Below are 56761 nucleotides of genomic sequence, written 5' to 3'. Positions count from 1 at the left end.
GCGGCAGAGTTTTCGATCACCCTGGCGCGTGGCCGCGCTGAGCTATACCCAGAAATGCATGTCACGGTTAGCGGTTTTAAGGATGAAATAGACAATCAGGACTGGATAATTGCGCGTGCTGAGCACGTTATAGACGACAGCGGTTTTACCACCCGGCTGGAGCTGGAAGCGAAAATACCTGACTGGATAGCGGAAACTGAATAAAATGAAATGGAGTTCAACTCCCACAGGGGAGCTATCATTATGTTCAGATGTCCATTTTGCGGCGCTATGGCCCGCACCCGTACCAGCCGTAAAATAACCGATATGACAATCCGGCAATATCACCAGTGTCAAAATCTGGAATGTAGCCGGTCATTCACCACACTTAACAGTGTGGAAAGGGAGGTAACAAAGCGTGCAGGCACTGCACCGTTACCACCTGATTTCATTCCACGCGATGCCTTCCCGGCATCAAATTATGGCAGAAACCAGCTTAATCTGGCTCTCTGATTATCCTCAAAGCGCCCCCGTTAATTTCCAAAATGCGGGGGTAGCTTCAAGTAAACGTTTTTTCCAAAGAAAATATCTTTGATAAAATCAGTCAGCATATTAATCGCGATGATGGGATAGGGATATGAAAAAGGTGTTGTTAATACTGGCTTTGGTTTCTCTCGTTGGATGTAAGCCCAGCGCTGAAAAAGCTGTTGAACTAGGTAAGTCAGAAGTCGCAGCAGATGTTAGGGATCCAGATAGCGTAAAATTTAGATATCTTCGATTTGTTCAGGGTGAGGATTCACCTGATGGGGCTACCGTTGGCTATGTTTGCGGCCAGATTAATGCAAAAAATGGTTTTGGGGCTTACGAAGGATTCTCCCCATTCCTTATGAAAATCAGCATGAAATCAAAGGGCACGTTTTCTAAGGGAGTTACCTACTCTGTAACAGAGAAGAAAATCTACACCCGATTTAGCGAGCCATTGCCAGATAGTTACAGGGAGAAGTGCGGGGGTGATGAATAGCTGACCAATCTCTTTGTGATTGATTAGGTATGTGGTCATTTTGTGGATCTAATTTATGTAATTTGATTAAAAATCAATAATTTGAGTTTAATATAGTGGGGCGCAAGCGCCCCGTTTTAATACATCACGTTCTGGTCAGAACTTGTAGGTCACACCCACGGAGAAGATGCCGGACCAGGACTTGTCGACCATCGGGCTGTCCTTCACTTCGTCGCTCAGACGGGTATAACGGCCAGTACCGTACACGTTCCAGTCGCCGAGGAAGTTATAGGAGGCGGTGAGTTCCAGGTACGGATCCCAGCCATCATCAGCGCTGTAGCTCTTCAGACCACTGCGGCGAGACTCAGCCTTAGACACGCCATAGTAGTAGTCATTGTAATTCTCGCTGCTGTACTGCACACCGATACCCGGCGTCAGGGTCACCGCGCCGTTGGTATAGCGATAAAGCCACGCCAGATCCCAGATGAAGCCATTGCTGTTGTCCAGGGTATCGCCCGCCAGCGCCGTGCGCAGGAAGCCATACTGGGTATTATGGACGTAAGAAAGCCCGGCCATCAGTGAGCTTCTGCGCTTGTCCAGCTGACGAAGCGCATTGCTGTCGCTGTCGCCTGGTTTAAAGTACGTTGGGTCGTAATAGGCCATGATGGAGAGCTTATCGGCCGTATCGTTCCACAGATAGTAGCCGCCGCCCAATCCACGGAACCAGAAGTTATCGCCTTCATAGGTGACAACGGGGACAGGATAAACGTCGCGGTCATACTGCTTGTACGGGCTGTTGATCACGCCAGCACCCGCGCCAACAGTCCACTGGCTCTCAGCCTGTACGGTGCTCGCTGCGGTAGCGGCAAGGATGCCCAATGCCAGAAGTTTGAGTTTGGTCACAATCCATTCTTTCCTGTAGTCAAATAATCAGCGGGTGAAGTGTAACCGCCATTCCCGTACATCCCAAAATTTTTTGCGCGCGAATCCATTTGATTAACCCGTTATTTTTCATTTTTCAGATGACATCCCGCTTTCATTTATGTGACCGATAAATGAAAAACCCCCTTTTCGCTTATAACCGCAGTGGAAATTTTTGGATGAGTTATTGATATGTCATTGAAAGTAGATTTTATCCGTATGCAAGTTTTGCAATTGCCATCTACGCTTTAATTTAAGAAGAGGTTTTGCTGAACACCCTGCGGTTCATAGCCTTCGACCTGGCACACAGGTTGCTGCTCTGGCAGTGAGGTGCGAAAGATTCTCTTCCGGGAGCCTCCACTACTCATACGAACGGCTCTTATCCTGTGCTAAAAAACGAAAGGACGGCATGCCATGAATATATTCGATCACTATCGCCAGCGCTACGAAGCTGCCAAGGACGAAGAGTTCACACTGCAGGAGTTTCTTACCATTTGTCGGCAAGATCGCAGTGCCTATGCCAATGCGGCAGAACGGCTATTGATGGCTATCGGTGAGCCAAACATGGTTGATACTGCCCTGGAGCCACGGCTTTCCCGTCTTTTTTCGAATCGGGTAGTCGCCCGATACCCGGCGTTTGAAGAGTTCTATGGTATGGAAGATGCCATTGAGCAGATCGTCTCCTACCTGAAGCATGCCGCTCAGGGGCTGGAAGAGAAGAAACAGATCCTTTACCTGCTGGGTCCCGTGGGCGGGGGTAAATCCTCCCTGGCTGAACGGCTGAAAGCGCTGATGCAGCGCGTGCCGATCTATGTGCTGAGCGCCAACGGCGAGCGCAGCCCGGTTAATGACCATCCGCTGTGCCTGTTTAATCCGCAAGAGGATGCGCAAATTCTGGAAAAAGAGTTTGGCATTCCGCATCGCTATCTCGGTACGATCATGTCGCCGTGGGCGGCAAAACGCCTGCACGAGTTTGGTGGGGACATCACCAAATTCCGCGTCGTGAAAGTGTGGCCGTCTATCCTCGAGCAGATCGCCATTGCTAAAACTGAACCCGGTGACGAGAACAACCAGGACATCTCGGCGCTGGTGGGTAAAGTCGATATCCGTAAGCTGGAACATCACGCGCAAAACGACCCGGATGCCTACGGCTATTCCGGTGCGCTGTGCCGCGCCAACCAGGGGATTATGGAATTCGTCGAGATGTTTAAAGCACCGATCAAAGTGCTGCATCCGCTGCTGACCGCCACCCAGGAGGGGAACTACAACGGGACGGAAGGTATTTCCGCCCTGCCGTTTAACGGGATTATCCTCGCCCACTCGAACGAATCTGAATGGGTGACCTTCCGTAACAACAAAAACAATGAGGCGTTCCTTGACCGTGTGTACATCGTCAAAGTGCCTTATTGCCTGCGGATCTCCGAGGAGATCAAGATTTACGAAAAACTGCTCAACCACAGTGAGCTGGTCCATGCCCCTTGCGCACCGGGAACGCTGGAAACGCTGTCGCGCTTCTCGATTCTGTCGCGCCTGAAAGAGCCGGAAAACTCCAGCATTTACTCCAAAATGCGCGTGTATGACGGCGAAAGCCTGAAGGATACCGACCCGAAAGCCAAATCGTACCAGGAATACCGCGATTACGCCGGGGTCGACGAAGGGATGAACGGTTTGTCGACGCGTTTCGCGTTTAAGATCCTCTCCCGCGTCTTTAACTTCGACCACGCGGAGGTGGCCGCCAACCCGGTTCATCTGTTCTACGTGCTGGAACAGCAAATTGAACGTGAACAGTTCCCACAGGAGCAGGCTGAACGCTACCTGGAGTTCCTGAAAGGCTACCTGATCCCGAAATACGCCGAGTTTATCGGCAAAGAGATCCAGACCGCCTACCTGGAATCCTATTCCGAATACGGCCAGAACATTTTCGATCGGTACGTCACCTACGCTGACTTCTGGATCCAGGATCAGGAGTACCGCGACCCGGATACCGGCCAGCTGTTTGACCGTGAATCCCTGAACGCAGAGCTGGAAAAAATTGAGAAACCGGCCGGGATCAGCAACCCGAAAGACTTCCGAAACGAGATTGTGAACTTCGTGCTGCGCGCCAGAGCGCATAACAACGGCCGCAATCCAAACTGGACCAGCTACGAAAAACTGCGCACGGTTATAGAGAAGAAAATGTTCTCTAACACGGAAGAGCTGTTGCCGGTTATCTCGTTCAACGCCAAAACCTCAACCGACGAGCAGAAAAAGCACGACGATTTTGTCGACCGTATGATGGAAAAAGGCTATACGCGCAAACAGGTCCGCCTGCTTTGTGAATGGTATCTGCGCGTGCGTAAATCGTCTTAAAACAAGTGCCCGGTAACGCGCTTACCGGGCCAACAAAATGTCCGGCACTTACGGACGCTGCAAGTTGGCAAATGCAGTACGGGGGATATATGACCTGGTTTATTGACCGGCGTCTTAACGGCAAAAACAAGAGCACGGTGAATCGCCAGCGCTTCTTGCGCCGTTATAAAGCGCAAATTAAACAGTCGATCTCCGAGGCCATCAACAAACGCTCGGTGACCGACGTCGACAGCGGCGAATCCGTCTCCATTCCCAACGATGACATCAGCGAACCGATGTTTCATCAGGGGCGTGGCGGTCTTCGCCATCGCGTGCACCCAGGTAATGACCACTTCGTCCAGAATGACAGAATCGAGCGGCCACAAGGCGGAGGCGGCGGTTCTGGCAGCGGTCAGGGACAAGCCAGCCAGGACGGTGAAGGCCAGGATGAGTTCGTCTTTCAGATTTCAAAAGACGAATATCTCGACCTGCTGTTTGAGGATCTGGCCCTGCCGAATCTGAGAAAGAATCAGCACCGTCAGCTCAACGAATACAAAACCCATCGCGCGGGTTATACCGCAAACGGGGTGCCCGCCAACATCAGCGTGGTGCGTTCACTGCAAAACTCGCTGGCGCGACGCACGGCGATGACGGCAGGCAAACGGCGCGAACTGCGCGAGCTGGAAACCAGCCTGAAAGTGGTGGAAAACACCGAACCGGCGCAACTACTGGAAGAGGAGCGCCTGCGAAAAGAGATTGCCGAACTGCGGGCGAAAATCGACCGGGTACCGTTTATCGACACGTTCGACCTGCGCTACAAGAACTACGAAAAACGTCCGGAGCCTTCCAGCCAGGCGGTGATGTTCTGCCTGATGGACGTTTCAGGTTCAATGGATCAGGCCACCAAGGATATGGCTAAGCGTTTTTATATTCTGCTCTATCTGTTCCTGAGCAGAACGTATAAGAACGTGGAGGTGGTCTACATCCGCCATCACACTCAGGCGAAAGAGGTGGATGAGCATGAGTTTTTCTACTCGCAGGAGACCGGTGGCACCATCGTGTCGAGTGCCCTGAAGCTGATGGATGAGGTGGTAAAGGAGCGTTACGACCCGGCGCAGTGGAACATCTACGCCGCCCAGGCATCGGATGGCGATAACTGGGCGGATGACTCGCCCCTGTGTCATGAAATCCTGGCGAAGAAGATCCTGCCGGTGGTGCGCTACTACAGTTACATTGAAATTACCCGTCGCGCCCACCAGACGCTGTGGCGTGAGTATGAGCATCTGCAAGCGATGTTCGATAACTTTGCGATGCAGCACATTCGTGACCAGGATGACATCTATCCGGTCTTCCGGGAACTGTTCCAGAAACAGTCTTCCACCAGCAACGCATGAATCAACAGCCAGCGCTCCCGCTGGCTGTTTTCTTTCAGCCCTCTCCCTCCCGTGCTAATGTAGCAAGCTACGTATTGGCTAATCACAGGTGAAATCGTTATGTCTGATGACGTGACCGGGACGACAACCCATCAGCAGCTAATCAGCTTATTAACCGAGCAGGAGGCGCACTTTCGTGTGGTGGCGCATGAGGCCGTAGGGAAATGCGAAGCGGTCAGTGAAATTCGCGGGACCGATCTCCGCCAGGGTGCAAAAGCGCTGGTCTGTAAGGTAAAAGGCAACGGCGTTAAGAAACATATTCTGGCAATCCTCGCCGCCGATCGGCAGGCCGATCTGAGCCTGCTGGCCAGCCATTTCGGAGGGCTTAAGGCATCTCTCGCCAGTCCGGCCGAAGTGGATGCGCTTACCGGCTGCGTTTTCGGCGCCATTCCCCCCTTCAGCTTTCACCCGGATCTGACGCTGGTCGCCGATCCGCTGCTGTTTGAGCGCTTTGACGAGATCGCCTTTAACGCCGGTCTGCTGGAAAAATCGGTGATTATGGATACCCAGGACTATCTGCGTATCGCCCGTCCTGAACTGGTGTCGTTCCGTAAACAATAAATACAGAGGCTGGCTAACGGTCAGCCGTTTTCCAGCAGCAGCACGGAAGCAATCAAAATAATCGCGATGATAAAAAACGATGAGGAGATAATCAGCGTTTCGATAAACATAGGATCGTTCATGATGCCCTCTGTCTTGCCCATTTCCCTTTTTTTTACTCCCGCAAAATGACAGTTAAATGACAATGACGCGTCCGCGAAATGACAATTTTTCGCTGAAACGATTCGCTGTTAACTCCCCTCCCCCGTATAAAGTCACTGTTTAAATACTTTATTTGTTACCGGTATCACGAAAAGAAATTTACGTAACCCCGATGCCAGATCTCGCAATTGTTAACCTTTTCATGATGGTTAACCTTGTTTACGGAGCACCTCATAAATAAACCTTACACTGGCAAGGTGAATACAATGACCGAGATAATTACCCGTAAAGAAAAAATCAGTTATGGGTTAGGCGATATGGCGAGCCATATTGGGCTGGATAACGTCATTATTTTTCTGACGTTTTACTATACGGACGTGGTGGGGTTACCTGCCGCATTCGTGGGCACTATGTTTCTTCTGGCGAGAACCGCCGATGCCATAATTGATCCGGCGATGGGCTATATCGCAGACAGGACGCGTACCCGCTGGGGAAAATTCCGCCCCTGGATGCTGTGGCTGGCGCTGCCCTTTGGCGCAAGCTGTCTGCTGACCTACGCCGTGCCGGCGTCGCTCGACCTGCACGGTAAAATGATTTTCGCCACCGTCAGCTATACCCTGATGATGCTGATGTATACCGCAATCAATATTCCCTATTGCTCCATGGGCGCGGTAATTACGCCCGACAACGATGCGCGAATTTCCCTTCAGTCTTATCGCTTTTTCCTTGCCACGCTGGGTGGCGCGTTGTCGACATTCTTTATGATGCCGTTGGCAGAGTTTTTAGGCGGCGACGATAAATTACTGGGCTACCGCTGGGCGATGGCCATTATGGCGACCGTCGCGGTGATCATGTTCTGGATCTGCTTCGCCAATACGCGTGAACGTATTAAGGCTCCCGCCACCCACAATAATTATCTTGCGGAACTGCGGGATTTATTACGAAACGACCAATGGCGCGTTGTCGCCGTCCTGGTATTAACCAATATTGGTTTTGGCGTTATTCGCCTTGGCGCAATGATGTATTTCGTCACTTATTATCTCGGTAGCGCAAGCTATTTTATGTGGATGCTCGGCGCGCATATTCTCGGGAAAGCCGCAGGCAGCGCGCTGGCCAAACGTCTGACGCAGAACGTCAGCAAAGTGCAGATGTTTGGATATTGTTCCGTACTGGCGGGGGTACTCAGCATCGCCCTGTTCTTTGCGCCTAAGTCGGTGCTTATTCTGGTGCCCATGACGTTTATCGTCTCCACCCTTTACCAGGCCACCACCACGCTAATGTGGGTGATGATGGCGGATGTCGCCGATTACGGCGAATGGAAACAGGGCAAACGCATGGACGGCGTGATCTTCTCCACCTTCCTCGCCGTACTCAAGCTGGGGATGGCGATCAGCGGCGCGATTGTTGGCTGGACGCTGGGCTTAAGCGGCTATGTTGCCAATGCCCCGGAACAAACTACCACGGCCATGTACTCCATCATCGCCCTCTTCACCGTCGTACCTGGCATCTTGTCGCTCTGCGCGTTTGCCACGCTGCGCTGGTACAAGCTCGACGACAGCACAATGCAATCCATCCATCTCGCCAAACACCCTGTTTAGAAGGACGCATTATCCATGAGTGAGCTGATTCAACATTCCAACTGTATCGAATGGCGTTTTGAACGCCAGATCCTGCGCATCGAACCCTGGGGAGAAAACAGTCTTCGCGTCAGGGCCACCTGCTCCCCGGCATTTGATGACGCCTTACAGGCACTGTTGCCCGCCGCCCCTTGCCAGGCCGAGATTGTCGCCGAAGCGGAAAGCCTGACGCTGCGCAACGGCAATATTACCGCGACCCTGAACCTTAAAGGTCAGTTGGCCTTCTACAATCAGCGCGGCGAACTGCTGCTGGAGGAGATGTGGCGCCAGCGTTCAACGGTGGGTATCGGTGCCAGCGAAAAGAGTCAGGATAAATATGTCAGCGCCCTGAAGCTGGATGGCCGCGAATTTAAACCATTGATGGGCGGCAAATATCAGCTCACCGTCCGGTTTGAATCGCGTCCGGATGAACGCATCTATGGGATGGGTCAGTATCAACAGCCGTGGCTGGATCTGAAAGGCTGCACGCTGGAGCTGGCTCAGCGCAACTCCCAGGCCAGCGTGCCCTTTATGCAGTCCAGCCTTGGCTATGGCCTGCTGTGGAACAACCCGGCGATTGGTGAAGCCAGCTTTGCAAAAAATCAGACGGAATGGCGCGCCCGCGTCACAGGAGAGATGGACTACTGGATCACCGCCGCTGACACGGTGGCGGAGATCACCCGCCAGTACGTGAAAGCCACCGGTACTCCGCCCCCCGCCCCGGCGTTTATCAGCGGGCTGTGGCAGTGCAAATTGCGATACCGCACCCAGCAGGAGGTGCTGGAGGTTGCGCGGGAGTATCGCCGCCGTAATCTGCCGCTGTCGGTGATGGTCATCGACTTTTTCCACTGGCCGAATCAGGGCACCTGGTGCTTCGACCCCGTAGACTGGCCCGATCCTGAAGGCATGGTCGACGAGCTGCGCGAAATGGGTATTGCGCTGATGGTGTCGGTGTGGCCAACGGTAGAGGCGCGCAGCCCCCTCTACCCGCTGATGATAGCCAAAGGCTGGCTTGTCAGCAGTGAGCGCGGCGTGCAGGTCAACCTCGATTTTATGGGCAATACCACCTTCTTTGATGCGACCCATCCTGAGGCGCGGAAATTCGTCTGGGATACGGTGAAGAAAAATTACTACGACATGGGCATTAAGCTGTTCTGGCTGGACGAAGCGGAGCCGGAATACCGCGCCTATGATTTTGACAACTATCGCTACCACGCCGGTCCGGTACTGGAAGTGGGCAATCGCTACCCGCGTGACTTTGCGCAGGGCTTTTACGATGGGCTCCAGGCAAACGGCGAAACCGACATTGTTAACCTGGTACGCTGCGCCTGGGCAGGCAGCCAGCGATTCGGCGTGCTGGCGTGGTCGGGTGATGTCCACTCATCGTTCCATGCTTTTCGCAATCAACTCGCCGCAGGACTGAATATGGGGCTGGCGGGGATCCCATGGTGGACGACCGATATCGGCGGCTTCCAGGGAGGGAACGTTAACGACCCGGCGTTCCATGAATTGCTGATCCGTTGGTTCCAGTGGGCGGTGTTTACACCGGTACTGCGCATGCACGGCTATCGCGAACCGCAGATCCAACCTCCGGAGCGCTACCGTGACGGTATTCCTCAGTGTAACAGCGGTTCGCCTAATGAGCTGTGGAGTTACGGAGAAGAGAATTACGCCATCATGCAGCACTGGCTTACCGTGCGCGAAACCCTGCGCCCGTATATTGACGCATTGTACCGGCAGGCTCATCTGCACGGAGACCCGCTTATGCGTCCGCTGTTCTGGCACTATCCGAAGGATAAGCAGAGCTGGGCGTGTGAAGATCAGTATCTGTTTGGTGAAGATCTTCTGGTGGCGCCGGTTATGCAGGCCGGTCAGCGTGAGCGCGATGTCTGGCTGCCGACGGGCAATAGCTGGATCGCCCTCAACGGTGAGCGCTACGCCGGTGGGGAGCATATCCGGGTGCCTGCGGCGCTGGAAACCATCCCGGTGTTTATCCGCGAAGGGAGTCCGCTTATCCAGCAACTGGTGGACTGACGTCAGGCAAGTGCCCAAAAATAGACAATTTTTTCAGTAAAGCCTGCCTGCCGTCGCGTTTGCGCGTAAAGTAAGCAGGCTTACTATTTTTGGCAAGGATCCCGTCATGTTCGACCCTACACTACTCATACTTCTGGCCCTGGCTGCTCTGGGTTTTGTCAGCCACAATACCACCGTCGCGATTTCCATTCTGGTCTTGATCATCGTTCGCGTCACACCGTTGAACACCTTCTTCCCGTGGATAGAAAAACAGGGGCTTACCATCGGGATCATTATTTTGACCATCGGTGTGATGGCCCCGATTTCCAGCGGAACGCTACCGGCCTCAACGCTGCTGCACTCCTTTGTGAACTGGAAATCGCTGGTGGCGATTGCAGTGGGCGTTTTTGTCTCATGGCTTGGCGGGCGCGGCGTGACGCTGATGAGCAGCCAGCCTTCTCTGGTGGCCGGGCTGCTGGTGGGCACCGTGTTAGGCGTGGCGCTGTTTCGTGGCGTGCCGGTTGGCCCGCTGATTGCTGCCGGACTGGTTTCGCTGTTTATCGGGAAGTCGTAGTCAGGCTTGCGATATAGCGGGCGGGCGTCTGTCCCAGTCCTTTCTTGAACATGGTGATAAAGGCGGTGGTGGAGTCATACCCCAGCGCCTGCGCCGCCTGCTGGACCGACTTCCCGCCGATCAAAAACTGCAATGCGACAATCAGCTGGAGCTGGTGTCGCCAGCGGCGAAAGCTTAAGCCGGTCTCTTTCACCACCAGTCGCGCCAGATTGCGCTCGCTCATGGCAAAGTGGCTGGCCCACTGCGCCAGCGTCTGCCAGGCGGCAGGTTCGTTTGCCATGGTCTCACTCATCAGACGAATTTTCGGATGCGGAGATACCGGCAGCTGGAGATGCTCCTGCGGTTGCAGGGGCAGTTCATCAAACAGGACGTCAACCAGCCTTCCGGTAGCGGGAAGAGGCAGTTCCTCCTGTGACCTGTCCGCGAGCGCCAGCACCAGCTCCCGCACCAGGGGCGATATTTTCAACGTACAGGTACGCGTCGGTAATTCGAGCGCACCGGGTTCAATAAACAGCAGGCAGAGCTGCGCGCCGGGCGTCGCCTTGTTGCTGTGCGGCGTTTGACCCGGTATCCACACCGCATACTGGGGCGGCACCATCAGCATCGCGTTCTCTACTTCACAGGTGATCGCTCCTCCCAGCGCCATAATCAGCTGCCCTTTGCGGTGCTGATGCAGCGGAATGTACTGTTCTTGTGCCACCACGCGGATGCGAAAGGCCACCGCCGCGTCGTGCTGGCTATCGGGATCGTAGCCGTCGAGTCCCAGTCCATACATAAAGTTGTCCGATATTAGCGATAAACTGTCATTTTAGCCTGATTTCAACCACGACTTAAATCGGTATGGTATGCGCTCGCCTGAACGTAAGAGACAATAATGACTACTGCTATTCAACCTTCCGGGAAACAGGGCGCGCTGCTGGTTGCAGGCATCCTGATGATCGCCACGACGCTGCGCGTCACCTTTACCGGGGTCGCCCCCCTGCTCGACACCATCCGACAGGACTATGGCTTAAGCACGGCGCAAACCGGCCTGCTCACAACGCTGCCTCTGCTGGCCTTCGCCTTTATCTCTCCCCTTGCCGCAGGCGTCGCCCGGCGCCTGGGCATGGAGCGCAGCCTTTTTATCGCTCTGCTGCTGATTTGCATCGGGATTGGCGTACGTTCGCTGCCGTCGGCCTCGCTGCTGTTTATCGGTACGGCGATCGTGGGCTGTGGGATTGCGCTGGGCAATGTCCTGTTACCCGGATTAATCAAACGTGATTTTCCGGGCCAGGTCGCAAAACTGACGGGGGCTTATTCGCTGACGATGGGGGCCGCCGCTGCCGCAGGGTCGGCGCTGATCGTCCCGCTGTCGCTGGGGAGTGGTGGCTGGCACGGGGCGCTGTTGATGCTGATGTTCTTCCCGCTGGTGGCGCTGCTGCTGTGGTTACCGCAATGGCGCAAGAGGCCGGCCGCCACCCTGACCGGTGCGGGCGCGTTGCACAATCGGGCAATCTGGCGCTCGGCACTCGCCTGGCAGGTGACGCTTTTTCTGGGCATTAACTCGCTGATTTACTACGTCATTAACGGCTGGTTACCCGCGATTTTACTTAGCCACGGCTACAGCGAAACGCAGGCTGGCTCCATGCACGGACTTCTCCAGCTGGCAACCGCTGTTCCCGGTCTCGCCATTCCGCTGATCCTGCACCGTCTTAACGATCAGCGTGGCATAGCCGGGCTTGTCGCTCTGATGTGCGCCGTCAGTGCGGCCGGGTTCTGGTTCGCGCCGGGGCTGGCCGTCGTCTGGACGCTGGTGTTTGGCTTTGGATCCGGCGCCACCATGATCCTCGGCCTGACGTTTATCGGACTGCGGGCCAGCTCGGCCCATCAGGCCGCCGCGCTCTCCGGCATGGCACAGTCGATTGGCTATCTGCTGGCGGCCTGTGGCCCACCGCTGATGGGGAAAATTCACGATACCGCCGGAGACTGGCGCATTCCGCTGCTGGCCTGCGCGCTGGCTGCGGTAGTGATGGCCCTGTGCGGCATGCTGGCCGGGCGTGACCGGGAGATCACACCCCGCTGACATTCAAGGCAGACCTGACGGTCTGCTTTTTTTATCCCTGCGCCGCCCGCAGCATGGCCTGTACCAGCACCACCGGGCGCCCTTGAAGCGCAGCCCGCTCATGCTGGAACAGGGTGATGACAAAGAAAGGATGGGTCAGCAGCTCTGCCGCGCGGATCTCGCCCTGCTCGTCCCAGCCCGTTACGCGCATGTCGCCCCGCTCAAGCTGGCTGGCAAACTCAGACGAGACGCCGTAATTGCAGTGATAACCTTCCTGAATTTCCGGCTTGCCGTACGCTTTGGCAATCAGCGTGTTGTTCCGCAGCTCAATCGCGTCGGTTTTTTCCACCAGCGAGCAGGCCAGCGGCGCAATCACCATCCTCCCCTCGGTATCGGTTTCGGCATGGCCTGCATCGTGCCAGCCCAGCACATTACGGGCATACTCAATCAGCGCATGCTGGAACCCGCCGCAGGTGCCGAGAAAAGGGATGCTGTTTTCACGCGCGTAACACGCGGCAATAAACGCCGCCTCGGTGTTTTTATACGGGCTTGCCGGTACCAGCCAGATGGCATCGTACCCGACCAGGTCTTCGGGGTTGGTCAGCTCAGGCGTGGCGAGCCAGTCATAATCAGCGGTGAGATCCAGAACCGCAGCGGCGTCGTCAATCGCCAGCGGGATCGCCTGGTGCGCAATAACATCGGGATTGTAATCACCAACCAGCGCAATGCGCAGCGTCGTTTTAACCGGGGAGAGTTCCATGAGAGATTCCTTATGCCGGAGGATTTTCAGATAACATAAGGAACCTCAGACTACCGATCTTTTGCAATTATCACAATACCTTAAATTGGGTGGTTAAACGCCGGGTGCTATAGTGTTCTTGCCGAACGTCGCACGGTAGGAGGAAAACGGATGATTCAATGTAAGCGCGTATATGAACAGGCAACGTCAGACGATGGTTACCGGGTGCTGGTAGACAGACTCTGGCCGCGAGGGATAAAAAAGACCGACCTCGCCTGTGATGAGTGGTGTAAAGCGCTAACGCCGTCCAGCGAACTGCGGAAAGCCTTTCACAGTGAAACGATAGATTTCACCGCGTTCAGTGAAGCCTATCGTAAAGAGCTGGCGCAGCATCAGGATGAAGGCAAACGCCTGGCGGCCCTCGCCCGACAGCAGACCGTGACGCTACTCTATGGGGCGAAAAACACGGAGCAGAATCACGCGCGGGTACTGGCGGACTGGCTGCGTAAACTGTGATTAACCGATTGCCAGCTCATCCACGTTGTGTGGCATCTCGTCGGGAGTAAGCGGCATCAAATGTTCCGGGCGAACAAACGCAAAACCGTGCTGATTATCAAAGGCGTAAACATCACCGGTGACCAGCCACAGCGCACGCGCTGATGTATCAGGTAATTGCGTCATGACGCCGTTAACCGGGTTCACAAAACGCTGGCCCGGCTGACAAAGGCCAAACAGCTCCACGGATTTACCGATATTTCGACGGCCCGCCGTCGTACGCGCACCCACAATTATCGCCATGCTGCCCGGTTTTAACTGAAACATACTTCTTCTCTCAAACGTACCGCCAGAAACTGGCTAAGAATAATCCTAAAGAGAAGTGTATCGCAGTTTTATTGCCGTTGTCATCTGGTCGGTTGCGGGTGATCGCGGCGATAGAGATCCCATTCATCGATCACTTCCCCGCCTGGCAATTTGCACTCGGTACGTACACCCTGCGGGCTTTGAACAGGGATTTGCTCTCCCCCTTTTTCCAGACAGTACACTGACGCCGGATTTGCCATACCAATAGCGTGCGGCGGTTGAGGCGCATCGGGAGGAGGTGTCTTTGTTGAGCATGCGGCCAGCGGTAAAACCAGCGCCAGGAGAAGATATTTCATTATCATGATCCTTCAGGGTGTTGAAAACGTCAGAGTAACGGGTCATCGCCGTTTTCTCCATGATTTCTCCATTAAACCTGCACGATTCATCCCTATAGTGGTGTCTGTTCTCACTCTGACCAGAGAACATCATTCCGTAATCAAGATGTTTTGCCCCGATCTCAACATCGGGGCTTTTTTTAGCCTCTCCTTCATCCGCTTTCAGAAGAATCTATAAAATTAATCCAGTTCATGTTTTACTATGACCGGAGTCTATATTTTCAGCATAACATGCAGATACAGAGGTCTTCTGCATGGGAGTCAACCTGCCTCATGTCAGATATCATTCTTGCCCGTGTTTCAGAAACCCTCTCCACCGAGCAATCTCTCGACAGTCTGGTGCGTCAGCTACTGGAAATGCTGGAAATTGTGACGGATATGGAATCAACCTACCTGACCAAAATCGATATCAACGCGCGTTTGCAGCACATTTTATATGCCCGTAACAGCAAGCAAATGCAGATCCCGGAAGGGTTCAGCGTGCCCTGGGACGAAACGCTCTGTAAGCGCGCCATGGATAGCGACACCTTGTTCAGTAACGAGGTGCCCGACCGCTGGCCGGAGTGTGAAGCGGCAAAAGCACTGGGTATTACAACCTATATGAGCGTGCCGGTTCACCTGGCTGACGGTTCTCTGTACGGCACGCTTTGCGCTGCCAGCACCGCACAGAAACAGTTCAGCGAGCGTGGCGAGCAGGTGATCAGGCTCTTTGCCGGGTTAATTGGTCAGTACATTCAGAAAGAGTCGCTTGTGCTTCAGCTTCGTGAAGCAAATGCGGCGCTCATTGCCCACTCTTACACCGACGCCCTTACCGGCCTGCCGAATCGTCGCGCCATTTTTGAAAACCTTACCACCCTGTTCTCACTGGCGCGCCATCTTAACCGCAACGTCATGATTGCCTTTATTGATCTCGATGATTTCAAGCGAATCAATGATCAGTACGGTCATGAAGCGGGCGATCGGTTCCTCGTTCAGGTCGGCAATCGACTGACTCACCAGCAAACGCAGGACGAAATTATCGGCCGGCTCGGCGGCGATGAATTTCTGGTTGCCAGCCTGAGTCACAGCGATGATGGCGACGCCAGCACAGAGGTCAACGCTATCAAAACCCGCCTCAACGGCCGTATCACGGGTGAATATGGGTTAGGTAATGTCACTATTCTCTATCCCGGTGCAAGCTATGGCGTCGTTATTGTTGATCCTCACTGCACAGATGAAGATAGTGCCCTGCGCACCGCAGACCTCGCGATGTATCAGGATAAAAAAGGAAAAAACAAAACAGGCTTTGTCGCGTTAGATTAAAACCGTACACTCTACGGCCTTATACAAACTCAAACAGGTGATGGCATGAGAATAGGGATCCTCTTTCCGGTGGTTATTTTTATCACGGCAGTAGTGTTTTTAGGCTGGTTTTTCCTTGGCGGTTACGCCGCGCCGGGGGCATAAATGAGAAAAACGACCCTCATCATGCTGATTGTCGCCATCGTGGCCGTCGCCGGTACGCAGTTTGGCTGGTGGTAACGCCCAAAGTAAAAAGGCCGCCCTCAGGCAGCCTTTTTTAACACAGGTCAGATTTAGCTTTTGATTTTTCTGTAGATAAACAGAACAACCAGCGCGCCAATCACCGCGACGACAAAGCTGCCGAAGTTGAAGCCATCAACTCTGCCAAAGCCGAACAGGGTACTGATCCAGCCACCGACGACTGCACCCACAATCCCCAGAACGATCGTGACGATGAAACCGCCGCCATCTTTGCCCGGCATAATCCACTTCGCCAGGATCCCCGCAATCAGCCCAAAGATAATCCAGGATAAAATTCCCATAGCTTTCCTCTCTGTATGGTTTTTGTCATTAAATCAACGACACAGAAAAGGATAGCACAGGATCTGAGAAAGGAAATTTGTGATAAGAATCACACGGTTCGTTTGAGTAAAATCTGAGCAATAAAAATTGCCGTTCCACACTCATCGTGGGGTTGCATCTTTTACTGAGAAAGATTATCTTTCTCATTACTGAATAGTTGAGCAAATCACTCAGGTATTCAGTACGACATTGCTCACATTGCTTCCAGTATTTCTTGCCCACTTTTTAGTGGGCTTTTTTTTGCCTCACCCCACCAAAATCTGGCGTTTTTTCCCATGAGGTGAACCGCTATTCTCTGTGGCTACTGAACAGCAAAGTGAATCTGATAACATGAACGTATCGAGCAAGTTCGTCATCTGCCTTAATCTTGTTTCTGCCAGTACGCTACTGTTACTGCTCTCAACACGGTTTGAGTGGTTCTGAGATGTAATGAGTCGGCATGGTGGCTTTCCTTTCAATTACGTGCGGGCTCAACGCGCATACTTGTAGCTTTAATGACCTGTGTTAAGATCCCTGCACCTCAGGACGTGGCGGGACAGCAGGAAAATGAACAAGGCCATTGCCGTTGCTATCATCTCAACCTTTATGGTCGTCCTGTCGCTGTATGCGGTTAACGCCATTATCGTTGAGCAGCAAAAGGACCGGCAGAGGGAGATCTCCCACACGCTCTTACGCTATTCCGAAGACTTGACGCAAAATATCGCCAGTACGCTTAAAAATACCTCCGCGAAGGGATGCGATAACGCCAGCCTGAACGTCTACCGTAATTTAAAGATGCAGAGTCTCTATTTCGCCGATGTGGGGTTTATTGAAAATGGGAAAATCACCTGCACCGCATTTTGGGGCAAGCTGGCAAATCCCATCGCTCTTCCCTCTGAGCTTCACAACACCCTGAACGGATTCAGTCTGGCGCAATTTTCACAGAAAGATTTTTTTGTAGGCAATGCGACAATTTATAACCATCTTATTATCTTCACATCACGTTCAGCCTACGATAAATTCTCTCCGGTCACCGCCAACTATTCACTTCGTTCTACCACGAAAGATTTCGACCGAACCTTTTTTACCGTTACGTCACCTACAGAAAACCTTAGCCGCTTGTCGTCACTGTTATTCACACAGACCGTGACGCAGTGCAGCACGCGCTGGGATTTGTGCGTTACCGTCACCCACCACAATGCCGGACTGGCATCGCTCTCCCGCGTAGTGATGGTGCTCCTGTGCTTGTTTTTATACTTTATCTGGGTATCCCTGACGCTGTTTTCTCTTCGACTTTATGAAGACCGACGTTCTCTGGAACGAACGCTGGTCAAGGCGGTGATAGCGAATACTATCAGCGTTCATTTTCAGCCCATAATTCGGGTTGCTGATAAGAAAATCGTCGGGGTTGAAGTCTTATCAAGATGGCAGGATAACAATCACAAAGAGGTTTCTCCTGAGCTGTTTATCCCGTTAATTAAAAAAATTGGTCTGTATAACGTTTATTATCAGAACATGATAAAGAAATCCCTGGCGGAAATTGCCGGGCTGGCGGCCGAACATCAGTTAATGATTTCACTGAACGTTGGCCGGACGGAAATTGAAGACGGCAAATTTCTGGCGGTATTACGTCATGCATGCTTAGAGAACGCTATTCCCTTATCGTTAATCAAAGTTGAGTTATCCGAGAATGGCGTTTCCACCTCGGCCATCCTTGAAGGGTTTTGTGAGGATCTTAAATCGGCAGGCGTCAAAATTTCAATAGACGATTTTGGCGTGCAAAACTCTAATCTGGCAAGGCTGTCCAATCTCAAATATGACGAAATCAAAGTGGATAAGTCGTTAGTGGATGGCATCAACGAGCATTATAAACAGGATATCCTGGTGATCTTTAGCGACGCGCTCGCTAAACTGCACAAAACCCTGGTGTTTGAGGGAGTCGAAAGCGAAACGCAATATCAGTTCATCGCGCAGAGATACCCCGATGCCCTCGTGCAAGGCTGGTACTTTTCAAAATCACTAACCCGGCACGACCTCGCCAGCCTGCTGGCTTACTCAGCGCGATGAAGCGTTATTCATTGCCCCATTGATTCAGGAAGTTCGCAATATCGTCAATGCGCGCTTCATCTATCTCCGCCTGGACAGCCATCTCCCGCTGCGCCTCTTCACTGATTTCCTCATTGTTGTATAAGCGAGTGAGCAGCAGCTGAAAATAGTGTGCCAGTGGCGTACGCTCCGCCTCTTCTGGCGGTTTTGCCGTTTCAGTCGCATACTCGTCGACGATGTCATAATACTTGAGCGGGATATCATGGGTCATAGCGTTGTTTTCCGTCTTGTGTGCATAAAAAACGGGAACCCTCAGGCTCCCGTTGTCATTTAACCCAGCGAGTGGATTACATGTTCGCGATAATCGCGTCGCCAAACTCTGAGCATTTCAGCAGTTTAGCGCCTTCCATCAGACGTTCAAAGTCATAGGTGACGGTTTTCGCGTTAATCGCGCCTTCCATACCCTTAACAATCAGGTCTGCGGCTTCGAACCATTCCATATGACGCAGCATCATCTCTGCGGACAGAATGATAGAGCCTGGGTTGACTTTGTCCTGGCCTGCATATTTCGGTGCAGTACCGTGAGTTGCTTCAAACAGGGCGCACTCGTCACCGATGTTCGCGCCCGGGGCGATACCGATACCACCCACCTGTGCTGCCAGCGCATCGGAGATGTAGTCACCGTTCAGGTTCATACAGGCGATCACGTCATATTCAGCAGGACGCAGCAGGATCTGTTGCAGGAACGCATCGGCGATCACATCTTTAATGATGATCTCTTTACCGGTGTTCGGGTTTTTAATTTTCTGCCATGGGCCGCCGTCGATCAGTTCACCGCCGAACTCTTCGGTCGCCAGCTGGTAGCCCCAGTCTTTGAACGCACCTTCGGTGAACTTCATGATATTGCCTTTGTGAACCAGGGTCACAGAGTCACGATCGTTGGTGATAGCGTATTCGATGGCGGCACGCACCAGACGCTTGGTCCCTTCTTCGGAGCACGGCTTGATGCCTATGCCGCAATGCTCAGGGAAGCGAATTTTCTTCACGCCCATCTCTTCGCGCAGGAATTTAATCACTTTTTCTGCATCAGCAGAATCCGCTTTCCATTCGATACCGGCGTAGATGTCTTCAGAGTTTTCACGGAAGATGACCATGTCGGTCAGTTCCGGGTGCTTAACCGGGCTTGGAGTGCCCTGGTAGTAACGCACCGGACGCAGACACACATACAGATCCAGTTCCTGACGCAGCGCCACGTTCAGGGAGCGAATGCCGCCGCCAACTGGCGTGGTCAGAGGGCCTTTGATAGCAACGCGATAGTCGCGGATCAGGTCCAGCGTTTCGGCTGGCAGCCAGACGTCCTGGCCATAAACTTGAGTCGATTTTTCACCGGTGTAAATTTCCATCCAGGAAATTTTACGCTCGCCTTTGTAGGCTTTCTCAACAGCGGCATCAACCACTTTCAGCATTGCCGGGGTAACGTCTACACCGATACCGTCACCTTCGATGAACGGGATAATCGGGTTGTGAGGAACGTTAATCTTGCCGTTTTGCAGGGTGATCTTTTTACCTTCCGCCGGAACAACTACTTTGCTTTCCATTAACCTCTCCTTCGAGCGCTTCTGGTTGTTACTGATCTTATGTTAATAAATTGTAATGAGCCTTCCGATAGTACCTGATTGTCCGACGCCATGAAAGGTCTTCGTTATTAGGCTATAATGCGGCAATTGATAACGCCTGAAAATACCATGACGAAAACTTCTTTTAGAAAACACCGGGTTGAGCGATTCAGCTCACGACAAGCCACCAGAAGAACGCCAGAACCCCAGCCAACGCGGGTCATACTGTTCAATAAACCCTACGATGTATTGCCGCAGTTTACCGACGAGGCCGGGCGCAGCACGCTGAAGGATTTTATCCCCGTTCAGGGGGTCTACGCGGCCGGGCGTCTGGATCGCGACAGCGAGGGGCTGCTGGTGCTTACCAATGACGGCGTGCTCCAGGCCAGGCTTACTCAGCCGGGCAAACGTACCGGAAAAATTTACTATGTGCAGGTTGAAGGCGAGCCGGACGACGCGTCGCTGGCAAAGCTGCGCAACGGCGTAACGCTGAACGATGGTCCTACCCTGCCAGCTGGTATTGAGCGCGTGAATGAACCCGAGTGGCTGTGGCCGCGCAACCCGCCGATTCGTGAGCGCAAATCGATTCCCACCAGCTGGCTTAAAATCACCCTTTATGAAGGCCGCAACCGACAGGTCAGGCGCATGACTGCGCATGTGGGCTTCCCTACCCTGCGACTCATTCGCTACGCCATGGGCAGCTACACGCTGGACTCGCTGGCTAACGGGGAATGGCGGGATGTTACCCCTAAGGAGAACTGATGTTTAAACCCCATGTTACGGTCGCCTGCGTGGTCCACGCGCAGGGGAAATTCCTGGTGGTGGAAGAGACCATCAACGGCAAAGCGCTTTGGAATCAGCCAGCCGGGCATCTTGAAGCCAACGAAACCTTATTGCAGGCAGCGAAACGCGAGCTCTGGGAAGAGACGGGTATCCGCGCCGAACCGCAGCACTTTATCCGTATGCATCAGTGGATAGCGCCTGACCAGACACCTTTCCTGCGCTTTTTATTCGCCGTTGAGCTTAACGAAACGTGCGCCACTGAACCGCACGACGACGATATCGATCGCTGCCTGTGGGTGACCGCAGACGAGATCCTGAACGCGCCAAACCTGCGCTCGCCGCTGGTTGCGGAAAGCATCCGCTGCTGGCAGTCTGCGGCTCGCCTGCCGCTGGATGTCATTGCAGAATTTAACTGGCCGTTTACAGAGGGTGTCAATGGTGGGGGGGCGTGATAGAATATGCCGCCTTGAAGTTCAATGTCGTGAGTATTCCATGTCAGATAACAGCCAGAAAAAAGTGATCGTCGGCATGTCCGGCGGTGTCGATTCCTCCGTTTCCGCCTACCTGTTGCAGCAACAGGGCTATAAGGTGGAGGGCCTGTTCATGAAGAACTGGGAGGAAGACGATGGCGAGGAATACTGCACTGCCGCTGCGGATCTCGCCGATGCGCAGGCCGTGTGCGATAAGCTCGACATCGAACTGCACACCGTTAACTTTGCCGCAGAATACTGGGACAACGTTTTTGAACTCTTCCTCGAAGAGTACAAAGCGGGCCGCACGCCAAACCCGGATATCCTGTGTAACAAAGAGATCAAATTCAAAGCCTTCCTGGAATTCGCCGCGGAAGATCTGGGCGCAGACTACATTGCGACCGGCCACTACGTGCGTCGCGCGGATGTGAATGGTAAAAGCCAGCTGCTGCGCGGTCTGGATGGCAATAAAGATCAGAGCTACTTCCTCTACACGCTGAGCCATGAACAGATTGCCCAAAGTCTGTTCCCGGTCGGCGAGCTGGAAAAGCCGGAAGTGCGTAAGATTGCTGAAGATTTGGATCTGATCACCGCGAAGAAAAAAGACTCCACCGGTATCTGTTTTATCGGCGAGCGTAAATTCCGCGAGTTCCTGGGGCGCTACCTGCCTGCACAGCCGGGCAAAATCGTCACCGTTGACGGTGATGAGATTGGTCAGCACCAGGGGCTGATGTACCACACTCTCGGCCAGCGTAAAGGTCTGGGTATCGGCGGCACCAAAGAGGGCAGCGAAGATCCGTGGTACGTGGTCGACAAAGATGTCGAAAACAATATTTTGGTGGTGGCTCAGGGTCACGACCATCCGCGCCTGATGTCCGTTGGACTTATCGCGCAACAGCTGCACTGGGTCGATCGCGAGCCGCTGAAAGGCACGCTGCGCTGCACCGTGAAAACGCGCTACCGCCAGACGGACATCCCTTGCACCGTCACCGCACTGGATGACGATCGCATTGACGTGCGTTTCGACGAACCGGTTTCCGCCGTTACCCCTGGCCAGTCAGCTGTTTTCTACAGCGGCGAAATTTGCCTCGGCGGTGGGATCATTGAACAGCGCCTGCCGCTGCCTGCTGTTTAAACCGTTTGCACACATAAAGGAGACCGTGTGGCGAAGAACTATTACGACATCACCCTGGCGCTGGCGGGAATTTGCCAGTCAGCCCGTCTGGTGCAACAGCTGGCGCATCAGGGTCATTGCGACGCTGATGCCCTGCACGTTTCACTCAACAGCGTTATCGATCTTAACCCAGGCTCCACGCTGGGCGTCTTTGGCGGCAGTGAAACCAATCTTCGTCTCGGTCTTGAAACCCTGCTCGGCGTGCTCAACGCCAGTAACCGTCAGGGGTTGAATGCGGAACTGACCCGCTACACCTTAAGCCTGATGGTGCTGGAACGTAAGCTGAACGCGGCGAAAGGCGCAATGAATACCCTGGGCGATCGCATCGCCGGGCTACAGCGCCAGCTCGACCACTTTGACCTCCAGTCTGAGACCCTGCTGAGCGCGATGGCCGGTATCTACGTCGACGTAATTAGCCCGCTCGGCCCGCGTATTCAGGTCACCGGTTCGCCTGCCGTATTGCAAAGCCCACAGGTACAGGCGAAGGTACGCGCTTCGCTGCTGGCAGGCATCCGTGCCGCCGTGCTGTGGCAACAGGTCGGCGGTGGCCGCCTACAGCTCATGTTTTCTCGTCATCGCCTGACGACTCAGGCAAAACAAATTCTTGCTCATTGTTAACCTCCCGGAGTTGCGAATTATGGAATTATCCTCACTGACCGCCGTATCCCCTGTCGATGGACGCTACGGCGATAAAGTCAGCGCGCTGCGCGGGATCTTCAGCGAATATGGCCTGCTGAAGTTCCGTGTTCAGGTTGAAGTGCGCTGGCTGCAAAAGCTGGCCGCCCAGACAGCAATCAAGGAAGTTCCTGCTTTTGACGCAAAGGCAAACGATTACCTTGATAAAATCGTTGCTGAGTTCAGCGAAGAAGATGCCGCGCGTATTAAAACCATCGAACGCACCACCAACCACGACGTGAAAGCGGTTGAATATTTCCTGAAAGAGAAAGTGGCAAGCGTCCCTGCGCTGCACGCGGTATCTGAATTTATTCACTTCGCCTGTACCTCTGAAGATATTAACAACCTGTCTCACGCGCTGATGCTCTGTACTGCACGCAAAGAGGTGGTACTCCCTTACTGGCGTAAAATCATCGATGCGGTGAAAGCGCTGTCCGTGGAGTACCGCGATATTCCGCTGTTGTCCCGTACTCATGGCCAGCCAGCAACCCCATCCACCATGGGTAAAGAGATGGCGAACGTAGCGTACCGCATGGAACGCCAGTATCGTCAGCTGGAGCAGATTGAGATCCTCGGCAAAATCAACGGCGCGGTGGGTAACTACAACGCCCACATTGCGGCGTACCCGGAAGTGGACTGGCACCAGTTCAGTGAAGAGTTCGTGACGTCTCTGGGGATCCAGTGGAACCCGTACACCACCCAGATTGAGCCGCACGACTACATCGCTGAGCTGTTTGACTGCATTGCGCGCTTCAACACCATCCTGATCGACTTCGATCGTGACGTCTGGGGCTACATCGCCCTGAACCACTTCAAGCAGAAGACCATCGCCGGGGAAATCGGTTCGTCCACCATGCCGCACAAAGTGAACCCAATCGACTTCGAAAACTCCGAAGGTAACCTGGGCCTGGCGAATGCCGTGTTGCAGCATATGGCGAGTAAGCTGCCGGTCTCCCGCTGGCAGCGCGACCTGACTGACTCCACGGTGCTGCGTAACCTGGGCGTGGGTATTGGCTACGCGCTGATCGCCTACCAGTCCACCCTGAAGGGTGTGAGCAAGCTGGAGGTGAACCGCGACCGTCTGCTGGACGAGCTGGATCACAACTGGGAAGTGCTGGCGGAGCCGATTCAGACCGTGATGCGTCGTTATGGCATCGAAAAACCGTACGAGAAACTCAAAGAGCTGACCCGCGGTAAACGCGTTGATGCTGAGGGTATGAAACAGTTTATCGATGGTCTGGCGCTGCCCGAAGAAGAAAAAGCGCGCCTGAAAGAGATGACCCCGGCAAACTATATTGGCCGCGCCATTACTATGGTTGACGAGCTGAAGTAATCACCCTCCCCCTTTCCACCCGGAAAGGGGGCTGCTTATCATCATCGTGTCGACGTTCACACCCCGTTACAGGCTCTGCCGGGATTACAACCTGTTGTCAGGCTGGTGGTTATTTTTCGCCGTGGAATAACTTTCCGGAATATATCGTTTTAAGCCGAACGGGCACAGCCTGAACTGGCACGGGGTCTCAACCGTGCATGGCCGATCCATCTCCTGCCGGTTACCTGGACACGCGTTTTTCTGTTTGAACCCCATCCAGCCAATTGATGTATAGGGCATTGCCTGCGCTATCCATACCCTACGCCGCCGATCGTTAATCAGGATACCCTGGTTTGAGGTGGTGATGATTTCACCGGCACGAACGTAATAATCCCCTTTTAGCCAAAGGATATAATTCAGGCCATATTGTGTTTCAACTTTGCAAAAGATGGTTCCACTTTCCGGGCTCGCAATAGTCTCAACAACCTTCCATTCCATAGAATCCTCTTTACTCGCTATATTGCTGTTTTGTTGTGTAAAAATGCTGATTTTCTGGCACATCTTATGCAAATATAATTTCGCACCATAAAATAAGCGTAGACAAAGACAGACATAGTGAGAACATCCTTACAAAAAAAAGGGCAATCTTTACAAAACTGGCGTGCCCGTTCTGTCAAAAAAGCGACTCGCCTTCAACCGTTCATAAACGGATGGATGTTTTATCCGGATTGCGGAAGCGTGCGAAAACAAGTCAGTTTATATTACCCGCGCCTTCTGGGGGCGTATGAGGCATATGTGAGGTGGGTGGGCGATATGAAACAGGATCAGGTCAACATACTTAATAATCAGATGCCTGGCGTAATGCCACCTGTCTTCAGAAGCATGAAAAAAATCATTTAATTTCATAACGCTGGTGTCAACCTGGATAATCAGCGTTAAACTATTCATACCATTTATAAAGGGAGAAATGATGATGCGCGTACTGGTTGTTGAGGATAACGCATTGCTACGTCATCACCTGAAAGTTCAACTTCAGGAGATGGGTCATCAGGTGGACGATGCTGAAGACGCAAAAGAGGCCGATTATTATCTCAATGAACACCTGCCGGACATCGCCATTGTCGATTTAGGGCTGCCGGATGAAGACGGATTATCTCTTATCCGCCGCTGGCGTAGCCATGACGTTTCCCTGCCGGTACTGGTGCTGACTGCTCGCGAAGGCTGGCAGGACAAGGTTGAAGTGTTGAGCGCAGGCGCAGATGACTACGTGACCAAACCCTTCCATATTGAAGAAGTCGCCGCGCGTATGCAGGCGCTGCTGCGCCGCAACAGCGGGCTGGCGTCACAGGTGATCTCTCTGCCGCCGTTCCAGGTGGATCTCTCCCGCCGCGAATTTTCAATAAATGATGAAGTAATCAAGCTGACCGCATTCGAATACACCATCATGGAAACGCTGATCCGTAACAACGGTAAAGTGGTGAGCAAAGATTCCCTGATGCTTCAGCTTTATCCGGATGCCGAACTGCGCGAAAGCCACACCATTGACGTGCTGATGGGCCGCCTGCGCAAAAAAATTCAGGCACAGTACCCGCACGACGTGATTACCACCGTGCGTGGTCAGGGCTACCTGTTCGAATTACGCTAAATGAAAGGGATTTTGCGCCACATTTTACCCCTTTCACTGCGGGTTCGCTTTCTGCTGGCAACCGCCGCCGTCGTGCTCGTGCTGTCCCTCTCTTACGGAATGGTGGCGTTGGTCGGGTACAGCGTAAGCTTCGATAAAACCACCTTCCGCCTGCTTCGCGGCGAAAGTAATCTGTTCTATACCCTGGCGAAATGGGAGAACAACCAAATCACCGTCGAGATGCCGGAAAACCTGAACCAGCAGAGCCCAACGCTGGCACTCATTTACGATGAAAAAGGAAAATTGCTGTGGGCGCAGCGCGACGTCCCCTGGCTGAAAAAGCGCATCCGTCCGGAATGGCTTAAAACCAATGGTTTTCACGAAATTGAAGCCGACCTCAACTCTACCAGCATCCTGCTGCGTGACGATCGGGCGTTACAGAACAAGCTCAATGAGATCCGCGCTGAAGATGACGACACGGAGATGACCCACTCGGTGGCCATCAACCTGTATCCCGCTACTCTGAACATGCCGCAGCTGACCATTGTAGTGATCGATACGATACCGGTTGAGCTAAAACGTTCGTATATGGTCTGGAACTGGTTCGTGTACGTTCTGGCTGCCAACCTGCTGCTTGTGATCCCTCTCCTGTGGGTTGCTGCTTGGTGGAGCCTCCGCCCGATTGAATCCCTTGCCAAAGAGGTGCGCGAGCTGGAGGAACATCACCGCGAGAAGCTTAACCCTGAAACTACGCGCGAACTGACCAGCCTGGTGCGCAACCTCAACCGCCTGCTGAAAAGCGAACGTGAACGTTACGACAAGTATCGCACGACGCTCACCGATCTTACGCACAGCCTGAAAACCCCGCTGGCAGTGATGCAAAGTACACTGCGTTCAATGCGCAGTTCGAAAATGAGCGTGGATGACGCCGAGCCGGTAATGCTGGAGCAAATCAGCCGTATTTCACAGCAGATTGGTTATTATCTGCACCGCGCGAGCATGCGTTCCGGAAGCGCCTTATTGAGCCGTGAACTGCACCCGGTAGCCCCGCTGCTGGATAACCTCACCTCTGCGCTGAACAAGGTTTACCAGCGTAAAGGGGTAAACATCAGTCTGGATATCTCACCGGAAATAAGCTTTGTTGGCGAGAAGAATGACTTTATGGAAGTGATGGGTAATCTGCTCGATAACGCCTGCAAATATTGTCTGGAGTTTGTCGAGGTGTCCGCGCGCGTAACGGATAACGAACTGCATATTATCGTTGAGGATGATGGTCCTGGCATTCCCCATAATAAACGCGAAGTGGTATTCGATCGCGGTCAGCGCGCCGATACGCTGCGCCCGGGCCAGGGTGTCGGATTATCCGTCGCCCGGGAAATTGTCGATCAGTACGAGGGCAAGATTGAAACCGGCGAAAGTCTGCTGGGCGGTGCCCGTATGGAAGTCATTTTTGGCCGCCAACAGCCCGTATTGAACGATAGTTAACCCGAAATGTGAAAAATACGCGGATCTCGCAGCCAGGGGTCGGTGCTTCCGTTATAATCCGTCTCAGTAAGAGCCTGCGGAATACAAAAATATGGATTATCAATTAACGCTTAACTGGCCCGAATTTATTGAACGTTACTGGCAAAAACGCCCGGTCGTTCTTAAACGCGGGATCAGCAATTTTATCGACCCTATTTCTCCTGACGAACTCGCTGGTCTGGCGATGGAAAACGAGGTAGACAGCCGTCTGGTGAGCCATCAGGACGGGAAATGGCAGGTCAGCCACGGTCCCTTTGAAAGCTACGATCACCTGGGCGAAAGCAACTGGTCTTTACTGGTGCAGGCGGTCAACAACTGGCACGAACCCACCGCAGCCTTGATGCGTCCCTTCCGCGCCCTCCCAGACTGGCGAATGGACGATCTGATGATCTCCTTCTCTGTTCCCGGTGGCGGCGTGGGTCCGCATCTTGATCAGTACGACGTGTTTATCATTCAGGGTACAGGTCGCCGTCGCTGGCGAGTGGGCGAAAAAGTGCCAATGAAGCAGCACTGCCCGCACCCGGATCTGCTTCAGGTTGATCCGTTTGAAGGGATCATTGATGAAGAGCTGGAGCCAGGCGACATTCTGTATATCCCGCCAGGCTTCCCGCATGAAGGTTATTCCCTTGAAAACTCGCTAAACTATTCGGTTGGTTTCCGCGCGCCAAGCGGCCGCGAGATGATCAGCGGATTCGCTGACTATGTTTTACAGCGCGAGCTGGGCAGCCATCGTTACAGCGATCCGGATGTTCCGGCGCGTGAGCACCCGGCCGATATTCTGCCAGAGGAGCTGGATAAGCTGCGCGGTATGATGCTGGATCTGATCAACGAACCGGAGCACTTCAGACAGTGGTTTGGCGAGTTTATCAGCCAGTCGCGTCACGAACTGGACGTCGCACCGCCAGAGCCGCCGTATCAGGCAGATGAAATTTATGATGCCCTCCAGCAGGGCGATAAGCTGGTTCGTCTGGGCGGATTACGTGTATTGCGCATTGGCGAAGAGGTATTCGTCAACGGCGAGCGCCTGGACTCTCCACACCGTCCGGCACTGGAAGCGATTGCCAGCCATATGGTGCTGTCTGCGGATACCTTTGGCGACGCGCTGGACGATCCCTCCTTCCTCGCCATGCTGGCCGCGCTGGTTAACAGCGGGTACTGGTTTTTTGAGGACTGAGTCATGATGTTTGCCGGGTGGCGGCTACGCCTTACCCGGCCTACAAAAGCCGTTCCCGCAGGCCCGGTAAGCGATGCGCCACCGGGCTTTTTTTACTTCCGCTCCCCCGCCGCAAAATCCTCAATCTCACCCGCCCAGTCTGTCGGATATAACCCCTCCCGCACGTCCCGATGAAACGTTGAATAGGGCCAGTCGACGACTTTCCCGACATAGCCATGCTTCAGCGGATTGATGTAGACGTAATCCATATGCCGCCGGTAATCCTGTTCATTGCGAATAGTGTGCTCCCAGAAACGCGGCTGCCAGACGTGGCGCATCTCAATGTTGCGGCTAAACATTTTTTTGATGTCGCGCCAGCGCGCTGAAAAGTCACTGTCCCCTTCCGGTAAGGTCCAGATACAGTGCATATGTTCAGGCAGGATAACCCAGGCGTTATTGGTGAAGGGCTTCGCATGCTTAACCGTGGCGGTAGCGGAACGCAGGCTGTCGATGTGGCGGGTAAGTAAATCGCTCTGGCGGTTTTGCAGATTGACGGTGAAAAACCAGGTCCCACCGGGGATGTAGTGGCGGCGGTAGTTTGACATTGGCACTCCTTGCCCATTGCCCGGTGGCGCTTCGCTTACCGGGCCTACGATCGAAATGTAGGCCGGGTAAGGCGTAGCCGCCACCCGGCATGAAACATTACCGCTTCGCGGTTAACTCTGCTATCCGCACAATCACCTGCACCGCTTTTTCCATCCCTTCCAGCGTCACGAACTCATGCTTGCCGTGGTAGTTATATCCACCGGTAAACAGGTTCGGGCACGGCAGGCCCATAAATGACAGCTGCGAACCATCGGTTCCACCACGGATCGGTTTCATCACCGGCTCGATATCACAATAGCGCATCGCCTGTTGGGCGATATCAAGAATGTGCGGATGCTCCATCACCTTCTCGCGCATATTGTAATAGCTGTCTTCGATGATGAGCTCAATATAGCAATCCGGGTGCAGCCCCTTGCCGACCTTTTTCGCGATCTCCATCATCTTACGCTTGCGCGCTTCAAAGGCTTTGCGGTCAAAATCGCGGACGATATAGTGCATCTGCGCGCTGTCCACGTTCCCCTTGATGTTGGTCAGATGATAAAAACCCTCATACCCTTCCGTCATCTCCGGGCTCTCTTCGGCAGGAACTTCCGCATGAATACGCGCAGCCAGCGACAGCGCATTCACCATCACCCCTTTCGCAGAGCCCGGGTGCACGTTATTCCCGACGATTTTGATCGTCACCGATGCCGCGTTAAAGTTTTCATACTCAAGTTCACCCACGCCGCCACCGTCGACGGTGTAGGCCCACTGAGCGTTAAACGCCTCGACGTCAAAATGTTTCGCGCCTTTTCCTACCTCTTCATCCGGCGTGAAGGCCACGCGGATATCGCCATGTGGGATATTTTTGCCCTTCAGCACCGCCAGCGCCGTCATGATCTCGGCGATACCCGCTTTGTCATCGGCCCCCAGCAAGGTTTTGCCGTCGGTGGTGATTAACGTCTGCCCCAGCAGCTGATGCAGTACAGGGAACATCACCGGCGACAGCACTTCGTCGCCAATGCCCAGCGCAATATCTCCGCCGCGGTAGTTTTCAACAATCTGCGGATTAACGTGTTTACCGCTAAAATCAGGTGAGGTATCGACATGAGAAATAAAGCCAATCGCCGGGATATCTCCCTCAACGTTGGCCGGCAGCGTTCCCATCACGGTCCCTTTTTCACTGAGCGTGACATCAACCAGCCCCATGGCCTCCAGCTGCTCTTTCAGCAGATTTAGCAGCTTCCACTGGCCTTCGGTGCTTGGCACCTGTCGGACCCCCGGCTTAGATTGGGTATCCAGCGAAACGTAATGTAAGAAACGCTCAAGTAGTTTATCCATGCAGTCACCCTCACTTTTTGTGACAACATTATCATTAAGCAGCAAAACGCAAATATTGCGTCAGGTCACTTTTATCCCGCAAACGAGAACTTTTTACGTTTATATCGTTCTGCGTTAATAAATGTAGCTTATGAATAAGTGAGAAGGATTGGCGATTCAATGGGTTTGCCGTAGAATGTCCGCCCTCATTACGAGTCACCAAGGTGGTTACACACAAACCCCGCTTCAGTCTGCTGCCTGAGGCGTCTATATGGGACAGCGCGAAAATTGAATACACAACCCCGTTCCCTTTCACCGCTGGTGCAACTGGAACGAATTCGTAAAAGTTTCGATGGCAAAGATGTCATTTCCGATCTTAATCTGACCATCAATGACGGTGAGTTTCTCACGCTGCTTGGCCCCTCCGGCTGCGGCAAAACCACCGTCCTGCGCCTTATTGCCGGGCTGGAAAGCGTCGATAACGGCCATATCCATCTTGAGAACCAGGACATTACCCAGGTCCCTGCCGAAGATCGCCACGTCAATACCGTCTTTCAGAGCTATGCCCTGTTCCCGCACATGACCGTGTTTGAGAACGTGGCGTTTGGCCTGCGGATGCAAAAAACACCCGCCAGCGAGATCCCGCCGCGCGTTACCGAAGCCCTGCGCATGGTGCAGCTGGAGGCATTCGCCCAGCGCAAGCCGCATCAACTTTCTGGTGGTCAGCAGCAGCGTGTGGCTATTGCCCGCGCCGTGGTCAACAAACCACGCCTGCTCCTGCTGGATGAATCCCTCTCCGCGCTGGACTACAAGCTGCGCAAGCAGATGCAGAACGAGCTGAAAGCGCTTCAGCGTAAGCTCGGCATCACGTTCGTGTTTGTCACTCACGATCAGGAAGAAGCCCTGACTATGTCAGACCGTATCGTGGTGATGCGTGAGGGTAAGATTGAGCAGGACGGCACGCCGCGTGAAATTTACGAGGAGCCGAAAAACCTGTTCGTCGCCAGCTTCATTGGCGAAATCAATATTTTCAACGCCACGGTGATTGAGCGTCTGGACGAGCAGCGCGTGCGCGCCAACGTGGAAGGCCGCGAATGCAACATCACGGTAAACTTTGCCGTGGAAAAGGGTCAAAGGCTCAACGTTCTGCTGCGCCCGGAAGATCTTCGCGTCGATGAGATCCACGACACGGCTGACGCCGAAGGTCTGATCGGTTACGTTCGCGAACGAAACTACAAAGGGATGACCCTCGAGTCCGTTGTGGAACTGGAAAACGGCAAAATGGTGATGGTTAGTGAGTTCTTCAACGAGGACGATCCGGACTTCGACCACTCGCTGGATCAGAAGATGGTCATCAACTGGGTAGAAAGCTGGGAGGTTGTACTGGCTGATGAAGAACACAAGTAAGTTCCAGAATGTGGTGATTGCCACGATCGTCGGTTGGCTTGTGTTGTTTGTCTTTCTTCCCAACCTGATGATCATCGTAACCAGCTTCCTGACCCGCGACGACGCGAACTTCGTCGCGATGGTCTTTACGCTGGACAACTACGCACGCCTGCTCGATCCGCTCTACTTTGACGTGCTGCTGCACTCGCTCAATATGGCGCTGATTGCCACCGTTGCCTGTCTGGTGCTGGGGTATCCGTTCGCGTGGTTCCTGGCTCGCCTGCCGCAAAAAGTGCGTCCGCTGCTGCTGTTTTTACTGATTGTGCCATTCTGGACCAACTCGTTGATCCGCATCTACGGGCTGAAAATCTTCCTCAGCACCAAAGGTTATCTGAACGAGTTTCTGCTGTGGCTTGGGGTTATTGATACGCCGATCCGCATTATGTTCACTCCGAGCGCGGTGATCGTCGGCCTGGTCTATATCCTGCTGCCGTTTATGGTGATGCCGCTTTACTCAAGCATTGAAAAGCTTGATAAACCACTTCTGGAAGCCGCGAGAGACCTGGGGGCCAGCAAGCTGCAAACCTTTATCCGCATCATTATCCCGCTGACCATGCCGGGCATTATTGCCGGATGTCTGCTGGTCATGTTGCCTGCGATGGGCCTGTTCTACGTGTCGGACCTGATGGGCGGGGCGAAAAACCTGCTGATCGGCAACGTGATCAAGAGCCAGTTCCTGAACATCCGCGACTGGCCGTTCGGCTCGGCCACCAGCATTACGCTGACGGTGGTAATGGGGCTGATGCTGCTGGTTTACTGGCGTGCCTCACGCCTGCTGAATAAGAAGGTGGAGCTGGAATGATCGGTCGACTGCTTCGCGGCGGTTTTATGACCGCCATTTATGCGTATCTTTATATTCCGATAATCATTTTGATCGTGAACTCCTTTAACAGTTCACGCTTCGGGATCAACTGGCAAGGGTTTACCACCAAATGGTATGGCCTGCTGATGAACAATGACAGCCTGCTACAGGCCGCTCAGCACTCGCTGACGATGGCGGTATTCTCTGCCACCTTCGCGACGCTGATTGGCTCGCTGACCGCCGTGGCGCTGTACCGCTACCGTTTTCGCGGTAAGCCGTTCGTCAGCGGTATGCTGTTTGTGGTGATGATGTCCCCGGACATCGTGATGGCCATTTCACTGCTGGTGCTGTTTATGCTGCTGGGCGTCCAGCTCGGTTTCTGGTCGCTGCTGTTTTCGCATATCACCTTCTGCCTGCCGTTTGTGGTGGTAACCGTCTACGCGCGACTGAAAGGGTTCGACGTACGCATGCTGGAAGCGGCGAAAGATCTGGGTGCCAGCGAGATGACCATTCTGCGCAAAATCATCCTGCCGCTGGCGATGCCTGCCGTGGCAGCCGGATGGCTGCTCAGCTTTACCCTGTCGATGGACGACGTGGTCGTGTCCTCCTTCGTCACCGGGCCGAGCTACGAAATTCTGCCGTTGAAGATCTACTCAATGGTGAAAGTCGGTGTTTCACCCGAAGTGAACGCGCTGGCGACTATTCTGTTGGTGTTATCGCTGGTTCTGGTGATTGCCAGCCAGGTTATTGCTCGTGATAAAACAAAATCTCAGGGGACACAGAAATGAAAAAAATACTTGCCGCTGCGGCACTGGTGCTCGGAATGGGTGCCGCGCATGCTGATGACAGCAAAACGCTCTATTTCTACAACTGGACCGAGTATGTGCCGCCGGGCCTGCTGGAGCAGTTCACCAAAGAGACGGGCATCAAGGTGATCTATTCGACCTACGAGTCGAATGAAACCATGTACGCCAAGCTCAAAACCTATAAAGATGGCGCGTATGACCTGGTGGTGCCGTCGACCTATTTCGTCGACAAGATGCGCAAAGAAGGCATGATCCAGAAGATCGATAAAACGAAGCTAACCAATTTTTCAAACCTCGATCCTGAGATGCTAAACAAGCCATTCGACCCGAACAACGATTATTCCATTCCGTACATCTGGGGCGCGACGGCAATTGGCGTCAACAGCGATGCCGTTGATCCAAAAACGGTTTCATCCTGGGCTGATCTGTGGAAGCCGGAATACAAAAGCAGCCTGCTGTTAACCGATGATGCGCGCGAAGTGTTCCAGATTGCGCTGCGTAAACTCGGCTACTCCGGCAACACCACCGATCCGAAAGAGATCGAAGCGGCGTATAACGAACTGAAAAAGCTGATGCCAAACGTGGCGGCGTTCAACTCGGATAACCCGGCTAACCCGTATATGGAAGGTGAAGTGAATCTGGGGATGGTCTGGAACGGCTCTGCGTTTGTGGCGCGTCAGGCCGGTACGCCGCTGGAGGTGGTCTGGCCGAAAGAGGGCGGCATCTTCTGGATGGACAGCCTCGCGATCCCGGCTAATGCGAAAAACGTCGATGGCGCCCTGAAGCTGATTAACTTCCTGCTGCGCCCGGATGTGGCAAAACAGGTGGCGGAAACTATTGGTTACCCGACACCAAACCTGGCCGCGCGGAAGCTGTTAAGTCCTGAAGTGGCGAATGATAAATCGCTTTATCCGGACGCTGAAACCATCAGCAAAGGGGAATGGCAGAACGACGTCGGTGACGCGAGCCGCCTGTATGAAGAGTATTATCAGAAGCTAAAAGCAGGCCGTTAATGCACAACGGGCGACGCAAGGTCGCCCGTTACCCTTACAGCCCCTTCAGGAGTTTATCAACAAAGGCTGGCACCACCTCGCTGGCCAGACCGTAATGCTTCTCTTCAAACTCACTCCCGACCTGGCTTGGCTCCAGATTAAGCTCCACCGTATGGGCACCTTGCAGTCGCGCTTCGTGAACAAACCCCGCCGCAGGATAGACATGTCCTGAGGTACCAATGGCGATAAAGACGTCCGCCATGGCCAGGGCGCTGTAGATCTCATCCATTCCCAGCGGCATTTCGCCAAACCAGACCACATGGGGACGCAGACGCGAAGGGAACTGACAGCAGTGGCAGCGGTCTTCGTCCAGCACGTCCTCTTTCCACTCCAGCACCTGCCCACTCCATGCGCACCGCACCTTGAGCAGTTCGCCGTGCATGTGAATGATGTTGTGGTTTCCGGCTCTTTCGTGAAGATTGTCGATGTTTTGCGTCACCAGCAGAAAACGATCCCCCAGCGCCTCCTCCAGCTTTGCCAGCGCCAGGTGCGCCGCGTTTGGCGCAATCTCCAACTGCTGAAGCTGGCGACGACGGGCGTTGTAAAACGCCTGAACCAGCGCCGGATCGCGGGCGAAACCTTCCGGCGTCGCCACATCTTCTACTCGGTGTTCTTCCCACAGCCCGTCCGCCGCGCGGAAGGTCTGAATACCGGATTCGGCGGAGATCCCCGCCCCGGTCAACACCACCACTCTGGGTTTATCCATCGCTTCTGGCATCATCCTGTCTCTGAAAAAGATCCGCTGACGCAGGCGTTCACGTAAGCGGCGTTTATTTTTGCGAAAACGGCTGAGTCGACCCTGGCGACGCGACAGCATAGTAACCTCGTAAACTAATCGGTGAGATGAAGGAATGCGGCTCCGCGCATGCCTCCTGCGTCCCCGTGTCGCGCACGCTCAATGCGCGGCACGCGGGCGACCGGCAATAAATGTCGGGGCAAACGCCCGGACAGCTGTTCCGTAATCGCAGAGAAATTTGACAGCCCTCCCCCGATCACCAGCAGATCCGGGTCGACGATGGTCAGGATATTCCCCAGACACACCGCCAGCAAATCAAGATAGCGCTCAACGTGCTCACGCGCCTGCGCGTCTCCCTGCTCCCACAGCGTAATGATTTGAGGGGCCTCAAGTTTCTGATGATAGAAGTGTTCATAAAGCCATGCAAACCCGCGCCCTGAAAGGTAACTCTCAATGCAGCCGTGCTGACCACAGCCGCAGCGGGTAAGCGGGAAATCACGACCAACGACGTCCAGCGCATCCACTGGCAGACGGATATGACCAAATTCTCCGGTAATGTAGCTGCGCCCGGTAATGGGCTTACCGTTAATGACAATCCCGCCACCGACGCCTGTTCCGAGGATCAGCCCCATCACCAACGGATAGCGACGAAACTCGTCGTCCCAGGCCTCTGAGAGAGCAAAACAGTTGGCATCGTTGTCTAAGCGCACGTCGCGCTCAAGGAGAGCAGAAAGATCGGCACGCAGCGGTTTGCCGCTGGCAGCAGGAACGTTGGCGGCATACAGCGTGCCGTCGTCGGTTTCGGGCATACCCGGTATACCAATGCCGACGCTGCCTTTGACGCCAAAGCGTTCATCCGCCTGCGCCACCAGCGCGGCAATGGCGGTTAAAAATTCATCGTAGCTATCGCGCGGCGTAGGCACGCGGGTTTCCCATTGTAGCTTAAGGTCTTTATCGAACACGCCGAGCGCAATCTTGGTGCCGCCAATATCAAATCCGTAATACATGATGCATTCCTCTGTTTGATTAAGCGGCCAAAGGACCGCTAAACCATGACGAAATTACTGGCCACTTAATACCCTCGCCGGATCAATTCGGCTTGCGCGACGCGCCGGATACCAGCTTGCCAGCAGACTCAGTAAAAGTGCTGTAACCAGCACATAAATGACGTCCAGCCAGTGCAGTTCAGACGGCAGGAAGTCAATAAAATAGATATCGCCTGACAGGAACTGATGGCCGATAAGCGCCTCAATCCCGTTGATAATCGGCGTCAGCTGAAGGGAAACCACCACGCCGATCGCCACGCCGCAGAGGCTGCCAAACAGCCCCGCCAGCAAACCGTACCAGACGAAGATGGCGCGAATAAGACCGTCTTTCGCCCCTAAGGTACGCAGCACGGCGATGTCGCCGCTCTTATCCTTAACGGCCATGACCAGCGTCGAGACGATATTAAAACACGCCACCCCAATCACCAGCACCATCGCCAGATACATAATCGCGCGGATCATCTGGATATCACGGTACATATACCCGTAAGTGCCGATCCAGCTTTTGATGTAGACATAGTTATTGGTCACGCTGCCAGCGTCACGCACCAGTTTATTGGCGTTGAAGACGTCGTTAACCTTAATGGCAATGCCCGTCACGCTGTCGCTCATATCCAGATACTGGCGCGCATCTTCCAGCGGCACCATCGCGAAGCTGTGATCGAGCTGGCCGCTCAGTTGCAAAATACCGGTGACGTGCAGACGTACGCGCTTAGGCTGCTGCAATTTGTGATCAGCGCTGGCGTTCGGGATCATGATCGAGACCCAGTCGCCCTGCTTCACCTTCAGCGCATCGGCAACGCCTTTGCCCATGATGATCTGCTGCTCACCAGCCTTAAAGTTTGCCCATGCGCCATTTTGCACATAGCGCGGCAGCGCGCTCAGACGCTCTTCCTGACGAGGATTTACCCCTTTCACCTGAATGGCGCGCAGGTTTACCCCGCTCTCTACCAGCCCGGTAAAGTTGATGTAAGGTGCAGCGGCCGCAATGCCGGGCACCTTTTCCACTTTGTTAAGGGCATCACGCCAGTTGGACCACGGCTGGTTAACCGGCTCGATTTCACCGTGGGGGACAACGGCCAGAATGCGGTTATTCAGTTCACGCTCAAAGCCATTCATGGCGCTTAAGCCCACGATTAGAACCGCCACGCCCAGGGCGATACCGATGGTGGAGATCACGGAGATAAGGGAAACCATCCCGCTCCGGCGACGACCGCGGCTAAAGCGTAACCCAATGAGTAACGATAACGGTGAAGCCATTACTCCGCTCCCATCAGCGTCAGTTCTGCATTCAGACGACCGTCGCGCATTTCCAGCTGACGGCCCATCCGCTTAGCCAGCTGCAAATCGTGCGTGACCACCAGAAACGCGGTTCCCTGCGCGGCGTTCAGTTCGCCGAGAAGCTGGAAAATGCTGTCTGCGTTACGCGCATCGAGGTTACCTGTCGGCTCATCCGCCAGCACCAGGCGCGGGTTGTTGACCAGCGCACGGGCGATGGCCACACGCTGACGCTCGCCGCCGGAAAGCTCAGACGGACGATGATTCCCGCGATGACCCAGCCCTACCGCGTTTAGCATGTCGCTGGCGCGGGCATTGATTTCTGCGGGTTTCTTTTTACCAATCAGCAGCGGCATCGCCACGTTTTCCAGCGCCGTAAAGTCCGGCAGCAGGTGGTGGAACTGATAGATAAAACCCAGCTCACGGTTACGCAGCTCGGCTTTCGCCGTAGACGACATTTTACTCAGCGGCTGCCCGGAAAAGATCACATCGCCTTCGGTTGGCGTGTCCAGCCCGCCCAGCAGGTGCAGCAGCGTACTTTTGCCGGAGCCGGAGCTGCCAACAATCGCCATCATCTCGCCTTCACCCACGCTAAAGCTGACATTGTGCAGCACGTCGGTCTGCACAGCGCCTTCCTGATAGCGTTTGGACAGGTTGTCGCACTGCAACAGGATCTTATTCATAACGTAAAGCCTCAGCGGGTTGAGTGGCGGCAGCCCGCCAGGAAGGATAAAGCGTAGAGAGCAGCGCAATAGCCATCGCGGCCAGCGCAATACCGACCACCTGGAGCGGCTCGATAGCCACCGGCAGCGCCGCACCATCAAGCAGCGCGCCGATAATCGGCATGAGATTGTTGAGCTGGCTGGCGAGCAGCGCACCCAGCGCCGCGCCGAGCAGCGCGCCGATGATGCCAGCGCTGGCACCCTGCACCATAAATACCGCCATGATCTGGCGCGGCGTCAGCCCCTGGGTTTGCAGAATGGCGACTTCGCCTTGCTTCTCCATCACCATCAGCCCGAGCGAGGTGATGATATTAAACGCGGCAACGGCCACGATCAGGCTCAGCAGCAGCCCCATCATGTTTTTCTCCATGCGCACGGCCTGGAACAGTTCGCCTTTGCGGTCGCGCCAGTCCTGCCATTTCGTTCCTTCCGGTAGCGTCTGCTGGCTAAGGGTATCCACCTTCAGCGGCGCATCAAGCCACAGACGCCAGCCGGTGATATTTCCCGCCGGGTAGCGCATCAGACGCGAGGCGTCCTGAATGTTAACCAGCATCTGGTAACCATCGACTTCGCTGTTCGCCGCAAACGTGCCAATCACGTTGAACAGGCGCTGGCTTGGCAGACGCCCCATCGGCGTAAACTGACTGGCTGAGGGCACCATCACGCGCAGTTGATCGCCACGGTTGACCCCGAGCTGCCCGGCAAGCTGCTCACCGAGGATGACGTTGTATTTACCCGCTTCCAGGTCGGTTTGTTTCACATTGACCAGGAACGGCGTCAGCGGATCTTTTTGCGCCGGATCGATACCCAGCATCACCCCGACCGCCACGCTGCGGGCGCTTTGCAGCACCACATCGCCCGTCGTGAGGGGCGCAACGCGCGTGACACCCTGTAACTTCACCGCGCTTTCCGGCAGCTGTTGCGGGTTAACGGAGCCCTGAGTGGAAGAGAGAACGGCCTGCGGCATCAGCCCCAGGATATTGTTTTGCAGCTCGCGCTCGAAGCCGTTCATGACGGAAAGCACCGTCACCAGAGCCATCACGCCAAGCGTAATGCCAATAGTCGAAAGCCAGGAGACAAAGCGACCGAAGCGGTCCGCGGCGCGCCCACGCATGTAACGTAAGCCTATGAAGAGTGCGACAGGTTGATACATGAAATCCGTCTGTTTGCTGATAGCAGACCCACGAGTATATAAGCGAATCCGCTAAGCGTAAATGACTGAAACCGTAAGATTCGGTAATCATTTTTCCGAAAAATTCAGATAAATCATCATGCTACTGATTGAACTTCCGCCATACAGCCTCCACCTTTTCCGAAAATCGTCCTGATACAGACTGTTACCCGTTACATCGGGGTTTCATTTTACAACAATCGACCTTTCGTTTATGGCAACAAGGTCGTCACGCACAATGAAACAAAAAGCATTATGGATTAACCAGATAAAAGGGCTGTGCATCTGCCTGGTGGTGATTTACCACTCGGTGATCACCTTTTATCCTCACCTGGACGGGCTACAGCATCCGTTATCGGGCCTGCTCGCCAAATGCTGGGTCTACTTTAATCTTTACCTCGCACCGTTCCGTATGCCGGTGTTTTTCTTCATCTCCGGCTATTTGATTCGTCGATATATTGACGAGGTGAACTGGCGCACCAGTCTCGACAAGCGGATCTGGAGCATTGTCTGGGTGCTGGCCCTGTGGGGCGTCCTGCAATGGCAGGCGCTGACCCATCTGAATGCCTGGCTCGCCCCCGAGCGTGAACTGGCGACAGCATCCAATGCGGCCTACGCCGATTCCGTTTCAGGGTTTGTACTGGGAATGCTCACGGCCAGCACCAGCCTGTGGTACTTGTACGCTTTAGTGGTCTACTTCACGCTCTGTAAACTGCTGAGCCGCTGGAAACTGCCGATGCTGGGGCTTCTGGCGCTGGCAAGCATCGCCATTAACTTCCTGCCTTTACCATTGTGGGGAATGAACAGCGTGGTGCGCAACATGATCTACTACAGCCTCGGCGCATGGTACGGCGCGCAGTTAATGACGTGGATGAAAGGGATGAATTTGCGCCGCAGCTGGCTGGTACTTATCGCCTCTGGCGCGGTGTCGGTAGTGCTGTGGTTCGCTAATGTTCCTCTGCCGCTCTCACTGCTGTCGATCGTGGTCATCATGAAGCTCTTTTACAGCTTCGAGCAGCGTTATGCCGTTCATCCCAATAATCTGCTGAACGTCATCGGTTCAAACACCATCGCGATTTATACCACCCACCGCATTTTAATTGAGGCGTTTAGCCTGCTCCTGATTCGCGAAATGAATGCGGCGTACTGGCCGATCTGGGCGGAGTTAACGCTGATTCTGGTCTATCCGTTCGTCAGCCTGCTCGTCTGCACGCTGGTTGGACTGGGCGCACGTAAGCTCTCGACCGCCCTCTTTGGCGACCTTTTCTTCTCCCCTCCCGCACGGCTTACGCCACAGCTCGCCAGCCGCTAACCTACCCTGCCCCCATCCGGGGGCACTTTTCCTCTTGTGCGGTTACGATTTGCTTATGCATAACGATCGAGGATAATAAAGACATTGCGTATCAGTGATATGCCCCAATACTGTTGGTATATCCCCAAGAGACCCTGACATAGCCATGCCTGAACACTATCGTTTTTCCTTGCCTGTAAAAGCAGGTGACCAACGCCAGCTGGGCGAACTGACAGGCGCGGCCTGCGCTACGCTGGTGGCGGAAATTGCCGAGCGCCATCCGGGGCCGGTGGTGCTGGTTGCCCCGGACATGCAAAACGCCCTGCGCCTGCACGACGAAATTCGTCAGTTCACCGACAGTCTGGTATTCAGCCTGGCCGACTGGGAAACGCTTCCCTACGACAGTTTCTCTCCGCACCAGGAGATCATCTCCTCACGCCTGTCGACGCTGTATCAGCTCCCCACCATGCAGCGCGGCGTGCTGATTGTGCCGGTGAATACCCTGATGCAGCGCGTCTGTCCGCACAGCTATTTGCACGGCCATGCGCTGGTGATGAAAAAAGGCCAGCGCCTGTCGCGCGATGCCCTGCGCGTGCAGCTTGACGGAGCCGGTTACCGTCATGTCGATCAGGTGATGGAGCACGGCGAATACGCGACGCGCGGTGCGCTGCTGGATCTCTATCCAATGGGCAGCGACCAGCCGTATCGTCTGGATTTCTTCGATGATGAGATCGACAGCCTGCGCGTGTTCGACGCCGACACCCAGCGCACGCTGGAGGAAGTGGACTCCATTAATCTGCTGCCCGCCCATGAGTTCCCGACGGATAAAACCGCCATCGAACTGTTCCGCAGCCAGTGGCGCGACAGGTTCGACGTGAAACGTGATGCCGAACATATCTACCAGCAGGTCAGCAAAGGCACCCTTCCGGCCGGGATCGAGTACTGGCAGCCCCTGTTCTTTAACGAACCGCTGCCGGCGCTGTTCAGCTACTTCCCGGCCAATACGCTGATTGTTAACACCGGGGATATCGACGCCAGCGCCAGCCGCTTTGAAAGCGAAACGCGCGCCCGCTTTGAAAACCGGGGCGTTGACCCGATGCGTCCGCTGCTGCCGCCGGAAATGCTGTGGCTGCGTACCGACGAGCTCAACGCCGAGCTAAAACGCTGGCCGCGTATGCAGCTCAAAACCGATTCGCTTGCCGATAAGGCGGCGAACACCAATCTCGCGTTCCGGACGCTGCCCGATCTGGCCGTCCAGGCGCAGCAGAAATCCCCGCTCGATAACCTGCGCAAGTTTCTTGATTCCTTCACCGGGCCAGTGGTGTTCTCCGTTGAGAGTGAGGGTCGTCGTGAAGCGCTGGGCGAACTACTAGGACGGATCAAAGTTGCACCGAAGCGCATTCATCGCCTGAGCGAAGCGACCGGAAATGGTCGTTACCTGATGATCGGCTCCGCCGAGCACGGATTTATTGATACGCTCAATAACCTGGCCTTGATTTGTGAAAGCGACCTGCTGGGCGAGCGCGTGGCGCGCCGTCGTCAGGACAGCCGTCGCACCATCAACCCGGACACCCTGATCCGCAACCTGGCCGAACTGCACCCCGGTCAGCCGATCGTTCACCTGGAACACGGTGTGGGTCGCTATCAGGGAATGACCACCCTCGAAGCAGGCGGCATCAAAGGTGAATACCTGATGCTGACCTACGCGAACGACGCCAAACTGTACGTGCCGGTGTCGTCCCTGCACCTTATCAGCCGCTACGCCGGTGGCGCGGAAGATAACGCGCCGCTGCATAAGCTGGGCGGCGACGCCTGGTCACGCGCGCGGCAGAAGGCGGCGGAAAAAGTGCGCGACGTGGCCGCCGAGCTGCTGGACATTTACGCCCAGCGTGCGGCCAAAGAGGGTTATGCGTTTAAGCATGATAAAGAGCAGTACCAGCTGTTCTGCGACAGCTTCCCGTTTGAAACTACGCCGGATCAGGCTCAGGCCATAAATGCCGTGCTGAGCGACATGTGCCAGCCGCTGGCGATGGATCGCTTAGTCTGCGGCGACGTGGGCTTCGGTAAAACCGAGGTAGCAATGCGTGCCGCTTTCCTGGCGGTGGAAAACAACAAGCAGGTGGCGGTGCTGGTGCCGACTACCCTCCTCGCCCAGCAGCACTTCGACAACTTCCGCGACCGCTTCGCCAACTGGCCGGTACGCATTGAGATGCTGTCGCGTTTCCGCAGCGCCAAAGAGCAGACGCAAATCCTGGAACAGGCAAGCGAAGGCAAAATTGACATTCTGATCGGCACCCACAAGCTGCTGCAAAGCGACGTAAAGTGGAAAGATCTGGGGCTGCTGATCGTCGATGAAGAGCACCGCTTTGGGGTGCGCCACAAAGAGCGCATCAAAGCGATGCGCGCCGACGTCGACATTCTGACCCTGACCGCCACGCCGATCCCGCGCACCCTGAATATGGCGATGAGCGGCATGCGCGATCTGTCGATTATTGCCACCCCGCCGGCGCGCCGTCTGGCGGTGAAAACCTTTGTTCGCGAGTACGACAATCTGGTGGTTCGCGAGGCGATCCTGCGTGAAGTGCTGCGCGGCGGCCAGGTATATTACCTGTATAACGACGTTGAAAACATTCAGAAAGCCGCCGACAGGCTGGCAGAGCTGGTGCCGGAAGCGCGCATCGCCATTGGTCACGGCCAGATGCGCGAGCGCGAGCTGGAGCGGGTGATGAACGACTTCCACCATCAGCGTTTCAACGTGCTGGTATGTACCACCATCATTGAGACCGGGATCGACATTCCGACGGCGAACACCATCATCATCGAACGCGCGGATCACTTCGGCCTGGCCCAACTGCATCAGCTGCGCGGGCGCGTCGGGCGTTCGCACCATCAGGCCTACGCGTGGCTGCTGACGCCGCATCCGAAGGCGATGACCACCGACGCGCAAAAGCGTCTGGAAGCTATCGCCTCGCTGGAAGATCTGGGTGCTGGCTTTGCGCTGGCGACGCACGACCTGGAGATCCGCGGCGCCGGTGAGTTGTTGGGTGAAGACCAGAGCGGCTCCATGGAAACCATCGGTTTTTCTCTGTATATGGAGCTGCTGGAAAATGCCGTCGACGCGCTTAAAGCCGGACGTGAACCGTCTCTGGAAGATCTCACCAGCCAGCAGACCGAAGTGGAACTGCGCATGCCTTCCCTGTTGCCGGATGATTTTATTCCTGACGTGAATACCCGTCTGTCGTTCTACAAACGTATTGCCAGCGCGAAAAGCGAAGGCGAGCTGGAAGAGATTAAAGTCGAACTGATTGACCGTTTTGGGATATTGCCCGATGCGGCGCGCAACCTGCTGGATATTGCCCGCCTGCGTCAGCAGGCGCAGAAGCTGGGCATTCGTAAGCTTGAAGGCAACGAGAAAGGCGGCGTAATTGAGTTTGCCGAGAAGAACCACGTCGATCCGATGTGGCTGATTGGCCTTCTGCAAAAACAGCCGCAGCATTTCCGTCTTGATGGCCCGACGCGTCTGAAATTTACTCAGGATCTGACGGAACGTAAAATCCGCATGGACTGGGTGCGTAACTTTATGCGTCAGTTGGAAGAGAACGCCATCGCATAACGGTTTCCCCCGCCAGCGCCCGGCTGGTGGGGGACAATTTACAAACTCTTTGCACTTCGCCCGATCTTCCCGACCATACATTCGCCATAATTATCATTAACGCCTTATAAAACAATAACCTTATCATTTGTATGGATTATGATAATGATGATTTCTTCGCGTTTTACCCGCTGGTTAACTGTGGTTGCGCTGGCCGCGACGGTTGCCGTCGCGCTCCCTGCTCGCGCCAATACCTGGCCTCTTCCGCCCGCCGGCAGCAACGTGGTAGGTGAAAACCGCTTTCACGAGGTTGAAAACGATGGCGGTTCGCTGGAAGCGATTGCTAAAAAATATAACGTCGGGTTCCTGGCGCTGTTGCAGGCCAACCCGGGCGTAGATCCCTATGTGCCCCGGGCGGGCAGCGTACTGACGATTCCGCTGCAAACCATCCTGCCGGACGCGCCGCGTCAGGGCATTGTAATTAACCTCGCCGAACTGCGTCTGTATTACTACCCGCCGGGCAAGAACGAAGTGACCGTTTACCCTATCGGTATTGGTCAACTGGGGGGCGATACGCTGACCCCTACCATGGTCACCACCGTCTCTGATAAGCGCGCTAATCCAACCTGGACCCCGACGGCAAACATTCGCGCCCGTTATAAAGCTCAAGGTATCGACCTGCCTGCCGTGGTGCCTGCTGGCCCGGATAACCCGATGGGGCACCATGCAATTCGCCTGGCGGCATATGGTGGGGTTTATCTTCTGCACGGAACGAATGCGGATTTTGGGATCGGGATGCGCGTCAGCTCCGGCTGCATTCGCCTGCGCGATGACGACATCAAAACGCTCTACCGCGTGATCGCCCCTGGCACGAAAGTGAATATCATCAATACGCCGATTAAAGTGTCTGAAGAGCCGGGTGGCGTCCGTCTGGTTGAGATCCACCAGCCGCTATCGAAAAACATTAATGACGATCCGCAGACGCTGCCGATTAATCTGAATGCCTCGATGGTGAGCTTTAAAACGAATGCAAACACCGATGGCGCAGTGATGGAGCGGGCGATGGAAGCGCGCTCGGGGATGCCAACCGATGTCACGCGGCATCATGAGGTTGCTCAGCAGTCAATGTAAACGGTAATAACGACAAACGCCCTACATTAGCAGGGCGTTTTTTTGCAGTGGCATAACGGAGGGTTGCGTTACGCTTATTTGTAGATAACTGCGGTACCGTGCAGGGTGTTAGGACCGGTCACAGAGGTGATGCGGAATGATTTCGCACCCATTTCGTCAGCTTTTTGTGCCAGCTGATCTTCCAGAGAGCCGAGGTTAGTCCCGGCAGTGGCAGAGATGGTACCGACTTTCTGCTGGTCTGCTGGAGTGGATTGCACTTCAACAGCAGCGAAGCTTGCGAAAGAGAGTGAACTCAGAACGGCGGCAGCGATGAGGGTTTTAACGTTTTTCATGATTTTATACCTTTGGGCAGATGATGTAGTGGTCGTTAGTTATTTAGTTAACGATCGATAGGTAAATGATAGATGTGATCCAGGTCACACGTCAACCCATTTTTATAATGGTCGTTAAATTAATTTCATTTTCCTTATATTTCATAAAGATAAAATTAAATTATTTTTAAGAAATCACCGCTGGTCGTCGCAGACGTTTATTTTTATAATGACTATTCAACAAAACAACAGAGGACCAACGGCACATGACAACCGATGTCACGCGTTGCGCAAAGAAAAGCCGTGGCCGACCAAAAGTGTTCGACAGGGATGCGGCGCTCGATAAGGCCATGACGCTCTTCTGGCAGCATGGGTATGAAGCCACGTCGCTCTCCGACCTGGTGGAAGCAACGGGCGCGAAAGCCCCTACCCTGTACGCAGAGTTCACCAACAAAGAAGGCTTATTCCGGGCCGTTCTGGACAGATACATCTCGCGCTTCGCGGCAAAACACGAAGCCCAGCTATTCTGTGAAGAAAAAACGGTTGAGCAGGCATTGCAGGATTATTTCTGCGCAGTCGCAACCTGCTTTACCAGTAAAGACACGCCCGCGGGTTGTTTTATGATCAACACCTCCGCGACCCTCGCGGCATCGTCGAAAGAGATTGCCAACACGGTCAAATCGCGCCATGCGATGCAGGAGGAGACGCTCAGCACGTTTCTGGCTCAACGCCAGCAGCGCGGTGAAATTCCGGCACATTGCCGTCCGCAGGAGCTGGCCCAGTATCTGAGCTGTATTCTACAGGGGATGTCCATCAGCGCCCGTGAAGGCGCGACGCTGGAAAAACTGCAGGGGATTACGCAAATAACGCTGCGCCTGTGGCCTGAACTTCTTAAACTCTGACGCAAAAAAAGCTCCTCAGCCTGAGCGCATGAGGAGCTAAGTTCAGAGAACATCTTTTTTACACTTTGTTATTCAGTATCAGCTGACCATTGCTGTCGAGAGGGATCTGCGTACCAGGATCTTTATCCATGCGGATTTTGCCCTGCTGATCGCCAATTTTGTAGGTTACGTCGTAGCCCAACATTTTTTCAGACTTGTCATACACGGTTTTACAGCGCTGCTGCGTTGTGGTGTAGGTATCATTTTCCTGCATCGCACCCTGCACCTGGTTACCGGCATAACCGCCACCCAGCGCACCAACTACCGTCGCGACATCCTTACCACGGCCACCACCAAACTGATGACCAATCACCCCACCAGCAACCGCGCCCAGCACGGAGCCAGCGATACGGTTTTCATCCTGAACCGGACGACGATGGGTGACAGAAACATTACGGCACTCCTGACGAGGCGTCTTGACCGTCTCTTTGATCGGTGTAGCGGAAACCACCTGCGCATACTGCGGGCCACGATCAAGTACGTTCAGACTGGCAACGGCAGCCACACCTAACGCAGCTGCGACGCCAATCCCTATACCCGCCAACATTGATTTATTCACGGGACTTCCTCCTTTGTTGCAATTGGTAGCAATTTTGCAGCGCAATAGACGCTTCGCCAATAAGATAAAGGATCAAAAAACCGGGGGATGAGCTGGGATAGCGTCTGTTTAAGAGAACTCTTAAGCGTCAGGAGCGAAATGCACAGCATGATGTGCTAAAAATTCCCTCCGGAGAGCCCGGAGGGAGGGAGAAATTAGTGCAGCTTCAGGCGTGGGCGGATAACGCGGTTGATGCGGCCGACCAGCATCATCAGGCCGGTTTTGAAGTAGCCGTGCAGCGCAATCTGGTGCATACGGTACAGAGAAATGTACACGAAGCGGGCGATGCGCCCTTCCACCATCATGGAGCCGCGCATCAGGTTGCCCATCAGGCTGCCCACGGTGGAAAAGTTTGAGAGCGACACCAGAGAGCCGTGGTCTTTGTAGACATAGGCTTTCATCGGTTTGCCTTTCATCTGCGCCAGGATGTTATGCAGCACGAGGCTTGCCATCTGGTGCGCGGCCTGAGCGCGAGGAGGCACAAACCCGCCTTCCGGACGCGCGCAGGAGGCACAGTCGCCGATAGCGAAGATGTCCGGATCGCGCGTGGTTTGCAGCGTCGGCTCTGTCACCAGTTGGTTAATGCGGTTTGTCTCCAGCCCACCGATATCTTTCATGAAATCAGGCGCTTTGATCCCCGCAGCCCAGACCATCAGGTCGGCCTGGATGTATTCGCCGTCTTTGGTATGCAGTCCGCCCTCATCCGCGCTGGTCACCATGGTCTGGGTCAGCACGCGCACGCCCAGTTTGGTCAGCTCGTTGTGCGCCGCGCCGGAAATACGCGGCGGCAGCGCAGGCAGAATACGTTCACCTGCTTCCACCAGCGTCACATTCAGCGCTTCGTTAGTCAGCCCTTTGTAGCCGTAGCTGTGCAGCTGTTTGACCGCATTGTGCAACTCCGCCGATAATTCAACGCCCGTTGCGCCGCCGCCCACGATAGCAATATTGACCTTGCCGTTAGCACCCATGTTGTTGGTGTACTTCAGGAACAGGTTAAGCATCTCCTGATGGAAACGACGCGCCTGATGCGGGTTATCCAGGAAGATGCAGTGCTCTTTTACGCCTGGGGTGTTGAAATCATTGGAGGTACTGCCCAGGGCCATCACCAGCGTGTCATAGGCCAGCTTGCGCTCAGGAACCAGCAACTCGCCTTTATCATCACGCAGCTCAGCCAGCGTGATGGTTTTGTTTTCACGATTGATATCCACCACCGAACCCAGCTGGAACTGGAAGTGGTGGTTACGCGCATGTGCCAGATAGCTGAGCGCATCCACGCCCTCATCCAGCGACCCGGTCGCCACTTCGTGCAGTAACGGCTTCCACAGATGGCTGTGGTTACGATCCACCAGCGTGATTTTGGCTTTCTTACCGCGACCCAGTTTCTTACCCAGCTGCGTCGCCAGCTCCAGTCCGCCAGCACCACCGCCGACAATCACTATCTTTTTCAATGGCGTAGTCAACGTGAACCCCTCAAATTATTAACCAATTGTTAATTAAAAGTTATATAAATAACCCTTAATTAACAACAGGTTACTGCGCTGAAACCATTCAGATTCATTGAGAATAGCACGTCAGGCGCATTGGTCATACCAAAATTGATATGTATCAAGTTTTGATGGTTTAAAAGTAGACAACTCTGACAAAAAAGAGGCCCGGCACGCTTTCACGTACCGGGCCTTTGTCAGGTTCAGGGAGTTCAGCCCAGCGTTTTAAAGGCCTTAATACGCTGCAAGTGCGGGGAAATATTTTTGAACTTGTGGGTCTGCTCTTCGTCCCAGACAATTTCGTAGTAATGATGCAGAAGTTCGGCAGCGCGGGAGCTGTCCAGCGCTTCATCGTTGCGGGAGAGGATCGCCAGACACCGGTCGCGGTTCTTTTCGCGGAAATTGCTCACGCATTTTGTTGCGATATCGGCGTACTCTTCCGGACGGTCAATCTTGCCTTCCATGTTTTCGTTTGGAAACAGGTTAGGATTAAAAATGACCTGACGGATATCGCACAAAAAACCGATGCGCTCTGCCCAGTATCCCCCCAACCCCACGCCGCAGATCAGCGGACGATCGTCGATATTGAGCTGCAACATTTTGTCCACTTCTTTAAGCAGATGCTGCATGTCATGCTTCGGATGACGCGTGCTGTAACTGATCAGCCGGACATCCGGATCGATAAACTGCAATTGCAGCACTTTCTCATGATTACCAGGACTGTTTGAGTCAAAACCGTGTAAATAAATGATCATCGTCTCACCACGCTACGCCTTCCGGGATGAATTAAAGGGCTGCTTTATGTGCCTGCCAGCGCTCGTTCAGGGCTTCAAGCCGGGCGTTTACCGTTTTCCAGCGCGCCGAGTCCATCAGCTCCTGACGACTAAATGAACCTTTATGATACAATTGCGTAACACGTTCAGCATTGATCGGCGACAGGTTATCCAGCACGCTCACCGCCCCTTTACGATTATTGCAGACGAGGATCATATCGCAACCCGCATCCAGCGAAGCCTGCCCACGTTCGGCATAGCTTCCCATGATCGCCGCCCCTTCCATGGATAAATCGTCAGAGAAAATAACGCCATTGAAGCCCAACTCCTGACGCAGCACGGTTTTAAGCCAATGCGGAGAGCCGCTGGCCGGACGCGGATCAACGTCACTGTAGATGACGTGCGCAGGCATAATAGCGTCCAGCTTGTTATCGGTAATCAGCGAGCGGAAAACAGACATATCTTTAGCTCGAATGTCTGCTTCCGGGCGCGGATCGCGCGGGGTTTCTTTATGGGAATCCGCCGTCACCGCCCCGTGGCCAGGGAAATGTTTGCCGGTGGTTTTCATGCCCGCATCGTGCATACCGTCAATGAAGCGCGTCGCCATTGCCAGCGCGATACGTGGATCGTCATGATACGAACGCTCACCAATTGCCGCGCTAATGTGTCCTACGTCCAGCACCGGGGCGAAGCTGATATCGATATCCATGGCGATCATCTCGCTGGCCATCAGCCAGCCTGCGTCCTGCGCCAGTTGACCGCCCTCTTCAGTACCCAGCAGCGCAGCAAAAGATTGTGCGGCGGGTAAACGCGTAAACCCTTCGCGGAAACGCTGCACGCGTCCACCTTCCTGGTCGACGGCCACCACCAGGCGATTGCGTGACGCCGCGCGGATCTGGCGAACCAGCTCGCGCAACTGCGCCGGATCGTGATAATTGCGGGTGAAAAGAATCAGCCCCCCTACCAGCGGGTGCGCCAGAATTTCGCGCTCTTCCGCATCCAGCTCAAACCCTTCAACATCCAACATTACTGGACCCACACCAACCTCTCTTATCCTTTCGTTTGTAACTGACGCCAGGCATCATTTGCCAGCGCAATAAATTGTTCGTCATCTGTCTGCTGAAGGCGCATTTCAAACCATCCCGCCATCAGCATCAGCACCCACGGACGCCAGCGCGCGACCTGCCGCGCAAGGGTGAGTACATTTATGTTGGCGTTTCGGGCATAGGCGGTTATCAGCTGCACGCGCGAAGCCTCATCAGGCATCCAGACCGCAGCGAGTTCAAGCGCCACGTCACCGTCCCCGGCATATTCCCAGTCGATAAGTTTCTCGCCCGCCGTGGTATGAACGATATTCCCCGCATGGACATCCATATGCAGCGGCGCCAGACGTAACGCCTTCGGCTCTCCCGCTTTACGCAGCCGCTTAAGCTGCGCCAGCCAGAAGGGCGTGCGTCGTCCAGGCGCAGCCTGCTGCCAATAGCTATCCAGTAATGGAAGTAACGTCACCCGCCAGCCCAGACGCGGCTGTCGATGCAGATCATACAGCATGGCTGCCAGCGTGGGCGTATCGGGAAGCTCGCTTTTGATCTCACCCGCAATAAACGCCACCGCCATCCAGTCCCTGATAAAGAGATGAGGTTTCGGGGCAAGGTCGGCGGGAAGGCGCTTCAGGGCGCGGAACTGGCGACGAAAATGGGCGGCAGGCGCGGCGGCATCGTGATGCTGACGTAAAACCAGCCGATGGTCGCCACGCTCAATAATGCAACTCGCGCCGCCAAGCCCGACGGGGGCTTGCGGCGCGATAACACGATACTGGGGGAAATAACGCGTCAGGACATCATGACGCGTGCGCTTATTGTTGCGTAACGGCACCTTTACCTGACCAGATAATTTCGCCGGTTTGAACCAGCATTAACTGCATCTGCAACGACGGCGTGTTCACGTTGCCTGCCGCGTTAGAATAAAGGACATACTGCGCGCCAACGTTGCGGGCGATACCAATCGCTTTACTGCGCGAACCCAGGCTGTCCTGAGGCGACAGACCAAGCTGTTGCTTGGCGACCGCGAGCTGCTGGGCTGAGACCAGCGTAAATTTACCGTTGTTTGCCAGCGCGTTGCGCAGGGTTTCCGTCGCTTCTCCCGCATTCAGGGAACCGTTTGTACGGTTGTTCACGCTGTCCACCAGCAGCACACTGCCAGGCGTAACGCCCTGTGCCTGCAACATTTTGCCCACCATCGGCTGCATCGCGCCGTTCCAGTCATAGTGCCGCACTCGCGGCGCAGGTTGCGCGGTATCGTCCGGATGTTCGATCGGGCCAGGCTGCGCCGGAATAGTCGGTACAGACGGCACGGTTGGAACAGGTTGCGCCGGTGTTGTTGGCTGTTCCGTTCCCGGCTTCGCCTGATCCACCGGTGCAGGTTCTTCCGTTCGCGTCACACAGCCTGCCAGAAAGAGTGCGAACGCACTCAGGAGCGCATAACGGCTCATTGTTTTAATCAAGGTTCACTCCTTACAAATAAAGATAAAGTCTCACCTTATGTGCACCCAGATAGCTGGCGCTGCCGTAGAGCGTGACCGACGATCTTGCCGGGACCGTCACGCTACGCGGCGCCTCAAGCGGGTGCATCTCAAGACCTCTCACGTCATACCAGTAGAAGCGATAATGCACCGTCACTGGCTCTTGCCTTTCGTTATAGAGCGTAGAGGAGGCAGAAGACTGGATTTCGCTTATGGTCAACGAAGGATTTTCCGCCGTGATGCCCGCAGCAAGCACTGAGGACTCCATCACCAGCGTCTGTTCTTCACTGACCGGGATGGCGGGACGCGCGCTGCACCCAACCATAACCAGCGTCACGATCAGCGCTGCAATACGCCCAGTTAACATATTAAAGACCTTTATGTGCCAGCATCGGTCCCAGTGGACGTCCACCCAGAAGATGCATATGAATATGATAGACTTCCTGGCCGCCATGGCGATTACAGTTCATGATCAAACGGTATCCATCTTCAGCAATCCCTTCCTGCTCAGCAATTTTCGCGGCCACCGTAAGCATACGGCCCAGCGCCACTTCATGCTCGGTTTTAACGTCATTGACGGTCGGAATCAGAATATTGGGAATAATAAGGATGTGCGTCGGCGCCTGGGGAGAAATGTCGCGGAAAGCCGTGACCAGTTCATCCTGATAGACAATATCCGACGGAATTTCGCGGCGGATAATTTTACTGAAAATCGTTTCTTCAGCCATGACCTTTTCCTTTTAAGTTTAATCTGGCGTCGTGCGTCCGTTGTTAACACACATTGTCTGTTTTACTGTGTGACACAACACAAGAGTATGAGCGAGTTTCTCCTGTCCTTTCAACCTTCTCCCGTGATTTCTTTCCTGATTATCGCCCATCTGGGTGAAGAGGCATCGCTTTAGGACATTTCTTTTCTGAAACCTGATTTCAGTTCATCCCGAAACATCTGTTTACAGCGTTAATCACAATGCGTATATTTCGCATTTGCATTTTCATGCGCATTTTTAACATAGAAAACGACGTCAGCCCGTACTAGCGGGACTGTCGCGCACTACCTTCACCATTCACTAAGGGTTTGATGATGTCTTTCATTAATCACACCAGGGATGGGCAACGTCAGCCTGCCGCAACACCTTCGTTGCTGGCCGCCTGCATTGCTATGGCATTGACGCCAACCACCGCTTTCGCTGCTTCAACAGCCGAAGATACCGTCGTCGTTGATGGGGGTTTTGATAACACACAGGATCTTTCTGCCAGCCAGGATCAGGATTACAGCGTAAAAACCACCACCACCGGCACCAAACTGTTGCTGGTTCCCCGCGACATCCCACAGTCCGTCAGCGTTATCAGCCAGCAACGTATGGCTGACCAGAATCTGCAATCCATCGGACAGGTGCTGACGAACACCACGGGCATTACGGCGCAGGTGCAGGACAGCGACCGTACCGTATTTTACTCACGCGGATTTTTCGTCAGCAACTACGCCTATGACGACCTTCCAACGTCCATCAGTGAAGTGTGGAACTTTGGTGATACCGCCGCCGATACCGCAATTTATGACCGCATTGAAGTGGTCCGCGGCGCCACAGGCCTGATGTCCGGGACGGGCAACCCGGCGGCGTACGTTAATATGGTGCGCAAGCATGCGGACAGCCAGGAATTTAAAGGCAACGTTTCCGCCAGCTACGGCAGCTGGGACAAGCAGCGTTACGTGCTGGATCTCCAGGCGCCGCTGGTGGATTCAGGTAAGGTACGGGGTCGTCTGATCACGGGTTATCAGGACAACGACAGCTTCGTGGATAACTACCACTACCGGAAGAAATTCCTCTACGGCGTGATGGATGCAGATGTTACCGACAGCACGACCCTCTCGGTAGGGTATGAGTATCAGGAAAGCCATACCGCCGACCCAACCTGGGGTGGGCTGCCGACCTGGTACAGCGACGGAAGTAAGACCAACTACAATCGCAGCCAGACCGTCGCGCCTGACTGGGCCTATTCAGATAAAGACAGCACCCGCATCTTCGCTAACCTGACCCAGCGTTTCGATAATGGCTGGGAAGCGCACATCAACGGCATGCATGCTGAAACCAACTTTGACTCTAAGCTGATGTATATGTCCGGTTATCCGGATAAAGAGACCGGCGCTGGCCTGGTGGGTTACGGCGGCTGGAACCGCGGGGAACGTAAACAGGATGCGGTCGATGCCTTCCTGCGCGGCGGCTTCGATCTCTTTGGCCGTCAGCACGAGATGATGTTCGGCGGCAGCTTTAGCCGTCAGCGTAACCATTACGACAACACCATGCCGGATGCAGTATACGGCATGGTTGATGTCGGCAACTTTAAGAACTGGAACGGGAACATTGCCGATCCGCAGTGGACGCCGTGGAAACTCTACAGCAAGGATGATATTCGCCAGTCTTCAGCCTATTCCTCTGCGCGTTTCTCACTCGCCGATCCGTTGCATCTGATCCTGGGGGCGCGTTACACCCAATACAACATACGCTATAACCCCGCTGGTTCGCCGAATACCCGTCTGGAAAGCACCAAAGATGATGTCACGCCGTATGCCGGCCTGGTGTATGACATCAATGAGGACTGGTCGACCTACGTCAGCTATACCTCTATCTTCCAGCCGCAGGATAAGCGCAATGCCAGTGGACGTTATCTCGACCCTACCATGGGTAAAAGCTACGAAGCCGGGGTGAAGGCAGACTGGTTTAATACCCGCCTCACCACCTCGCTGGCGATTTTCCGCATTGAGCAGGATAACGTGGCCAGCAACACGTATACCTACATGCCGAGCGGTGAGTCGATTTATGAATCGCTGGACGGGGTGGTCAGCAAAGGGGTCGAGTTTGAGCTCAACGGTGCACTGACCGATAACTGGCAGCTGACCTTTGGCGCGACGCGTTACATTGCAGAAGATAAGAATGGCAACGCTGTCAGCTCCGATCAGCCGCGCACAACCATGAAGTTGTTCACTCGTTATCAACTGCCAATGCTGCCGGAACTGACCGTGGGCGGTGGCGTAAACTGGCAGAACAAAGTGTGGACGGACGTGGAAGGCGGTCCGGCAGGACGTTCCCGCGCGGAGCAAGGCAGCTATGGGCTGGTGAACCTGTTCAGTCGCTATCAGGTCACCAAAGACTTTGCTGTTCAGGCTAACGTCAACAACCTGTTCGACAAAGAGTATTACGACTACGTCGGATCGTATGTAGTGTATGGCGCGCCACTGAACGTTTCGGTTAGCGCGAGCTACGACTTCTGAGTATTAAGCCCGGTGGCGCTGCGCTTACCGGGCCTACCCATCACGTAGGCCGGGTAAGGCGCAGCCGCCACCCGGCCCCCCAAACCGAGTAATAAAAAAGGCAGCCATTCGGCTGCCTTAGTCTCCCCAGATCACAGCTTAGTTGTTGCGGATGTACTCATCCATTTCGGTTTTCAGGTTATCGGATTTCGTTCCGAAGATTGCCTGAACACCAGAACCTGCAACAACGACGCCTGCTGCGCCCAGTTTTTTCAGACCCGGCTGGTCGACTTTCGCAACGTCGGCAACGCTCACACGCAGACGAGTGATACACGCGTCCAGGTTAGTGATGTTCTCTTTACCGCCGAAAGCAGCAACCAGAGCAGGTGCCATTTCGCTGGTCACACCGGCTTTGCTGTCTTCCGTTGCATCTTCACGACCCGGCGTTTTCAGGTCCAGTGCTTTGATCAGCACGCGGAAGACGGTGTAGTACACCACTGCGTAGCCAGCACCCACGATTGGGAACAGCCACAGCTTGCTGCTGTTACCGGACAGAACGATGAAGTCGATCAGGCCGTGAGAGAATGACGTACCGTCACGCATACCCAGCAGGATACAGATTGGGAATGCCAGACCTGCCAGTACCGCGTGGATGATGTACAGGATCGGCGCAACGAACATGAAGGAGAACTCGATCGGCTCGGTGATACCGGTCAGGAACGAGGTCAGCGCTGCGGAGATCATGATACCGCCCACTTTTGCACGGTTCTCTGGTTTAGCAGAGTGCCAGATAGCAATTGCAGCTGCCGGCAGACCGTACATTTTGAACAGGAAGCCACCAGACAGTTTACCTGCCGTTGGGTCGCCCGCCATGTAGCGTGGGATGTCGCCGTGGAACACCTGACCTGCTGCGTTGGTGTATTCACCAATCTGCATCTGGAATGGAACGTTCCAGATGTGGTGCAGACCAAATGGTACCAGGCAGCGCTCAATGAAGCCGTAGATACCGAACGCCACAACCGGGTTCTGGTAAGCTGCCCACTGAGAGAAGGTCTGGATTGCCGTACCGATTGGTGGCCAGATGAAGGACAGGACCACACCGGTGAAAATCGCGGCCAGACCAGAAATGATCGGCACAAAACGT

Annotated in this window: 59 protein-coding genes (2 of these 59 cut by a window edge); 32 read left to right on the top strand and 27 right to left on the bottom strand. The window is 54.5% G+C overall.

Annotation, left to right across the window (positions count from 1 at the left end; genetic code table 11):
- The 3 genes from C3451_RS17050 to C3451_RS17040 form a co-directional block, all read left to right on the top strand.
- Nucleotides 1–204 carry the final stretch of a phage late control D family protein gene (locus C3451_RS17050; RefSeq protein WP_124304353.1) on the top strand. 933 nt of this gene lie to the left of the window's left edge, so 204 of the gene's 1137 nt are visible here — the last part of the coding sequence; its start codon lies off the left edge, out of view; the stop codon is at nt 202–204.
- A 39-nt stretch (nt 205–243) separates the two neighbouring features.
- On the top strand, nt 244–492 hold the full coding sequence (locus tag C3451_RS17045; RefSeq protein ID WP_124304352.1) for an ogr/Delta-like zinc finger family protein: 249 nt from the start codon (nt 244–246) through the stop codon (nt 490–492).
- 124 nt (nt 493–616) lie between these two features.
- Nucleotides 617–1000 carry a hypothetical protein gene (locus C3451_RS17040; protein ID WP_124304351.1) on the top strand — a complete coding sequence of 128 codons (384 nt, stop codon included), beginning with the start codon at nt 617–619 and terminating at the stop codon, nt 998–1000.
- A gap of 135 nt (nt 1001–1135) precedes the next feature.
- On the opposite strand, the gene C3451_RS17035 is transcribed toward C3451_RS17040, so the two are convergent.
- Nucleotides 1136–1882 (bottom strand): MipA/OmpV family protein, encoded by a 747-nt coding sequence (locus C3451_RS17035; protein WP_023299885.1) that lies wholly within the window; start codon nt 1880–1882, stop codon nt 1136–1138.
- A gap of 432 nt (nt 1883–2314) precedes the next feature.
- Between C3451_RS17035 and yeaG the strand changes: the two genes are divergently transcribed.
- From yeaG to C3451_RS17020, 3 genes are all read left to right on the top strand, one after another.
- Entirely contained in the window at nt 2315–4249 is a 1935-nt protein-coding gene (gene yeaG / locus C3451_RS17030; protein WP_006809140.1) for a protein kinase YeaG, read from the top strand.
- 89 nt (nt 4250–4338) lie between these two features.
- Nucleotides 4339–5622 (top strand): YeaH/YhbH family protein, encoded by a 1284-nt coding sequence (locus tag C3451_RS17025; protein ID WP_017384692.1) that lies wholly within the window; start codon nt 4339–4341, stop codon nt 5620–5622.
- A 99-nt stretch (nt 5623–5721) separates the two neighbouring features.
- A complete protein-coding gene (locus C3451_RS17020; RefSeq protein WP_023299826.1) occupies nt 5722–6222 on the top strand; it encodes a YbaK/prolyl-tRNA synthetase associated domain-containing protein in 501 nt (166 codons plus the stop codon).
- Nucleotides 6223–6242: 20 nt separating this feature from the next.
- Here the strand turns inward: C3451_RS17020 and yoaI are convergent, their stop codons facing one another.
- Nucleotides 6243–6344, bottom strand: a complete 102-nt coding sequence (yoaI, locus tag C3451_RS24580; protein WP_223862213.1) for a small membrane protein YoaI — start codon at nt 6342–6344, stop codon at nt 6243–6245.
- Nucleotides 6345–6629: 285 nt separating this feature from the next.
- On the opposite strand from yoaI, the gene C3451_RS17015 reads away from it, so the two are divergent.
- The 3 genes from C3451_RS17015 to C3451_RS17005 all read left to right on the top strand — a co-directional run bounded on the left by C3451_RS17015 (nt 6630) and on the right by C3451_RS17005 (nt 10566).
- Nucleotides 6630–7961 (top strand): glycoside-pentoside-hexuronide (GPH):cation symporter, encoded by a 1332-nt coding sequence (locus tag C3451_RS17015; protein WP_045621408.1) that lies wholly within the window; start codon nt 6630–6632, stop codon nt 7959–7961.
- A gap of 15 nt (nt 7962–7976) precedes the next feature.
- Nucleotides 7977–10013, top strand: coding sequence for a glycoside hydrolase family 31 protein (locus tag C3451_RS17010; RefSeq protein WP_045621406.1), 2037 nt, complete (start codon nt 7977–7979; stop codon nt 10011–10013).
- Nucleotides 10014–10119: 106 nt separating this feature from the next.
- On the top strand, nt 10120–10566 hold the full coding sequence (locus tag C3451_RS17005; RefSeq protein ID WP_124304350.1) for a DUF441 domain-containing protein: 447 nt from the start codon (nt 10120–10122) through the stop codon (nt 10564–10566).
- Here the strand turns inward: C3451_RS17005 and C3451_RS17000 are convergent.
- Nucleotides 10550–11341, bottom strand: coding sequence for a helix-turn-helix transcriptional regulator (locus C3451_RS17000; RefSeq protein WP_023305889.1), 792 nt, complete (start codon nt 11339–11341; stop codon nt 10550–10552). The genes C3451_RS17005 and C3451_RS17000 overlap by 17 nt on opposite strands.
- Nucleotides 11342–11440: 99 nt before the next feature.
- On the opposite strand from C3451_RS17000, the gene C3451_RS16995 reads away from it, so the two are divergent.
- Nucleotides 11441–12628, top strand: a complete 1188-nt coding sequence (locus C3451_RS16995; protein ID WP_045621404.1) for a CynX/NimT family MFS transporter — start codon at nt 11441–11443, stop codon at nt 12626–12628.
- Between the two features lie 31 nt (nt 12629–12659).
- On the opposite strand, the gene C3451_RS16990 is transcribed toward C3451_RS16995, so the two are convergent.
- Nucleotides 12660–13367: a CTP synthase gene (locus C3451_RS16990; protein ID WP_045621403.1), complete on the bottom strand. Its 708-nt coding sequence runs from the start codon at nt 13365–13367 to the stop codon at nt 12660–12662.
- Between the two features lie 150 nt (nt 13368–13517).
- Here C3451_RS16990 and C3451_RS16985 point away from each other — a divergent pair, with 150 nt between their 5' ends.
- Nucleotides 13518–13862 (top strand): DUF488 domain-containing protein, encoded by a 345-nt coding sequence (locus tag C3451_RS16985; RefSeq protein WP_045621401.1) that lies wholly within the window; start codon nt 13518–13520, stop codon nt 13860–13862.
- Here C3451_RS16985 and C3451_RS16980 read toward each other — a convergent pair whose 3' ends face one another.
- Complete coding sequence (locus C3451_RS16980) at nt 13863–14168, bottom strand: hypothetical protein (RefSeq protein WP_022647778.1); 306 nt, start codon at nt 14166–14168, stop codon at nt 13863–13865.
- An 80-nt stretch (nt 14169–14248) separates the two neighbouring features.
- Nucleotides 14249–14503 (bottom strand): DUF333 domain-containing protein, encoded by a 255-nt coding sequence (locus C3451_RS16975; RefSeq protein WP_022647777.1) that lies wholly within the window; start codon nt 14501–14503, stop codon nt 14249–14251.
- Between the two features lie 312 nt (nt 14504–14815).
- Here C3451_RS16975 and C3451_RS16970 point away from each other — a divergent pair, with 312 nt between their 5' ends.
- On the top strand, nt 14816–15844 hold the full coding sequence (locus tag C3451_RS16970; RefSeq protein ID WP_045621398.1) for a sensor domain-containing diguanylate cyclase: 1029 nt from the start codon (nt 14816–14818) through the stop codon (nt 15842–15844).
- A 45-nt stretch (nt 15845–15889) separates the two neighbouring features.
- Nucleotides 15890–15988 carry a YoaK family small membrane protein gene (locus C3451_RS16965; protein ID WP_015570793.1) on the top strand — a complete coding sequence of 33 codons (99 nt, stop codon included), beginning with the start codon at nt 15890–15892 and terminating at the stop codon, nt 15986–15988.
- A 128-nt stretch (nt 15989–16116) separates the two neighbouring features.
- Here the strand turns inward: C3451_RS16965 and C3451_RS16955 are convergent, their stop codons facing one another.
- A complete protein-coding gene (locus C3451_RS16955) occupies nt 16117–16365 on the bottom strand; it encodes a GlsB/YeaQ/YmgE family stress response membrane protein (RefSeq protein ID WP_022647775.1) in 249 nt (82 codons plus the stop codon).
- 370 nt (nt 16366–16735) lie between these two features.
- On the opposite strand from C3451_RS16955, the gene yncL reads away from it, so the two are divergent.
- Both yncL and C3451_RS16945 read left to right on the top strand, forming a co-directional pair.
- Nucleotides 16736–16828 (top strand): stress response membrane protein YncL, encoded by a 93-nt coding sequence (gene yncL, locus C3451_RS16950; RefSeq protein ID WP_071524166.1) that lies wholly within the window; start codon nt 16736–16738, stop codon nt 16826–16828.
- A 123-nt stretch (nt 16829–16951) separates the two neighbouring features.
- Entirely contained in the window at nt 16952–18451 is a 1500-nt protein-coding gene (locus C3451_RS16945; RefSeq protein WP_045621396.1) for a cyclic diguanylate phosphodiesterase, read from the top strand.
- Between the two features lie 4 nt (nt 18452–18455).
- Here C3451_RS16945 and C3451_RS16940 read toward each other — a convergent pair whose 3' ends face one another.
- A complete protein-coding gene (locus tag C3451_RS16940) occupies nt 18456–18701 on the bottom strand; it encodes a DUF2543 family protein (RefSeq protein WP_022647773.1) in 246 nt (81 codons plus the stop codon).
- Nucleotides 18702–18777: 76 nt separating this feature from the next.
- A complete protein-coding gene (gene icd, locus C3451_RS16935; RefSeq protein WP_003857898.1) occupies nt 18778–20028 on the bottom strand; it encodes an NADP-dependent isocitrate dehydrogenase in 1251 nt (416 codons plus the stop codon).
- 117 nt (nt 20029–20145) lie between these two features.
- Between icd and rluE the strand changes: the two genes are divergently transcribed.
- From rluE to purB, 5 genes are read left to right on the top strand one after another with little or no spacing between them, the layout of a single operon-like run.
- Complete coding sequence (rluE, locus tag C3451_RS16930) at nt 20146–20808, top strand: 23S rRNA pseudouridine(2457) synthase RluE (RefSeq protein ID WP_022650805.1); 663 nt, start codon at nt 20146–20148, stop codon at nt 20806–20808.
- Nucleotides 20808–21281, top strand: coding sequence for an NUDIX hydrolase (locus tag C3451_RS16925; RefSeq protein WP_045623090.1), 474 nt, complete (start codon nt 20808–20810; stop codon nt 21279–21281). The genes rluE and C3451_RS16925 overlap by 1 nt, the downstream gene beginning before the upstream one ends.
- A 40-nt stretch (nt 21282–21321) precedes the next feature.
- A complete protein-coding gene (gene mnmA / locus C3451_RS16920; protein WP_017693619.1) occupies nt 21322–22434 on the top strand; it encodes a tRNA 2-thiouridine(34) synthase MnmA in 1113 nt (370 codons plus the stop codon).
- Between the two features lie 27 nt (nt 22435–22461).
- Nucleotides 22462–23091: a high frequency lysogenization protein HflD gene (hflD, locus tag C3451_RS16915; RefSeq protein WP_006809213.1), complete on the top strand. Its 630-nt coding sequence runs from the start codon at nt 22462–22464 to the stop codon at nt 23089–23091.
- A 19-nt stretch (nt 23092–23110) separates the two neighbouring features.
- On the top strand, nt 23111–24481 hold the full coding sequence (gene purB / locus C3451_RS16910; RefSeq protein ID WP_045623088.1) for an adenylosuccinate lyase: 1371 nt from the start codon (nt 23111–23113) through the stop codon (nt 24479–24481).
- A gap of 84 nt (nt 24482–24565) precedes the next feature.
- On the opposite strand, the gene C3451_RS16905 is transcribed toward purB, so the two are convergent.
- Nucleotides 24566–24958 carry a hypothetical protein gene (locus C3451_RS16905; protein ID WP_168929099.1) on the bottom strand — a complete coding sequence of 131 codons (393 nt, stop codon included), beginning with the start codon at nt 24956–24958 and terminating at the stop codon, nt 24566–24568.
- Between the two features lie 475 nt (nt 24959–25433).
- Here C3451_RS16905 and phoP point away from each other — a divergent pair, with 475 nt between their 5' ends.
- From phoP to C3451_RS16885, 3 genes are all read left to right on the top strand, one after another.
- On the top strand, nt 25434–26105 hold the full coding sequence (gene phoP / locus C3451_RS16895) for a two-component system response regulator PhoP (protein ID WP_026094318.1): 672 nt from the start codon (nt 25434–25436) through the stop codon (nt 26103–26105).
- Nucleotides 26106–27569: a two-component system sensor histidine kinase PhoQ gene (gene phoQ, locus C3451_RS16890; RefSeq protein WP_022647768.1), complete on the top strand. Its 1464-nt coding sequence runs from the start codon at nt 26106–26108 to the stop codon at nt 27567–27569. It begins immediately after the preceding gene.
- A 91-nt stretch (nt 27570–27660) separates the two neighbouring features.
- The gene (locus tag C3451_RS16885; protein WP_022647767.1) at nt 27661–28782 is read left to right on the top strand and encodes a cupin domain-containing protein; all 1122 of its coding nucleotides are present in this window, start codon (nt 27661–27663) and stop codon (nt 28780–28782) included.
- Nucleotides 28783–28874: 92 nt separating this feature from the next.
- On the opposite strand, the gene C3451_RS16880 is transcribed toward C3451_RS16885, so the two are convergent.
- Together C3451_RS16880 and pepT are read right to left on the bottom strand one after the other, a co-directional pair.
- Complete coding sequence (locus tag C3451_RS16880) at nt 28875–29366, bottom strand: transposase (RefSeq protein ID WP_045622609.1); 492 nt, start codon at nt 29364–29366, stop codon at nt 28875–28877.
- Between the two features lie 97 nt (nt 29367–29463).
- Nucleotides 29464–30687, bottom strand: a complete 1224-nt coding sequence (gene pepT, locus C3451_RS16875) for a peptidase T (protein ID WP_045622610.1) — start codon at nt 30685–30687, stop codon at nt 29464–29466.
- A 237-nt stretch (nt 30688–30924) separates the two neighbouring features.
- Between pepT and potA the strand changes: the two genes are divergently transcribed.
- Genes potA through potD form a run of 4 tightly spaced genes read left to right on the top strand, consistent with a single transcriptional unit; the run spans nt 30925 to nt 34733 of the window.
- A complete protein-coding gene (gene potA, locus C3451_RS16870; RefSeq protein ID WP_163385517.1) occupies nt 30925–32073 on the top strand; it encodes a spermidine/putrescine ABC transporter ATP-binding protein PotA in 1149 nt (382 codons plus the stop codon).
- Nucleotides 32057–32914, top strand: a complete 858-nt coding sequence (gene potB, locus C3451_RS16865; protein WP_022647763.1) for a spermidine/putrescine ABC transporter permease PotB — start codon at nt 32057–32059, stop codon at nt 32912–32914. Before potA ends, potB begins: the two co-directional genes overlap by 17 nt.
- Nucleotides 32911–33702, top strand: a complete 792-nt coding sequence (gene potC, locus C3451_RS16860; protein ID WP_015570805.1) for a spermidine/putrescine ABC transporter permease PotC — start codon at nt 32911–32913, stop codon at nt 33700–33702. Before potB ends, potC begins: the two co-directional genes overlap by 4 nt.
- Nucleotides 33699–34733: a spermidine/putrescine ABC transporter substrate-binding protein PotD gene (gene potD / locus C3451_RS16855; protein WP_032624468.1), complete on the top strand. Its 1035-nt coding sequence runs from the start codon at nt 33699–33701 to the stop codon at nt 34731–34733. The genes potC and potD overlap by 4 nt, the downstream gene beginning before the upstream one ends.
- Before the next feature lie 34 nt (nt 34734–34767).
- On the opposite strand, the gene cobB is transcribed toward potD, so the two are convergent.
- Genes cobB through lolC form a run of 5 tightly spaced genes read right to left on the bottom strand, consistent with a single transcriptional unit; the run spans nt 34768 to nt 39707 of the window.
- Nucleotides 34768–35589: a Sir2 family NAD+-dependent deacetylase gene (gene cobB / locus C3451_RS16850; RefSeq protein WP_045622611.1), complete on the bottom strand. Its 822-nt coding sequence runs from the start codon at nt 35587–35589 to the stop codon at nt 34768–34770.
- A 14-nt stretch (nt 35590–35603) separates the two neighbouring features.
- Entirely contained in the window at nt 35604–36515 is a 912-nt protein-coding gene (gene nagK / locus C3451_RS16845; RefSeq protein ID WP_045622612.1) for an N-acetylglucosamine kinase, read from the bottom strand.
- A 54-nt stretch (nt 36516–36569) separates the two neighbouring features.
- Complete coding sequence (gene lolE / locus C3451_RS16840) at nt 36570–37814, bottom strand: lipoprotein-releasing ABC transporter permease subunit LolE (protein WP_045349257.1); 1245 nt, start codon at nt 37812–37814, stop codon at nt 36570–36572.
- A complete protein-coding gene (lolD, locus tag C3451_RS16835; protein WP_032624471.1) occupies nt 37814–38515 on the bottom strand; it encodes a lipoprotein-releasing ABC transporter ATP-binding protein LolD in 702 nt (233 codons plus the stop codon). The genes lolE and lolD overlap by 1 nt, the downstream gene beginning before the upstream one ends.
- A complete protein-coding gene (gene lolC, locus C3451_RS16830; RefSeq protein ID WP_017384712.1) occupies nt 38508–39707 on the bottom strand; it encodes a lipoprotein-releasing ABC transporter permease subunit LolC in 1200 nt (399 codons plus the stop codon). The genes lolD and lolC overlap by 8 nt, the downstream gene beginning before the upstream one ends.
- Nucleotides 39708–39963: 256 nt before the next feature.
- Here lolC and C3451_RS16825 point away from each other — a divergent pair, with 256 nt between their 5' ends.
- From C3451_RS16825 to C3451_RS16815, 3 genes are all read left to right on the top strand, one after another.
- Entirely contained in the window at nt 39964–41037 is a 1074-nt protein-coding gene (locus C3451_RS16825) for an acyltransferase family protein (RefSeq protein ID WP_124304348.1), read from the top strand.
- Between the two features lie 145 nt (nt 41038–41182).
- Nucleotides 41183–44629 (top strand): transcription-repair coupling factor, encoded by a 3447-nt coding sequence (gene mfd / locus C3451_RS16820; protein WP_032624473.1) that lies wholly within the window; start codon nt 41183–41185, stop codon nt 44627–44629.
- Nucleotides 44630–44773: 144 nt separating this feature from the next.
- Nucleotides 44774–45739 carry a L,D-transpeptidase family protein gene (locus C3451_RS16815; RefSeq protein ID WP_045622613.1) on the top strand — a complete coding sequence of 322 codons (966 nt, stop codon included), beginning with the start codon at nt 44774–44776 and terminating at the stop codon, nt 45737–45739.
- A gap of 74 nt (nt 45740–45813) precedes the next feature.
- On the opposite strand, the gene bhsA is transcribed toward C3451_RS16815, so the two are convergent.
- Entirely contained in the window at nt 45814–46071 is a 258-nt protein-coding gene (gene bhsA, locus C3451_RS16810) for a multiple stress resistance protein BhsA (protein ID WP_006809234.1), read from the bottom strand.
- Nucleotides 46072–46316: 245 nt separating this feature from the next.
- Between bhsA and C3451_RS16805 the strand changes: the two genes are divergently transcribed.
- Nucleotides 46317–46952, top strand: coding sequence for a TetR/AcrR family transcriptional regulator (locus C3451_RS16805; RefSeq protein WP_023305873.1), 636 nt, complete (start codon nt 46317–46319; stop codon nt 46950–46952).
- A 58-nt stretch (nt 46953–47010) separates the two neighbouring features.
- On the opposite strand, the gene C3451_RS16800 is transcribed toward C3451_RS16805, so the two are convergent.
- From C3451_RS16800 to hinT, 8 genes are all read right to left on the bottom strand, one after another.
- Entirely contained in the window at nt 47011–47550 is a 540-nt protein-coding gene (locus tag C3451_RS16800; RefSeq protein WP_017384715.1) for a glycine zipper 2TM domain-containing protein, read from the bottom strand.
- Nucleotides 47551–47744: 194 nt separating this feature from the next.
- A complete protein-coding gene (locus tag C3451_RS16795) occupies nt 47745–49049 on the bottom strand; it encodes an NAD(P)/FAD-dependent oxidoreductase (RefSeq protein ID WP_017693633.1) in 1305 nt (434 codons plus the stop codon).
- 236 nt (nt 49050–49285) lie between these two features.
- Entirely contained in the window at nt 49286–49828 is a 543-nt protein-coding gene (gene ycfP / locus C3451_RS16790; RefSeq protein WP_022647750.1) for an alpha/beta hydrolase YcfP, read from the bottom strand.
- A 31-nt stretch (nt 49829–49859) separates the two neighbouring features.
- On the bottom strand, nt 49860–50885 hold the full coding sequence (gene nagZ / locus C3451_RS16785) for a beta-N-acetylhexosaminidase (protein ID WP_045622614.1): 1026 nt from the start codon (nt 50883–50885) through the stop codon (nt 49860–49862).
- A gap of 11 nt (nt 50886–50896) precedes the next feature.
- Nucleotides 50897–51721, bottom strand: coding sequence for a thiamine kinase (gene thiK, locus C3451_RS16780; protein WP_045622615.1), 825 nt, complete (start codon nt 51719–51721; stop codon nt 50897–50899).
- Complete coding sequence (lpoB, locus tag C3451_RS16775; protein WP_114138776.1) at nt 51702–52346, bottom strand: penicillin-binding protein activator LpoB; 645 nt, start codon at nt 52344–52346, stop codon at nt 51702–51704. Before lpoB ends, thiK begins: the two co-directional genes overlap by 20 nt.
- A gap of 13 nt (nt 52347–52359) precedes the next feature.
- Nucleotides 52360–52734 (bottom strand): YcfL family protein, encoded by a 375-nt coding sequence (locus tag C3451_RS16770; protein ID WP_022647747.1) that lies wholly within the window; start codon nt 52732–52734, stop codon nt 52360–52362.
- Between the two features lies 1 nt (nt 52735).
- Complete coding sequence (hinT, locus tag C3451_RS16765; RefSeq protein WP_006809243.1) at nt 52736–53095, bottom strand: purine nucleoside phosphoramidase; 360 nt, start codon at nt 53093–53095, stop codon at nt 52736–52738.
- 353 nt (nt 53096–53448) lie between these two features.
- Between hinT and fhuE the strand changes: the two genes are divergently transcribed.
- Nucleotides 53449–55638, top strand: coding sequence for a ferric-rhodotorulic acid/ferric-coprogen receptor FhuE (gene fhuE / locus C3451_RS16760; RefSeq protein ID WP_045622617.1), 2190 nt, complete (start codon nt 53449–53451; stop codon nt 55636–55638).
- A gap of 138 nt (nt 55639–55776) precedes the next feature.
- Here fhuE and ptsG read toward each other — a convergent pair whose 3' ends face one another.
- Nucleotides 55777–56761: the 3' portion of a PTS glucose transporter subunit IIBC gene (ptsG, locus tag C3451_RS16750; RefSeq protein WP_006809245.1), read on the bottom strand. It continues 449 nt past the right edge of the window; only the last 985 of its 1434 coding nucleotides appear in the window; its start codon lies beyond the right edge, outside the window; the stop codon is at nt 55777–55779.

The sequence above is a fragment of the Enterobacter sp. 301B genome (assembly GCF_003850715.1).
GTDB classification, from domain to species: Bacteria; Pseudomonadota; Gammaproteobacteria; order Enterobacterales; family Enterobacteriaceae; genus Enterobacter; species Enterobacter intestinihominis.
Note: the sequence above shows the minus strand (reverse complement) of the source record. Positions and strands in the feature narration are given on the sequence as shown.

Bases quoted from the DNA above. Each gene is read 5' to 3' on its own strand.
- fhuE (WP_045622617.1), top strand. From the start codon at position 53,449: ATGTCTTTCATTAATCACACCAGGGATGGGCAACGTCAGCCTGCCGCA.
- phoQ (WP_022647768.1), top strand. From the start codon at position 26,106: ATGAAAGGGATTTTGCGCCACATTTTACCCCTTTCACTGCGGGTTCGC.
- nagK (WP_045622612.1), bottom strand. From the start codon at position 36,515: ATGTATTACGGATTTGATATTGGCGGCACCAAGATTGCGCTCGGCGTG.
- C3451_RS16945 (WP_045621396.1), top strand. From the start codon at position 16,952: ATGAACAAGGCCATTGCCGTTGCTATCATCTCAACCTTTATGGTCGTC.
- C3451_RS17000 (WP_023305889.1), bottom strand. From the start codon at position 11,341: ATGTATGGACTGGGACTCGACGGCTACGATCCCGATAGCCAGCACGAC.
- C3451_RS16805 (WP_023305873.1), top strand. From the start codon at position 46,317: ATGACAACCGATGTCACGCGTTGCGCAAAGAAAAGCCGTGGCCGACCA.
- rluE (WP_022650805.1), top strand. From the start codon at position 20,146: ATGCGGCAATTGATAACGCCTGAAAATACCATGACGAAAACTTCTTTT.
- C3451_RS16985 (WP_045621401.1), top strand. From the start codon at position 13,518: ATGATTCAATGTAAGCGCGTATATGAACAGGCAACGTCAGACGATGGT.
- C3451_RS17010 (WP_045621406.1), top strand. From the start codon at position 7,977: ATGAGTGAGCTGATTCAACATTCCAACTGTATCGAATGGCGTTTTGAA.
- C3451_RS16825 (WP_124304348.1), top strand. From the start codon at position 39,964: ATGAAACAAAAAGCATTATGGATTAACCAGATAAAAGGGCTGTGCATC.
- hinT (WP_006809243.1), bottom strand. From the start codon at position 53,095: ATGGCTGAAGAAACGATTTTCAGTAAAATTATCCGCCGCGAAATTCCG.
- yeaG (WP_006809140.1), top strand. From the start codon at position 2,315: ATGAATATATTCGATCACTATCGCCAGCGCTACGAAGCTGCCAAGGAC.
- C3451_RS16770 (WP_022647747.1), bottom strand. From the start codon at position 52,734: ATGTTAACTGGGCGTATTGCAGCGCTGATCGTGACGCTGGTTATGGTT.
- potB (WP_022647763.1), top strand. From the start codon at position 32,057: ATGAAGAACACAAGTAAGTTCCAGAATGTGGTGATTGCCACGATCGTC.
- pepT (WP_045622610.1), bottom strand. From the start codon at position 30,687: ATGGATAAACTACTTGAGCGTTTCTTACATTACGTTTCGCTGGATACC.
- cobB (WP_045622611.1), bottom strand. From the start codon at position 35,589: ATGCTGTCGCGTCGCCAGGGTCGACTCAGCCGTTTTCGCAAAAATAAA.
- C3451_RS16815 (WP_045622613.1), top strand. From the start codon at position 44,774: ATGATGATTTCTTCGCGTTTTACCCGCTGGTTAACTGTGGTTGCGCTG.
- C3451_RS16980 (WP_022647778.1), bottom strand. From the start codon at position 14,168: ATGTTTCAGTTAAAACCGGGCAGCATGGCGATAATTGTGGGTGCGCGT.
- C3451_RS16925 (WP_045623090.1), top strand. From the start codon at position 20,808: ATGTTTAAACCCCATGTTACGGTCGCCTGCGTGGTCCACGCGCAGGGG.
- C3451_RS17020 (WP_023299826.1), top strand. From the start codon at position 5,722: ATGTCTGATGACGTGACCGGGACGACAACCCATCAGCAGCTAATCAGC.
- C3451_RS16995 (WP_045621404.1), top strand. From the start codon at position 11,441: ATGACTACTGCTATTCAACCTTCCGGGAAACAGGGCGCGCTGCTGGTT.
- lolC (WP_017384712.1), bottom strand. From the start codon at position 39,707: ATGTATCAACCTGTCGCACTCTTCATAGGCTTACGTTACATGCGTGGG.
- C3451_RS16885 (WP_022647767.1), top strand. From the start codon at position 27,661: ATGGATTATCAATTAACGCTTAACTGGCCCGAATTTATTGAACGTTAC.
- ycfP (WP_022647750.1), bottom strand. From the start codon at position 49,828: ATGATCATTTATTTACACGGTTTTGACTCAAACAGTCCTGGTAATCAT.
- mnmA (WP_017693619.1), top strand. From the start codon at position 21,322: ATGTCAGATAACAGCCAGAAAAAAGTGATCGTCGGCATGTCCGGCGGT.
- phoP (WP_026094318.1), top strand. From the start codon at position 25,434: ATGCGCGTACTGGTTGTTGAGGATAACGCATTGCTACGTCATCACCTG.
- potD (WP_032624468.1), top strand. From the start codon at position 33,699: ATGAAAAAAATACTTGCCGCTGCGGCACTGGTGCTCGGAATGGGTGCC.
- icd (WP_003857898.1), bottom strand. From the start codon at position 20,028: ATGGAAAGCAAAGTAGTTGTTCCGGCGGAAGGTAAAAAGATCACCCTG.
- lolE (WP_045349257.1), bottom strand. From the start codon at position 37,814: ATGGCTTCACCGTTATCGTTACTCATTGGGTTACGCTTTAGCCGCGGT.
- C3451_RS16975 (WP_022647777.1), bottom strand. From the start codon at position 14,503: ATGAAATATCTTCTCCTGGCGCTGGTTTTACCGCTGGCCGCATGCTCA.
- C3451_RS17045 (WP_124304352.1), top strand. From the start codon at position 244: ATGTTCAGATGTCCATTTTGCGGCGCTATGGCCCGCACCCGTACCAGC.
- C3451_RS16880 (WP_045622609.1), bottom strand. From the start codon at position 29,366: ATGTCAAACTACCGCCGCCACTACATCCCCGGTGGGACCTGGTTTTTC.
- C3451_RS16955 (WP_022647775.1), bottom strand. From the start codon at position 16,365: ATGGGAATTTTATCCTGGATTATCTTTGGGCTGATTGCGGGGATCCTG.
- yncL (WP_071524166.1), top strand. From the start codon at position 16,736: ATGAACGTATCGAGCAAGTTCGTCATCTGCCTTAATCTTGTTTCTGCC.
- bhsA (WP_006809234.1), bottom strand. From the start codon at position 46,071: ATGAAAAACGTTAAAACCCTCATCGCTGCCGCCGTTCTGAGTTCACTC.
- purB (WP_045623088.1), top strand. From the start codon at position 23,111: ATGGAATTATCCTCACTGACCGCCGTATCCCCTGTCGATGGACGCTAC.
- lolD (WP_032624471.1), bottom strand. From the start codon at position 38,515: ATGAATAAGATCCTGTTGCAGTGCGACAACCTGTCCAAACGCTATCAG.
- potC (WP_015570805.1), top strand. From the start codon at position 32,911: ATGATCGGTCGACTGCTTCGCGGCGGTTTTATGACCGCCATTTATGCG.
- C3451_RS16970 (WP_045621398.1), top strand. From the start codon at position 14,816: ATGTCAGATATCATTCTTGCCCGTGTTTCAGAAACCCTCTCCACCGAG.
- mfd (WP_032624473.1), top strand. From the start codon at position 41,183: ATGCCTGAACACTATCGTTTTTCCTTGCCTGTAAAAGCAGGTGACCAA.
- C3451_RS16940 (WP_022647773.1), bottom strand. From the start codon at position 18,701: ATGACCCATGATATCCCGCTCAAGTATTATGACATCGTCGACGAGTAT.
- C3451_RS16905 (WP_168929099.1), bottom strand. From the start codon at position 24,958: ATGGAATGGAAGGTTGTTGAGACTATTGCGAGCCCGGAAAGTGGAACC.
- C3451_RS17005 (WP_124304350.1), top strand. From the start codon at position 10,120: ATGTTCGACCCTACACTACTCATACTTCTGGCCCTGGCTGCTCTGGGT.
- C3451_RS16965 (WP_015570793.1), top strand. From the start codon at position 15,890: ATGAGAATAGGGATCCTCTTTCCGGTGGTTATTTTTATCACGGCAGTA.
- yoaI (WP_223862213.1), bottom strand. From the start codon at position 6,344: ATGAACGATCCTATGTTTATCGAAACGCTGATTATCTCCTCATCGTTT.
- C3451_RS17015 (WP_045621408.1), top strand. From the start codon at position 6,630: ATGACCGAGATAATTACCCGTAAAGAAAAAATCAGTTATGGGTTAGGC.
- C3451_RS17040 (WP_124304351.1), top strand. From the start codon at position 617: ATGAAAAAGGTGTTGTTAATACTGGCTTTGGTTTCTCTCGTTGGATGT.
- C3451_RS17025 (WP_017384692.1), top strand. From the start codon at position 4,339: ATGACCTGGTTTATTGACCGGCGTCTTAACGGCAAAAACAAGAGCACG.
- C3451_RS16990 (WP_045621403.1), bottom strand. From the start codon at position 13,367: ATGGAACTCTCCCCGGTTAAAACGACGCTGCGCATTGCGCTGGTTGGT.